This window comes from Nocardia speluncae NBRC 108251 (assembly GCF_001613245.1).
GTDB classification, from domain to species: Bacteria; Actinomycetota; Actinomycetes; order Mycobacteriales; family Mycobacteriaceae; genus Nocardia; species Nocardia speluncae.
In genome coordinates this window covers 57,672-104,852 of the sequence record NZ_BDBZ01000040.1, presented here as the reverse complement: position 1 = coordinate 104,852, position 47,181 = coordinate 57,672, and the positions used below count along the sequence as shown (strand labels likewise).

Annotated in this window: 47 protein-coding genes (1 of these 47 cut by a window edge); 23 read left to right on the top strand and 24 right to left on the bottom strand. The window is 67.7% G+C overall.

Annotated elements, in window-relative coordinates; translation table 11 throughout:
* The 4 genes from NS6_RS30180 to NS6_RS30165 all read left to right on the top strand — a co-directional run.
* On the top strand, positions 1–762 hold a 762-nt coding region (locus NS6_RS30180; protein ID WP_068049075.1), incomplete at its 5' end, for an ABC transporter substrate-binding protein.
* Positions 759–1,589, top strand: coding sequence for an ABC transporter ATP-binding protein (locus NS6_RS30175; protein ID WP_068049073.1), 831 nt, complete (start codon positions 759–761; stop codon positions 1,587–1,589). The genes NS6_RS30180 and NS6_RS30175, both read left to right, overlap by 4 nt.
* Before the next feature lie 118 nt (positions 1,590–1,707).
* Complete coding sequence (locus NS6_RS30170) at positions 1,708–2,460, top strand: ABC transporter permease (RefSeq protein ID WP_245669569.1); 753 nt, start codon at positions 1,708–1,710, stop codon at positions 2,458–2,460.
* Between the two features lie 9 nt (positions 2,461–2,469).
* Complete coding sequence (locus NS6_RS30165; protein ID WP_068049065.1) at positions 2,470–3,807, top strand: LLM class flavin-dependent oxidoreductase; 1,338 nt, start codon at positions 2,470–2,472, stop codon at positions 3,805–3,807.
* Positions 3,808–3,926: 119 nt separating this feature from the next.
* On the opposite strand, the gene NS6_RS30160 is transcribed toward NS6_RS30165, so the two are convergent.
* From NS6_RS30160 to NS6_RS30135, 5 genes are all read right to left on the bottom strand, one after another.
* Positions 3,927–4,283 carry a GntR family transcriptional regulator gene (locus tag NS6_RS30160; protein ID WP_068049062.1) on the bottom strand — a complete coding sequence of 119 codons (357 nt, stop codon included), beginning with the start codon at positions 4,281–4,283 and terminating at the stop codon, positions 3,927–3,929.
* 3 nt (positions 4,284–4,286) lie between these two features.
* Complete coding sequence (locus NS6_RS30155; RefSeq protein WP_068049059.1) at positions 4,287–5,261, bottom strand: DUF1648 domain-containing protein; 975 nt, start codon at positions 5,259–5,261, stop codon at positions 4,287–4,289.
* A gap of 304 nt (positions 5,262–5,565) precedes the next feature.
* The gene (rsgA, locus tag NS6_RS30145; RefSeq protein ID WP_371859382.1) at positions 5,566–6,591 is read right to left on the bottom strand and encodes a ribosome small subunit-dependent GTPase A; all 1,026 of its coding nucleotides are present in this window, start codon (positions 6,589–6,591) and stop codon (positions 5,566–5,568) included.
* The gene (aroA, locus tag NS6_RS30140) at positions 6,564–7,874 is read right to left on the bottom strand and encodes a 3-phosphoshikimate 1-carboxyvinyltransferase (RefSeq protein WP_068049157.1); all 1,311 of its coding nucleotides are present in this window, start codon (positions 7,872–7,874) and stop codon (positions 6,564–6,566) included. Before aroA ends, rsgA begins: the two co-directional genes overlap by 28 nt.
* Before the next feature lie 79 nt (positions 7,875–7,953).
* Entirely contained in the window at positions 7,954–9,459 is a 1,506-nt protein-coding gene (locus NS6_RS30135) for an aldehyde dehydrogenase family protein (protein ID WP_068049053.1), read from the bottom strand.
* Positions 9,460–9,644: 185 nt separating this feature from the next.
* Here NS6_RS30135 and NS6_RS30130 point away from each other — a divergent pair, with 185 nt between their 5' ends.
* Positions 9,645–10,499, top strand: coding sequence for an SOS response-associated peptidase (locus NS6_RS30130; RefSeq protein ID WP_068049050.1), 855 nt, complete (start codon positions 9,645–9,647; stop codon positions 10,497–10,499).
* A gap of 51 nt (positions 10,500–10,550) precedes the next feature.
* Here the strand turns inward: NS6_RS30130 and NS6_RS30125 are convergent, their stop codons facing one another.
* The 3 genes from NS6_RS30125 to NS6_RS30115 form a co-directional block, all read right to left on the bottom strand.
* Entirely contained in the window at positions 10,551–10,856 is a 306-nt protein-coding gene (locus NS6_RS30125; protein ID WP_068049047.1) for a hypothetical protein, read from the bottom strand.
* Between the two features lie 215 nt (positions 10,857–11,071).
* The gene (gene gntA, locus NS6_RS30120; RefSeq protein WP_068049044.1) at positions 11,072–11,764 is read right to left on the bottom strand and encodes a guanitoxin biosynthesis heme-dependent pre-guanitoxin N-hydroxylase GntA; all 693 of its coding nucleotides are present in this window, start codon (positions 11,762–11,764) and stop codon (positions 11,072–11,074) included.
* A 401-nt stretch (positions 11,765–12,165) separates the two neighbouring features.
* Positions 12,166–12,657: an aminoacyl-tRNA deacylase gene (locus NS6_RS30115; RefSeq protein WP_068049041.1), complete on the bottom strand. Its 492-nt coding sequence runs from the start codon at positions 12,655–12,657 to the stop codon at positions 12,166–12,168.
* A gap of 262 nt (positions 12,658–12,919) precedes the next feature.
* Here NS6_RS30115 and NS6_RS30110 point away from each other — a divergent pair, with 262 nt between their 5' ends.
* Positions 12,920–13,567, top strand: coding sequence for a sigma-70 family RNA polymerase sigma factor (locus NS6_RS30110; protein ID WP_068049146.1), 648 nt, complete (start codon positions 12,920–12,922; stop codon positions 13,565–13,567).
* A gap of 20 nt (positions 13,568–13,587) precedes the next feature.
* The gene (rsrA, locus tag NS6_RS30105) at positions 13,588–13,854 is read left to right on the top strand and encodes a mycothiol system anti-sigma-R factor (protein WP_068049149.1); all 267 of its coding nucleotides are present in this window, start codon (positions 13,588–13,590) and stop codon (positions 13,852–13,854) included.
* Positions 13,855–13,995: 141 nt separating this feature from the next.
* Here the strand turns inward: rsrA and NS6_RS36525 are convergent, their stop codons facing one another.
* The gene (locus tag NS6_RS36525) at positions 13,996–14,070 is read right to left on the bottom strand and encodes a 50S ribosomal protein bL37 (protein ID WP_022597109.1); all 75 of its coding nucleotides are present in this window, start codon (positions 14,068–14,070) and stop codon (positions 13,996–13,998) included.
* A gap of 147 nt (positions 14,071–14,217) precedes the next feature.
* Between NS6_RS36525 and NS6_RS30100 the strand changes: the two genes are divergently transcribed.
* Positions 14,218–14,433 carry a biotin/lipoyl-binding carrier protein gene (locus NS6_RS30100; protein WP_068049143.1) on the top strand — a complete coding sequence of 72 codons (216 nt, stop codon included), beginning with the start codon at positions 14,218–14,220 and terminating at the stop codon, positions 14,431–14,433.
* Positions 14,434–14,530: 97 nt separating this feature from the next.
* Here NS6_RS30100 and NS6_RS30095 read toward each other — a convergent pair whose 3' ends face one another.
* A complete protein-coding gene (locus NS6_RS30095; RefSeq protein ID WP_068049038.1) occupies positions 14,531–15,556 on the bottom strand; it encodes a glycoside hydrolase family 113 protein in 1,026 nt (341 codons plus the stop codon).
* A 310-nt stretch (positions 15,557–15,866) separates the two neighbouring features.
* On the opposite strand from NS6_RS30095, the gene NS6_RS30090 reads away from it, so the two are divergent.
* A complete protein-coding gene (locus NS6_RS30090; protein WP_068049035.1) occupies positions 15,867–17,381 on the top strand; it encodes a sensor histidine kinase in 1,515 nt (504 codons plus the stop codon).
* A 220-nt stretch (positions 17,382–17,601) separates the two neighbouring features.
* Here NS6_RS30090 and NS6_RS30085 read toward each other — a convergent pair whose 3' ends face one another.
* Positions 17,602–17,856 carry a WhiB family transcriptional regulator gene (locus NS6_RS30085; RefSeq protein WP_033243220.1) on the bottom strand — a complete coding sequence of 85 codons (255 nt, stop codon included), beginning with the start codon at positions 17,854–17,856 and terminating at the stop codon, positions 17,602–17,604.
* Positions 17,857–18,107: 251 nt separating this feature from the next.
* Entirely contained in the window at positions 18,108–19,055 is a 948-nt protein-coding gene (locus NS6_RS30080) for a diacylglycerol/lipid kinase family protein (protein ID WP_068049032.1), read from the bottom strand.
* A gap of 215 nt (positions 19,056–19,270) precedes the next feature.
* Here NS6_RS30080 and NS6_RS30075 point away from each other — a divergent pair, with 215 nt between their 5' ends.
* Positions 19,271–19,663 (top strand): hypothetical protein, encoded by a 393-nt coding sequence (locus NS6_RS30075; protein WP_174552649.1) that lies wholly within the window; start codon positions 19,271–19,273, stop codon positions 19,661–19,663.
* 34 nt (positions 19,664–19,697) lie between these two features.
* Here the strand turns inward: NS6_RS30075 and NS6_RS30070 are convergent, their stop codons facing one another.
* From NS6_RS30070 to NS6_RS30050, 5 genes are all read right to left on the bottom strand, one after another.
* The gene (locus NS6_RS30070; protein WP_068049026.1) at positions 19,698–20,183 is read right to left on the bottom strand and encodes a GNAT family N-acetyltransferase; all 486 of its coding nucleotides are present in this window, start codon (positions 20,181–20,183) and stop codon (positions 19,698–19,700) included.
* A gap of 102 nt (positions 20,184–20,285) precedes the next feature.
* Complete coding sequence (locus NS6_RS30065) at positions 20,286–20,912, bottom strand: acid phosphatase (RefSeq protein WP_068049023.1); 627 nt, start codon at positions 20,910–20,912, stop codon at positions 20,286–20,288.
* A gap of 75 nt (positions 20,913–20,987) precedes the next feature.
* The gene (locus NS6_RS30060; RefSeq protein WP_068049020.1) at positions 20,988–21,494 is read right to left on the bottom strand and encodes a nitroreductase/quinone reductase family protein; all 507 of its coding nucleotides are present in this window, start codon (positions 21,492–21,494) and stop codon (positions 20,988–20,990) included.
* Positions 21,495–21,531: 37 nt separating this feature from the next.
* A complete protein-coding gene (locus NS6_RS30055) occupies positions 21,532–22,818 on the bottom strand; it encodes an Rv3212 family protein (protein WP_068049017.1) in 1,287 nt (428 codons plus the stop codon).
* Positions 22,819–22,950: 132 nt separating this feature from the next.
* Positions 22,951–24,753 (bottom strand): DEAD/DEAH box helicase, encoded by a 1,803-nt coding sequence (locus NS6_RS30050; protein ID WP_068049140.1) that lies wholly within the window; start codon positions 24,751–24,753, stop codon positions 22,951–22,953.
* 655 nt (positions 24,754–25,408) lie between these two features.
* Between NS6_RS30050 and NS6_RS30040 the strand changes: the two genes are divergently transcribed.
* The 3 genes from NS6_RS30040 (at position 25,409) to NS6_RS30030 (ending at position 27,619) form a co-directional block, all read left to right on the top strand.
* Positions 25,409–26,545, top strand: a complete 1,137-nt coding sequence (locus NS6_RS30040; protein ID WP_371859381.1) for an alpha/beta fold hydrolase — start codon at positions 25,409–25,411, stop codon at positions 26,543–26,545.
* Positions 26,546–26,586: 41 nt separating this feature from the next.
* Positions 26,587–27,288 carry a ferritin-like fold-containing protein gene (locus tag NS6_RS30035; RefSeq protein ID WP_068049134.1) on the top strand — a complete coding sequence of 234 codons (702 nt, stop codon included), beginning with the start codon at positions 26,587–26,589 and terminating at the stop codon, positions 27,286–27,288.
* A 103-nt stretch (positions 27,289–27,391) separates the two neighbouring features.
* Positions 27,392–27,619: a DUF3107 domain-containing protein gene (locus tag NS6_RS30030; RefSeq protein ID WP_068049011.1), complete on the top strand. Its 228-nt coding sequence runs from the start codon at positions 27,392–27,394 to the stop codon at positions 27,617–27,619.
* Positions 27,620–27,681: 62 nt separating this feature from the next.
* On the opposite strand, the gene fasR is transcribed toward NS6_RS30030, so the two are convergent.
* Positions 27,682–28,338 (bottom strand): HTH-type transcriptional activator FasR, encoded by a 657-nt coding sequence (gene fasR, locus NS6_RS30025; protein ID WP_068049008.1) that lies wholly within the window; start codon positions 28,336–28,338, stop codon positions 27,682–27,684.
* A gap of 161 nt (positions 28,339–28,499) precedes the next feature.
* On the opposite strand from fasR, the gene NS6_RS30020 reads away from it, so the two are divergent.
* From NS6_RS30020 to NS6_RS30010, 3 genes are all read left to right on the top strand, one after another.
* Complete coding sequence (locus NS6_RS30020; RefSeq protein ID WP_174552648.1) at positions 28,500–29,567, top strand: DUF3152 domain-containing protein; 1,068 nt, start codon at positions 28,500–28,502, stop codon at positions 29,565–29,567.
* Between the two features lie 70 nt (positions 29,568–29,637).
* Positions 29,638–30,819 carry an adenylyltransferase/sulfurtransferase MoeZ gene (gene moeZ / locus NS6_RS30015; RefSeq protein WP_068049005.1) on the top strand — a complete coding sequence of 394 codons (1,182 nt, stop codon included), beginning with the start codon at positions 29,638–29,640 and terminating at the stop codon, positions 30,817–30,819.
* Positions 30,820–31,038: 219 nt separating this feature from the next.
* Positions 31,039–31,893, top strand: a complete 855-nt coding sequence (locus NS6_RS30010; protein WP_068049128.1) for a TIGR02569 family protein — start codon at positions 31,039–31,041, stop codon at positions 31,891–31,893.
* A gap of 32 nt (positions 31,894–31,925) precedes the next feature.
* Here NS6_RS30010 and NS6_RS30005 read toward each other — a convergent pair whose 3' ends face one another.
* On the bottom strand, positions 31,926–32,594 hold the full coding sequence (locus NS6_RS30005) for a FadR/GntR family transcriptional regulator (RefSeq protein WP_068049002.1): 669 nt from the start codon (positions 32,592–32,594) through the stop codon (positions 31,926–31,928).
* 65 nt (positions 32,595–32,659) lie between these two features.
* On the opposite strand from NS6_RS30005, the gene NS6_RS30000 reads away from it, so the two are divergent.
* From NS6_RS30000 to NS6_RS29975, 6 genes are all read left to right on the top strand, one after another.
* Positions 32,660–33,919 (top strand): MFS transporter, encoded by a 1,260-nt coding sequence (locus NS6_RS30000; RefSeq protein ID WP_371859380.1) that lies wholly within the window; start codon positions 32,660–32,662, stop codon positions 33,917–33,919.
* Positions 33,920–34,102: 183 nt separating this feature from the next.
* A complete protein-coding gene (locus tag NS6_RS29995) occupies positions 34,103–35,611 on the top strand; it encodes a nitrate/nitrite transporter (RefSeq protein WP_068048999.1) in 1,509 nt (502 codons plus the stop codon).
* A gap of 24 nt (positions 35,612–35,635) precedes the next feature.
* The gene (nirB, locus tag NS6_RS29990) at positions 35,636–38,164 is read left to right on the top strand and encodes a nitrite reductase large subunit NirB (protein WP_068048996.1); all 2,529 of its coding nucleotides are present in this window, start codon (positions 35,636–35,638) and stop codon (positions 38,162–38,164) included.
* 144 nt (positions 38,165–38,308) lie between these two features.
* Positions 38,309–38,707 (top strand): nitrite reductase small subunit NirD, encoded by a 399-nt coding sequence (gene nirD, locus NS6_RS29985; protein ID WP_068049122.1) that lies wholly within the window; start codon positions 38,309–38,311, stop codon positions 38,705–38,707.
* Entirely contained in the window at positions 38,704–39,924 is a 1,221-nt protein-coding gene (locus tag NS6_RS29980; RefSeq protein WP_068048992.1) for a uroporphyrinogen-III synthase, read from the top strand. The genes nirD and NS6_RS29980 overlap by 4 nt, the downstream gene beginning before the upstream one ends.
* A gap of 89 nt (positions 39,925–40,013) precedes the next feature.
* Entirely contained in the window at positions 40,014–40,811 is a 798-nt protein-coding gene (locus tag NS6_RS29975; protein WP_084471547.1) for a sirohydrochlorin chelatase, read from the top strand.
* A 174-nt stretch (positions 40,812–40,985) separates the two neighbouring features.
* Here NS6_RS29975 and NS6_RS29970 read toward each other — a convergent pair whose 3' ends face one another.
* From NS6_RS29970 to NS6_RS29950, 5 genes are all read right to left on the bottom strand, one after another.
* Positions 40,986–41,744: a chymotrypsin family serine protease gene (locus tag NS6_RS29970; protein ID WP_157113022.1), complete on the bottom strand. Its 759-nt coding sequence runs from the start codon at positions 41,742–41,744 to the stop codon at positions 40,986–40,988.
* Between the two features lie 254 nt (positions 41,745–41,998).
* Complete coding sequence (locus tag NS6_RS29965; RefSeq protein ID WP_068048986.1) at positions 41,999–42,724, bottom strand: MerR family transcriptional regulator; 726 nt, start codon at positions 42,722–42,724, stop codon at positions 41,999–42,001.
* A 134-nt stretch (positions 42,725–42,858) separates the two neighbouring features.
* The gene (locus tag NS6_RS35535) at positions 42,859–44,913 is read right to left on the bottom strand and encodes an NTP transferase domain-containing protein (RefSeq protein ID WP_245669566.1); all 2,055 of its coding nucleotides are present in this window, start codon (positions 44,911–44,913) and stop codon (positions 42,859–42,861) included.
* A gap of 59 nt (positions 44,914–44,972) precedes the next feature.
* Positions 44,973–45,269, bottom strand: coding sequence for an MGMT family protein (locus NS6_RS29955; protein ID WP_068048983.1), 297 nt, complete (start codon positions 45,267–45,269; stop codon positions 44,973–44,975).
* A complete protein-coding gene (locus tag NS6_RS29950; protein ID WP_068048980.1) occupies positions 45,256–46,053 on the bottom strand; it encodes an alpha/beta hydrolase in 798 nt (265 codons plus the stop codon). Before NS6_RS29950 ends, NS6_RS29955 begins: the two co-directional genes overlap by 14 nt.
* Before the next feature lie 93 nt (positions 46,054–46,146).
* Between NS6_RS29950 and NS6_RS34375 the strand changes: the two genes are divergently transcribed.
* Positions 46,147–47,181 carry the start of a PD-(D/E)XK nuclease family protein gene (locus tag NS6_RS34375; protein WP_245669565.1) on the top strand. 3,399 nt of this gene lie beyond the right edge of the window, so the window shows 1,035 of its 4,434 coding nt (coding positions 1–1,035); it begins with the start codon at positions 46,147–46,149; its stop codon lies off the right edge, out of view.

Here is a 47,181-nt window from a genome sequence, read left to right as displayed (position 1 = left end):
GGTGCGCCGATCACCTCGATTCTCAGCTCCTACGGTGCGGATGCCGCCGAATACACCGGGTACTACGTACTCCAGGACAGCCCGATCCGGTCGGCGCGCGACCTCATCGGCAAGAAGGTCGGGATGAATACGCTGGGCGCCCATCATGAATTCCTCACCCGGGAATGGCTTGCGCAGCAGGGGCTGACGCCCGCGGAGATCGACACCGTTCAGCTGACCGTGGTGCCCCCGGTGAACACCGAACAGGCACTACGCGGGGGACAGATCGATGTCGCGACTCTCAACTCTGTCTACCGGGAGACCGCGCTCGAACGGGGCGGTCTGCGCGCGCTGTTCACCGACCGCGACCTGTTCGGTGCCTTCAGCTACGGCACCTACGTCATGCGCGACGATTTCATCGCCGCAAACTCCGAGGTAGTGCGCGATTTCGTCCAGGGCACTGCCCGTGCGGTCCGCTGGACGCAGACGCGGCCGCAGCAGGAAGTGATCGCGCGGTTCGCCGATATCATCGCCGCCCGCGGCCGCGCGGAAAACGCGGAGACCGTGCAGTTCTGGCGTAGTCCCGGTATCCCGGCGCCGGGCGCGGTCATCGCCGAACGCGAACTGCAGGTCTGGATCGACTGGCTGGTACGCAACGGCGAGCTCGACGACAGTGCGCCGGCCGCCCGCGACCTCTACACCAACGAGTACAACCCGTACGCCAACGGCACCTACCCCGCCGACGGCGGTCCCGACGGACAAGTATCGGCCGGTGAAAAATGACCAGCACACCCAAACTCCGCCTGACCCAGGTGAGCAAGACCTTCCCGATCCAGGGCCGTAAGGCCGAGCTGACCGCGGTACAGGACATCACCCTGGACCTGGCCGCCGGTGAGTTCCTGGTCCTCGTCGGGCCCAGCGGTTGCGGGAAATCTACGCTGCTCGATCTACTCGGTGGGCTGAGCGCCCCGACCTCGGGGCAGATCCTGCTCGACGGCACGCCGATCACCGGCCCCGGACTCGATCGCGGAATCGTCTTCCAGCAGTACGCATTACTGCCGTGGCGTTCGGCACGCCGCAATATCGAATTCGGGCTGGAAGCCAAGGGGGTACCGCGCGCCGACCGCCGGGAACGTGCCGAACACTATCTCGAGCTGGTCGGGCTGGCCGGATTCGCCGACCGGTATCCGCACGAACTGTCCGGCGGGATGAAGCAGCGGGTCGCGATCGCGCGCAGCCTGGCCTACGACCCCGAGGTGCTGCTGATGGACGAACCGTTCGCTGCGCTCGACGCGCAGACCCGCGAATCGCTCCAGGACGAACTGCTGCGCATCTGGGAACGTACGGGTAAGACGATCCTGTTCATCACCCACGGCATCGACGAGGCGATCTACCTGGGGCAGCGGGTCGCCGTACTCACGTCCCGGCCCGGTCGGGTGAAGACGGTGGTCGATATCGATATCGACCGTACGGCCGACGACATCCGGTCCGGCGCGGAATTCCGGGAGTTGCGCCACCAGATCTGGTCTCTGCTCCACGACGAGGTCGAACGCGCCCGCTCGCTCGAACTGGCCGCTATCTCGACCACGGAAGAAGCTCAGCATGTCTAGCGCACTCGCCACCGGCACTGTGGACAACGCACCACGGACCGAATCCGAACGTGCCGGAACCCGGCCCGAGGCGTCCGCCCGGCCCGGTGTACCGCGGTGGGGGCGGCGCACGGCGGCCATGGTGTGGCGTCTGATGAAACCGTCGGTGGCGATCGTGACTTTTATCGCGCTGTGGGAGGTCGCGCCCCGCGCCGGCCTTGTCGACAAGGTGTTCCTGCCACCGTTCACCGCGGTCGCCCAGACTTTCTTCGAGCTGATCGGGAACGGCCAGCTGTGGGAGCACATATCGACGAGCCTGACCCGGGCGCTCACCGGTTTCGTGATCGCGGTCGCGTTCGCGGTGCCGCTGGGGGTGGCGATCGCCTGGTATCGGCCGGTCGCCGATTTCCTCAACCCGGTTCTGGAGTTGTTCCGCAATACCGCGGCGCTGGCGCTGCTGCCGGTATTCGTCCTCATCCTCGGTATCGGAGAAACATCCAAGGTCGCGCTGGTGATCTATGCCTGCGCCTTCCCTGTTCTGCTGAACACCATCTCCGGGGTCCGCACGGTGGAGCCGCTGCTCGTGAAATCGGCTCGTTCGCTCGGCTTCTCCCAATTCGCGATCGTGTACAAGGTGGTGCTACCCGCCGCGGTTCCGACCATCTTCACCGGCCTGCGGATGGCTGCCGCCTCCTCGATTCTTGTGTTGATCGCGGCGGAGATGGTCGGTGCCAAAGCCGGGCTGGGCTATCTGATCACGGCGGCCCAGCTCAATTTCCAGATCCCCGACATGTATGCGGGGATCATCGCCATCGCGCTGGTCGGGCTGGTTTTCAACGCGGTTCTCGTATTCACCGAACGCCGGCTCTCGCGCTGGCGTGTGGCTCTGTAGGCGGCGCCGATGTCCTCGCAGCTTCATCTCAACGCGTTTCTCATGGGGGTCGGCCATCACGAGGCGGCCTGGCGACATCCGCGCACCGATGCCCGTAATGTGCTGCGAGCCGGATATTTTCAGGAGCTGGCGCGAATCGCCGAACGCGGCAAACTCGATTCGGTGTTTTTCGCCGATCTCCTCTCGGTAGGTTCCCGCATCGAACGCAACACTCAGACGACCTTCGAACCGATCACCCTGCTGTCGGCGATGGCGGTGGCCACCGAACATATCGGCCTGATCGCGACGGCCTCCACCGGCTACAACGAGCCGTACAACCTGGCCCGATCCCTCGCCTCGCTGGACCGGATCAGCGGCGGCCGGGCGGGCTGGAACATCGTCACCTCCGTGGGTGCCGACGAGGCCGCGAACTTCGGCTACGCCGAGCTCCCCGATCACGCCGGACGCTATCGCCGGGCCGGCGAATTCGTCGAGGTGGCCACGGCCCTGTGGGATTCGTGGGAGCCCGACGCCGTCGTTCTCGACGCTGCCACCGGCATCTTCGCCGACCCGGACAAGGTGCACACCGTCGACCATGTGGGGGAGCGGTTCACCGTACGCGGCCCACTCAATGTGCCTTCTTCCGCGCAGGGCCGCCCGCTGCTCGTCCAGGCCGGATCGTCGGAGAGCGGTAAGGATTTCGCCGGTCGCTGGGCCGAGGCGGTTTTCACCGCGCAGCGTTCGATTCCGGAGGGACAAGATTTCTATCGTGATGTGAAGGCCCGCGCGGTCGCGGCCGGGCGCGACCAGGACGAGGTGAAGATCCTGCCGGGGATCGTGCCCTTCATCGCCGAGTCCGAAGCGGCCGGTCGGCGGCTGGAACGGGAATTCACCGAATTGATCTCACCGGAGTACGCGCTGCGTCAACTCTCCCAGATGGTCGGGGTGGACCTCACCGGCTATCCCCTGGATGCGCCGCTGCCCCCGCTACCTCCGCTCGAAAAGATCCAAGGCAACAAAAGCCGCTACCAGCTGGTGAAGGATCTGGCGTCCCGTGAATCGCTGACCATCGGCGACCTCATCGCCGAACTCGGTGGCGGTCGCGGCCACCGCACCGTGGCGGGTACGCCGGAACAGATCGCCGACGACCTGCAGCGCTGGTTCGAAGCGGGCGCAGCCGACGGATTCAACGTGATGCCGCCGTACCTGCCCGGCGGCCTGACCGATTTCGTCGACCAGGTGGTCCCGATCCTGCAGGCCCGCGGTCTGTTCCGCACCGACTATACGGAGACCACCTTGCGCGGCCACTACGGACTTCGCCCACATATCGGCCGGTACGCGCGGGTGGTTGCGGGAGTCGGCGGGTAGCCGCCGCGCACGGATCCGGCCGGTGAGGCGGCTTACTCGGGCTGTCGTGATGCCTGGGTGTGCTGAGCGGCGGGTCGCCGTGGAACCGGCGGAAGAGGGCGATCCGCCCTGTTCCGGGGTCAGCGGGCGGCCGCGGCGCGGACGATGTCGAGGAGTTCTTCCTCGTCCAGGCCGATATGCCGGGCAGCGGCGACGAGCTGCCCGGCGAGATCCAGCATTGCGGCCCGGCCCGCCGGGGCTCCGGCGCGGACGGTGGCCCCCCGCCCGCGCCGGAGTTCGATCAGTCCTTCGTCCCGTAGTTGCTGGTATCCGGCCAATACGGTGTGAATGCTCACGCTCAGCGAGGCGGCCAGTTCCCGGGCGCCGGGCAGGCGCCCGCCCGCAGATACTTCGCCGTCGGCTATCGCCCGGCGCACGCACGCGGCGATCTGATCGGCCAGCGGTTCGTGCCGGGTCGGATCGACTCGGATCAACACCGCTCAGGCCGCCCGGTCGACGATGCCCGCGAGCACTCCCGCCCCGGTCTCGGCGTCGTCGACGGATACCGCGAATCGCCGCCCCGACCGCCGGGTCACCACGATGCCGGGTCCACCGCGCAGCAGGACGGCCGTGGATCCCGGAATCATCCGTATTCCATAGCCCCCGTACTGGACCGGTGAGAGATCCTCGGCGGCCACTTCGGTGATTTCCGTGGGAGCCAGTTGCCACCGCGGCCATCCGAACGGTCCGGTTCCCACGGTGAGTCCACGCTGATCGACGACAACTCGCACCAGTGCAAGCTGGATCAAGAGCAGGCTCGTCAGGGCGAGTAGCACCCCGGCCCATGGTTGAGCGACGAAACCTGTTACCACGCCCATCGCCAACATCACGATTCCCGCCAGCACCATCCACGGGGAGGAGACCCGCCGGGACCAGCTGACTCGTTCGGTGGGGCTCAACGGCAGGGGCCGGACCCGGTACGGCGTGCCCGCCGAGACGGGTGTCCGGGGTGCGGTGAGCCACCCCACGGCCGCGAGCAGGAGGCCGATAGCTGCCGCAGCCACGAAGGCCAGGACGGGCAAACCCACCTGCCGGGCATCCGCCGCATCGAGATTCGCGACGGTACCGGCGAACATGAGGACGCCGAGGAATGCGCCGACGCCCCATGCGGTAGCGACCATGAACCGGATGGGATCGTGCGCCGATTCGTCCGGCCGGACCAGTTTTCCGCTGCGGGCGCCCAGGACCAGTACCAATGCGAACAGCAGCCCGAGGCCGAGGCCCAATCCGGCGGAGATGAACATGGTCGGGACCCGGCCGGTGAACCCGTCGGCGCCGTCGGTCCCGAAATGTGTCGCGATGGGGTCGGGGAGCCGGTCCGCTGCGGCATTCAGCAACACGATGTTGGGCAGGGCGAACAGTAGCGGCGGCAACCCGGCGAGAAGGCCGAGGCGGATCGTATTGGGGGTTGTCACGGTGCACCTCCTTGTTATGTTTGAAGCATAACAAACGATTTATTGCTGGTGCGTCGGGGTCCTCGTTCCCGGTGCCGGAGCGCAGACTTGGTCCCACGGCATACGACGAAGAACTGGCGGAGCGGATTCGGGAGGTGGTGGGTGCCGCGGCCGATATCGCCGAACGCAAGATGTTCGGTGGGCTCGCCTTCCTGTTCGGCGGGCATAGGGGGGCGTGGTGCTGGCGGCGGCGGTCTGATGTCCGAAACCCGCAAAGCAGAAACACCGACCTGCCCACCGCCCGAAGCGTCGCGGCGGCCGGAGTTCACCAGGATTCGTTCGAATTCAGCGCGACCAGCAGCAGGCGGATCGCGGCCACCCGCCGCGCCTTGTCCGGAAGTTCGTCGAGGGCGCATTCCGGATCGGCGGGCGGCCCGAGATGGGTGCACCCACGTGGGCAGTCCTCGATCGCCGCGGCGAGATCGGTGAACGCGGCCAGCACATCGTCGGGGGTGATGTGGGCGAGACCGAACGAGCGCACACCCGGGGTGTCGATCACCCAGCCGCCGTCCGGCAGCGCCAGCGCGACCGACTGCGTGGATGTGTGCTTGCCTTTACCGACGCCGGAAACCTCCCCGACCGCCCGCGCCGCATCCGGAACCAGCCGGTTCACGAGCGTGGATTTACCGACTCCCGAATGCCCGAGAAAACAGGTCAGGCGGCCGGTGAGCAATTCCAAGGTGGTGTCGAGGGCGTCGTCGACCCCGGCGTACACGATGCTCAGATCGAGATCGGCGAAATCGCCGGCGAACTGTGAATCCGCGGCCAGATCGTGTTTGGTCAGGCACAGCACCGGAGTGAGGCCGCCGGCGAAAGCGGCGACCATCGCCCGTTCCACGAAACCGGTTCGCGGCGGCGGATCGGCCAGCGCCACCACGATGAACAACTGTTCGGCATTACCGACGACCACCCGTTCGAACGGGTCGGTATCGTCGGCCGTCCGGCGTAATACGGTGCGCCGCTCGGCGACCCGCACGATCCGCGCGAGAGTGTCCGGCCGGCCGGAGAGATCGCCGACCACCTCCACCTCATCACCCACCACGATCGGTGTCCGGCCCAGCTCCCGGGCGCGCATTGCCACCACCGGCCGCGCCGGATCGCCGTCCAGCACACAACCCCAGCGCCCCCGGTCCACCGATACCACCATCGCCGGCCGCGCGTCGCGATGTTCCGGACGGGTTTTGGTGCGCGGCCGGGAACTGCGCCCCGGACGCACCCGCACATCGGATTCGTCGTACGAGGCGCTGCTGCGGCCGCGGCGGCTCAGTGGGCCGCCCCCGGTGCGGCCGATTCCGGGTCGAGCATGGACTCCCACAGGCTGACGAAATCGGGCAGGGTTTTGGCGGTCGTGCCGATATCCTCGATTTCCACGCCGGGCACGGCGAGGCCGAGAATCGCGCCGGCCGTGGCCATCCGGTGATCGGCGTAGGAATGCCAGCGGCCGCCGCGCAGCGGGGCCGGGGCGATCGCCAGCCCGTCCTCGGTTTCGGTTACCTGACCGCCGAGCCGGTTGATCTCGGTGGACAGGGCGGCGAGCCGATCGGTTTCGTGGCCGCGTAGATGCGCGATCCCGCGCAGCCGTGATTCCGAATCTGCGAGCGCGGCCAGCGCGGCGACGGTGGGTGTCAATTCGCCCACATCGTGCAGGTCGATATCGATACCGGCGAGCCGGTCGGGGCCTGTCACGGTGAGAGCGCCGTCGGCGAAACCGGCTTCGGCGCCCATCCGCACCAGGATCTCCCGGATCACATCGCCGGCCTGGGTGGTCAGCCGCGGCCAGTGCGGGATGCTCACCTGCCCGCCGGTGATCGCCGCTGCCGCCAGGAACGGGGTGGCGTTGGACAGGTCGGGTTCCACCTTCCAATCGACCGCGCGGATCTCGCCCGGTGCCACTGTCCAGACCTGCTCGGCACGGTTGTCGGCGGGTGCCTCGACCGTCACATCGGCGCGGCGCAGCATCTCCACCGTCATCTCGATATGAGGCATGGAAGGCAGGGCGCCACCGGTATGCCGGACCGTTACACCCTCCTCGAACCGGGCAGCCGAGAGCAACAGACCTGAGATGAATTGCGAGGAACCGGAGGCATCGATGGTGATGGTGCCGCCGCGCAGCGCACCGGTACTACGCACGATGAACGGCAGCGCATCGCCCTCGACGGCCGCGCCGAGCCCACGCAGGGCATCGAGAACGGTGCGTAGCGGCCGGACGCGGGCGGCGATATCGCCGTCGAAGGAACTGTCCCCGGCCGCCAGTGTGGCCACCGGCGGTACGAAGCGCATCACCGTACCGGCCAGCCCGCAATCGACCCGGCCGCCGCGTAGCGGGCCGGGGGTGACGGCGAGGGTATCGGCGTCGCCGATTATCTGGGCGCCGAGCGTGCGCAGAGCATCGATCATCAGGCCGGTATCGCGGCTGCGCAGCGCACCGGTGATGGTGGACGGGCCGTCGGCGAGCGCGGCCAGGACCAGCGCTCTGTTCGTGATCGATTTCGATCCGGGCAGGGTGACGGTCGCCTGCACGGGGGCGTCGACATGGGGCGCTGGCCAGAAACTCACTGCACCATCTTGTCGCATCGGGCCGACATGCGTGCCGGTGGTGCTCCCGAGTGTGTCGCCGGGCACCACCGGCGGTGTGTTCATCCGGGCGGGGCTATCACTTGTTGCGGCCGTGCAGTAGCGGCACCATCTTGCGCAGCATCTTCATATTCGCCTGGGTGCGGCTGTAGCTCATCAGCGCCATACCCGGGATCGCGAAGCGCTGGACCGCGATCGAATGCGGCCGGACGAACTCGCGCAGGCCCGGCTCGCCGTGGATGCGGCCGATACCGGAGTCGGCGCTGCCGCCGAAGGGCAGGCCGGGGATTGCGGCGAACCCGAGTACCGAGTTCACCGAGGTCGCACCGACTTTCAGGCGACGGGCGATCTCCAGGCCGTTGTTCTTGGAGTACACGGCTGAGGCCAGGCCGAAGGTGGTGTTGTTCGCCAGCTCGATCGCCTGGTCGATATTCTCCACCGTGGTGACGGTGACGGTCGGCCCGAAGGTTTCCTCCTTGACCGCGGCGGAGTTCTCGTCCACGTCGACCAGTACGACCGGTTCGATGAACGGGCCCTTCACCGATTCCGGGCCACCCAGCAGTGCCTTGCCGCCGCTGGCCAGCGCCGCCTCGATATGCCGCTTGACGATATCGATCTGGCTCGGCATCGTCATCGGGCCGTAGGCGGCACCGTCTTCGGAGCCGGGCTTGACGTCTTTCAGAATGCGGGTCAGTTCGGTGAGGAACTGCTCCTTCACCGATTTGTCCACGTAGACGCGTTCCACGCCCGCGCAGGTCTGGCCGCTGTTGGAGGTGGCGCCCCAGGCCACGGCATCGGCGGCGGCCTTCACATCGGCGTCGGCGGCGACGATGACCGGGTCTTTACCGCCGCATTCGAGCAGCACCGGGGTGAGGTTCTCGGCGGCCGAGGCCATGATCTTGCGGCCGGTGGCGGCCGAACCGGTGAACGCGACCTTGTCGACACCCGATTTCACCAGCGCGGCGCCGGTGGCCCCGAAACCGTTGATCGCGACGAATACGCCCTCGGGCAGTTCCGGGTTGGCCTCGGAAAAGGTCTCGGCTACGAAATTACCTATACCCGTGGAGAATTCGGACGGCTTGAACACCACGGTATTACCCGCTGCGAGGGCATAGGCGATGGACCCGTTCGGGGTGTACACGGGATAATTCCACGGGCCGATCACACCGACGACGCCCAGCGGCCGGTATTCGATCCGGGCGGCGAAATTGGCCATCATCGGGCCCGAGGAGACCTTCTGCGGTGACAGCGTCTTCTTGGCGTGTTTGGCCGCCCAGGAGATGTGCTCGAGCGCCAGCATGAGTTCCAGGAAGGCGTCGTCGACCGGTTTGCCGTTCTCGGCATGGATGAGGGCACAGAACTCGTCGGATTTGGCGACCAGCCGGCTGGACCAGCGCAACAGCGCCTTCTTGCGGCCGTCGAATCCGAGATCGGCCCAGACGCCGGTGGCCGCGCGGGCCTTGGCGACGGCATCGGCGACCGCCACGTCATCCGCGATCGGATACGTGGCCAGCGTCGCGCCGGTGGCCGGATCGACCGAGGTGAGCACCGATTCTTTCTCGGCGGCTTTTTCTGTGGTTGTCACAGGGTCTCCTCTGCGGGAAGTAGGGCGGTAGCTGCGCGCGCGGACGGTGCAGCCTGTGACCGCCACGTCCCCGTTGAGAGAATGCTAAGACATAACTCTCAACACGTCATCCAGTACTAGCCCCATTGTCGTCCTCCGGGTCGCAATTGTCTCGATCTGTCGGCATTCAGTGCGACGATCGGAGTATGTGCGGACGCTATGCGACGACTACGAACCCCGGGCGCCTGGCCGCGGAGCTGGACGCCATCGACGAAACCGGACCCGCCCCGGCGGATATCCGGGCGGCGAGCACCGCTGAATCGGGCGCGGGCGAATCCGCTGCCGACCAGGACCGGCGGCAGTGGGCGAACTACAACGTCGCCCCCACCACGCAAGTCCTCACCGTGGTCGACCGGCACGGTCACGACGACCGCGGCGACGATCTACACCGCCGCATCCGCCGGATGCGCTGGGGGCTTATCCCGCACTGGACCAAAGCCGCTGAACCGGGCGTACCCGTCAAAGGAAAGCCCCTGTTCAATGCCCGTGCCGATAAGGCAGCGAGCCTGCCGTCGTTCCGGGACGCGGTGAAATACCGCCGCTGCCTGGTCCCCATGGACGGCTGGTACGAATGGCTGGTCGAACCCGACCCGGCCGGCCCGGGGCGCGGTAAGAAACCGAAGGTGATCAAACACCCGTACTTCATGTCGCGGGCCGACGGTTCGCGCCTCTACATGGCGGGTCTGTGGTCGGTCTGGCGGGATCGCTCCCTCGACGATCCCCGGCCGCTGCTGTCGTGCACCATACTCACCACCGACGCGATCGGGGATCTCACGCGTATCCACGACCGCATGCCGCTCCCCATGCCGCAAGCGCATTGGGATGCCTGGCTGGACCCCGACCACCCCGCCCCCACCGAACTCCTGGAAGCCCCCGGCGAAGAACTGGTCGCCCAGATCACGGCGCGCCCGGTGCCACCCCTGGTGAACAGTGTGAAGAACAACGGCCCGGAACTACTGGCTCCGGCCGACGGTGCCGCCGAACAGCCGACGTTGCTGTGAAACCGGATGCTTCCGGGGCAGGCGAACCGCGCCCCGGAAGCATCCGCACGGTCAGCTACCCAGCGGGCAGCTGACCGCCGGGGTCGCGATACTCAGACCGCATTTGAGCAGGTCGGCGCTGAGATCGATGGTTTCGGAGAGAATCCCACCGCCCGCCTTTTCTGCGCGTTCGGCCGGCCCGTTCTCCGATCCGCCATCCTTGGTGGAACCCTCCTCACCGCCGAGCGGGTACTCGCTCGGCGCCGCATACGCGGCCGGTGCCGTGAGCGAGGTCGTCAGCAGGGCGGGCGCAACGGTCAGCGCCGCGGCCGCGGATACGGCGACGAGCACGGTGCGCAGGGGTTTGCGCGGGGACATATCGCATCACATCCTCGGGTCGGTCCAACTCCTCGCCCACAAGTAACGCATACCAGGGCGCGCTACCAGCGCATTCCCGCACGGCGCGCGGGTGAGTTGCCCTGTACCGGGGGCGGCCGCGTTCGCGAGGCCGCGTGGCGCAACCGGACGGTGCCCGACACCGCGCAGGCGATGGCCCCGCGCTGCCCCGAAGCCGGTGGATCTGTCGCCGCGGATCAGATCCCCGGGATACCGGCCAGTTCGCGATCCTCCGTCGCCGGGCGGGCGGCGAACGGGCACTGCCAGTCGGCGGGTTTGGGGCGGCCGGAGTAACGGCGCGCTTCGGAGAGCTGTTCGTACTCGAGCAGGTTGGGATTGATATCGCCCTGCAGCGTGATGTCCTGTTTGCGGATCTTCTCCGCCAGGCGGTCCCACATACCGGCCGCTTTGATCAGCCCGAACTGTTCATGGGAATTGAATGCCAGCATCGGAAACGGGGGCCGGCGGCCCAGCCGTCGATGCGTCTCGTGCAGCCCGATAACAAAGAACGGGTGGCCCCCCACGCTGTATCCGAACTCGCCGGACTGCGGATCGGACGAATACCCGGGCGCCCACGCGTAGCTGTCCGCTTCCGCCTCGTGCAGCAGTTGCAGGTGCTGCCACAGCAACTCCTCGAACCGTAACTCGTCCACCCCGCGGGGCTGCTCGAAGGTGGCGATGAAGCTGGTGAACTTCCGCGGGTTCCAGTCCGCGGCGCCGACGTATTCGGCAAGATCGAGTGCCATCAGCCGGGCCGAATCCTTGCCACCCATCACGTCGTAGTGGCGGTGCGTGATACCGCCTCGACGCCAGGCGGAACGGCCCGCCAGACAGGCGAACCAATCTCCCAGGAGGAACTTCTCCAGTTCAGCTCGCGCGTCCGTCGTCAATCCCGGTGTTCCTTTCAACCACGTATCTTCGTTCGAAGGGCAGGTCGGCGATCCACCTGGTGAACGCACCCCGCCTCGACCGCACTGCGCTGCCGATCCTGTCAGTCGATCGGCACTGCGCGCGAATCGGGGGAAAACTGCGAATCGGCACCCGAGGGCGGCCGCCCTGCTACGGGGCAGCAAACAGTCGAACGGACATGTCGCGGATCACAGCGCCGGCGGCTCGCGTCCCGCCGGTGAGTGATCGGTTCGGTTGTGGCGTCCTGCTCGGTTGACCTGCTGCATCGTGGCCGAGACCAGGCCTGCCGGACTACGCACGCATCCGGACTGTCCGGTCGCGGCCCGGCCTGCCGGCGGGCGTATCCGGCCCGGCAACGGCACCATTTTCCGGCCTCGAGCGTTCAGGCAGTGACCGGTGCGGTGACCGCGCCGGCCAACCGGATCAGATCCGCGGGAGCGACTTCGATCTCCACTCCGCGTCTACCCGCGCTGCAGAACACGGTCTCCCAGTGCGACGCCGAAGCATCGACCACGGTCGGGTGGCGCCGGCGCTGCCCCAGCGGCGAGATCCCGCCGAGCACATAGCCTGTGGCGCGTTCGGCCTTCGCCCGGTCCGCCATCGTCGCCTTCGGAGCCCCGAGCGCAGCGGCCGCCGCTTTCAACGACAACGTTTCGGGGACCGGAATTACCGCCACAGCCAGCGATCCGGTGGACAACTCCAGAATCAGTGTCTTGAAGATCCGCCGGTCCGCTACCCCGAGCCGCGCGCGCAGCACACCGACCGCCTCGGTGCCGAAGGATTCGCTCCGCGGGTCGTGGTCGTAACTGTGCACGGTATGCACCGCCGCGTCCGCGAGCAGTGCGCGGATCGCCGGTGTGGCGCCTGCTGCCATGGACAGCACCTTAACCCGGGAACACTTCGCGACCGGTGCGGGTTGTACGCGGCAGATAAAGCGCATCGGGCGGGCCGTTCCCCGGCCACCGATGCCCGACCCCACGTACAGCGAAGGAGCGACGGTGCCCGTTCTGACCGAACAACGCCCGATCACCGCGGATCCGGCCCTGGCGCACACGCGGTTCTTCTCCGACTTCACACTCCCGGTAGATTTGGCTGGTGAACCTATCGAAGGGACACGTGTGACGAGCGAGGACGACGTGGCGACCGGAACCGGCGCCGACGAGCGGCCTGCCGAACAGCCGGAAACCGGCGCCGAACTGGACCGGCGGTTCGAGCGGGACGCGCTACCCATGCTGGACCAGCTCTACGGCGCCGCGCTGCGGATGACGCGTAACCCCGCCGATGCCGAGGACTTGGTCCAGGAGACCTATGTCAAGGCCTATGCCGGTTTCAAATCCTTCAAAGAAGGCACCAACCTGCGGGCCTGGCTGTACCGGATCCTCACCAACACCTACATCAACTCGTACCGGAAGAAACAGCGCCAGCCCGCGCAGTATCCGACGGAAGAGATCACCGATTGGCAGCTCGCGGCCACCGCCGAGCACAGTTCGACCGGTCTGCGCTCGGCGGAGGTCGAGGCCCTCGACGCACTCCCGGACGACGACATCAAGGCCGCCCTCATCCAGTTGCCGGAGGAATTCCGGATGGCGGTGTACTACGCCGATGTCGAAGGTTTCCCGTACAAGGAAATCGCCGACATCATGGGCACACCTATCGGTACGGTGATGTCCCGGCTGCACCGCGGCCGGAAACAGCTGAAGGGTCTACTCGGCGACGTCGCGCGCGAACGAGGGTTCAACCGCAGCGCCGAGTCCACAGAGGTGCGCCAGGAGGTCAAGCAGTGAGCACCGAGCACGATCCCGATATGGAGCTCGACTGCACGGCGGTACTGGCAGATGTCTGGCTGATGCTCGACGGCGAGTGCGACGACCGCACCCGCGAACGGTTGCAGCACCATATGGACCACTGCTCGCCTTGTATCGAGGCCTACGGCATCGAAGAGAAGATCAAGAGCCTGCTCAGCCGCAAATGCGGCGGCGACAAGGCCCCGGATTCCCTCAGGGAACGCCTCATGGTGGAGATCCGCAGCCGCTCGGTGACGCTCACCACCGAGGACAGCACCGCCGAGTAGCGGCCGCCGCGCCGGACTCGACCGATACGCGGTACCGATGCGGGCGGAACGCGCGGCACCGCCGCCGAAAGTGCCCCCGATGAACACAACCCGCACTCCTCAGGAGTGCGGGTTGTCTGTTTCCGTGCCTGCGCCGGCGGCTCAGGCGTTGGGACGTTTGCCGTGATTGGCGGCGTTGCCCTTACGGCTGCGCTTCTTGCGGCCACGCTTACCCATGGGTAGCTCCCTCCTGGGGACGTTTCCCGCGACTGCGGGGAGTAGATATCGATCTCGGCCATTGTTTCACGTGTGATTGGCTGTACCGACGGCGGTACATCGGGTCGCGTCACCCGATACCGCAACGAAGCAGACGAACGAGGTGTCATGGCCGAAGAAGTGCGGGCGGAAATGGTCTCCACAGTGCTCACCGTCGAGGTTGCGGTGGGCGACCAGGTCGCCACGGACCAGACCCTGGTGCTGCTGGAATCCATGAAGATGGAGATCCCGGTGCTCGCCGAGGCCGGCGGTTCGGTGTCCGCCGTAGCCGTCGAACCCGGCCAAGTCCTCCAAGCGGGTGACCTCATCGCCGTGATCGATTGATTCCTGCGCCCGTCGCGCTCGGTCGCGGCAGGGTGGTCTTCGCTGCCGAGTGCGGGACCACCGCACTGATATTGCCGTCCGGCACCCGGTGCCGAGACTATGTGCGGCGGTAGTGCTCGGCGACCGCGGTAAAGGCCGCCTTGGGTTCCCAGGGCATATCCGGGTAGGTATCGCCGCGGCCGTCCGGTAGGACCTTGACTATGCCCAGACCGGCGAGGTCGAGGTCGTCGCGTGGGTCGCCGGTCGTGCGGTGGGGGTAGTTGTACAGCGCGAAGAGGAAGACGAAGGTGCTGTCGACGCCTTCCGAATCGAAGATCTCCAACAGCTCGCGCAAATAAGCGGCTTGGCCCGCTTCGTCTCGTTCGTATTCCCCGGTGAGGCGCAGTGGCTCGCCGTGCGCGTCGTATTCGACGATCTCCATACTTCGTGGCGCCACAGCACCGGCGCCGCGCCAGGTGGCTGTACCGAAGCCGGTGATGGCCACGGGTTTCCCCTGCGCCACGAGGCTGTGTACACCCGCCCGGAACTGGTCGGCCACCTCGGCGGAGCGAATGAGTTCGATGGCGAGAAAGTCGAACGGCGTCCAGTCGATGCGCTCGAACGGTATGCAGGCGTAGGTGACCTTGCCGTGGAAGTGTTCGCGGATCGCCGGCAGTGCACTACCGAAGAAATCGTCGAGCCGGGCGCTCACCTCGGCGAATCGTTCGGCGTGGCGGTCCGGATCGCGCAACAGCAGGTCCAGCCGTTGCTCGACACTGTCGCCGGGGACGAAGCCACGGTTCATGATGCTCAACTCGACTCCGGCGACGAATACCACCTCGGCGCCGGTCCGGCGCAGCCCCTCCGCGCGCTGTGCGCAGTCGGTGAACAGTGTCGATATCTCGTCGCGGGGCAGTTCCAACGGGTAGGGCGAGAACCAGACCTCGAGCCCCAGTTCGGCGGCGCAGCGGCCTGCGAGTTCGAGCCTGTCGGGGTCGCCACCGATGATCTGGACGGCGTTGCAGTGCAGGTCGTCGCGGATGATCGCGAGTTCACGCTCGACCACCGCCGGGTCGAAGTCCGGGCGCGATATTCGGCCGTTCCGGACGAGCCCGGTGTCGTATGTCATTCCTTTGCCGCGCATTCGCACGCTCCGTTTCGTTGATCTGGTCTCGCGACGAACTTAATCAAAAACATGCGTACACGCAATATTACGTGTACGCATGTTTGGTCGAGGCATCGGTGGCGGCGACTGTCGCGGCGCAACCGGCCGGAGTGCGCCTTGCCGAGGCCGTTGTCGAGTCGATGGGCGGGCGGAACCGGCAGGGCCGTGTCCGATCACAAACCGGGCGGCGGTCCCGATCGAACGATGGTCCACCGCCGCATGGTCTCTCGAAGGGGCAGATCAGCGGGGGCCGCAACGCCGTATACGGAGGGCACGCCAGAATTAGCTCATGTCCACACTGAGCGATCTGCTGGCCGAACACACTGATCTCCCCGGGGTGGCGGTGGATCATCTGCAGCGCGTCGTCGGGGACTGGCAATTGCTCGCCGATCTATCGTTCGCCGATCTGCTGCTGTGGGTCGGAGCGGGGCCGATTCGGGATGGTGCCGATGTCGTGTGTGTCGCGCAGTGCCGGCCCACCACCGCGCCGACCGTTCACCTGGGGGACTTGGTGGGCTCGGTTGCTCGGCGGGCGGATCACTCGCAGGTTTTCGACGCTCTGACCAGTGGGGAGATCGTGCGCACGGATACCGAGGGGGAGGCGACGGGGGTATATCACCCGTACCCGGTGCAGGCCATCCGGGAGGCGATCCCGGTACGGTGCGGCGACGATGTGATCGCGGTGCTGAGCCGCGATACCGACCGGCAGCGTTCCCGGGTGCGCAGCGGCCTGGAGATCGCCTATGTCGCGTGCGCCGATGATCTGTGCCAGATGATGGCCGACGGGACCTTTCCGACCACCGAGGACCGTGCCGCCACCCATTCCAGCCCGCGGGCCGGTGACGGGTTCATCCGGCTCGACACCGACGGCATCGTCACCTACGCAAGCCCGAACGCCCTGTCGGCGTATCACCGCATGGGTTTGCAGGCCGATCTGGAAGGGCAGGATCTGGCGACCACCACACGATCGCTGATCACCGACCCGTTCGACGCGCAGGAGGTGGTGGGCGATATCCAGGCAGCGCTCGCCGGGCGCACCGGCCGGCGGATGGAGGTGGAGGCGCGCGGGGCGACCGTACTGTTGCGCACCCTCGTGCTGCGGCCGCACGCTGAGCTGGCCGGGGCCGCGGTGCTCGTGCGTGACGTCACCGAAGTCAAACGTCGCGACCGCGCGTTGCTCAGTAAGGACGCCACCATCCGGGAAATCCATCACCGGGTGAAGAACAACCTGCAGACTGTGGCGGCGCTGCTGCGGTTGCAGGCGCGGCGCACCGAGAACGACGAAGCGCGCGTGGCGCTCACCGAATCGGTGCGCCGGGTCACCTCGATCGCCTCGGTGCACGAGATGCTGTCCATGTCGGTGGACGAGGAGGTCGATCTGGACGAGGTCGTGGACCGGTTGCTGCCGATCATGGCCGATGTCGCGACCGTGCACACCGCCCGGATCACCGTACGCCGGGCGGGTTCGCTGGGAGTTTTCTCGGCCGAGCGCGCCACACCGCTGGTGATGGTGCTGACCGAACTCGTGCAGAACGCTATCGAGCATGCCTTCGACGGCGGCCAGAACGGCACGGTGACCATTCGCGCGGAGCGTTCGGCCCGCTGGCTGGACGTGATCATCAGCGATGACGGGCGCGGACTGCCGGCCGATTTCAGCCTGGAATCGTCGGACAGTCTGGGACTGCAGATCGTGCGCACGCTGGTGACGGCGGAACTGGGTGGGTCGATCGGGTTACACCCTGGCACCGATATCGGGACGGACGCGGTGCTGCGCGTGCCGTTGGGGCGTAGGGCGGCACGCTGATACCCGGCGGAAACTCGCCGGTTTCAATTATGCATACCGCCGATCGGCCGTGGTCGGAAACCCCACTTATTAATCGGGCGACTTTCCGGCAAATTGCCGATTCCCTGCCGATCGGTGGCCCTTTATAAACTACAGCCCGGCACCAGATTCACTGGTGCCGGGCATTCCGCGACTCCCCGGGCCGGGCTGGAAATGGTCCGGTAGTCGCTTCCCCGCGTTCTCAGACAGCCGTACGAGTGCGGGTGCGCGCATTACGACGCTTGAGCGCGCGCCGCTCGTCTTCGCTCATTCCGCCCCATACACCGGCGTCCTGCCCGGAACCCAGAGCCCAGGACAGGCATTCGGCGGTAACGGGGCAGCGGGCGCAGACCAGCTTGGCATCGGCAATCTGCGCGAGCGCAGGACCACTGTTGCCCACCGGGAAAAACAGCTCAGGGTCCTCATCGCGACAGATGGCCTTATGGCGCCAGTCCATTCCTTCTGCTCCTTTGTAGGGCGCCACAGGGCGCCGATCGGTTGCTGGATCGTTCACTTGTGCGAACTGAATGTTTCCGCACGGTTGCTTGTGAATGCTTTCACGAACACCGTAGATGTCAATAGGTATCCGACGCACCGTGGGGAAGCTCACGCACTGAAGGCCCCACGAGGAGACCCGCCGCAGTCCTTTTTACTCGCCTACGGCGGTTTCCGCAGCACAAACGGGATTTACTTCCCGGATGCGCCGGTTCATACCGGCCGTGGAGCGACCACATCTAGGACGTCCGGCACAGCGGTGAAATCCACCACGTCGCGCCTGCCGATGAAGTCGCCGTCGATTTGCAGGCCGATCGGCTCGGCACTCGATATGCGCACAGACGGGACGTCGTCGTCACGAAATAGCTTCCGCGACTTCGGCTCGGAGTGTGGCGACAACAGTTGCGTCGCCAGCCGAAGTGTAGGCAGTAATGCCATGGTTCGCACGGCGAACACACCGAGACCGGATTCGAACCTGGTATCGGGATTGGTACATACCGGTGTCGCATTCAGATAGGTCCACGGACTGGTGTTGGTGACGAATGCGTAATGCACACCCGAAACGGGCTCGCGGCCCGGAACGTGCACAGTGACTTCCGGTTGCGCCCGTTTCGCGCGGAAGAACTGCGCCACGGTGGTACGCACATAGCGCGCCGGTGTCGCCGATCGTCCTTTGGCGCGTGCCGAATCGATGGCGGCGCACACCTCCGCATCGAGACCGACCCCGGCGCTGAAACAGAACCACCGGTCATCGGTGATGCCGAGACCGATACGGCGATCCCCGTCACCGGCTTTGAGAAGGTCGATCAATTGATTGGTCGCCGCCACCGGATCGGGTTTGATATCCAGTGCGCGCGCGAACACATTGGCCGAACCACCGGGAATGATGCCGAGCCGGGGCCGCCACGCCTGGCCGTCGTCGACCTGCGGCAGCGGTACGAAACCGTTGATCGTCTCGTTGACCGTCCCGTCGCCTCCGTGCACCACGATGAGATCCATCTCATTGGTTGCCGCCCACTGCGCCAACTCGGCGGCATGACCGCGATGCTGGGTATGCGCGACCGTCAACTGCGTTCGGCTCTCCAGGGCGTGCGCGAGCAGGTCACGGGTCGCCACCGTGGTAGAGGTCGCATTGGGGTTGACGATCAACAACGTCCGCATGGGGTAATTCTGGCCCGACCGCGGCACACGGGTCCAAATGCCTCGGACTCGGCGTCACCGCCGGGCGCGTCGAGGGCGGGTCTGCGCACGGCCGTCCTGGCCGGCCGGTGCCCTCGGGTCCGGCCGCAGCGGCGGGAGCCCGCCCAACATGCGCCCGCGGGCATCGGGAAAACACAACTTAAGCTGGCGGGGTGGTCGAGCGAAAAGACGTTGGTGTGCCCGGGACCGTACGTGGCGCCGGTGGACTGGTGACGCTGGAAGGCGCCGTCGCGGTGACCGTCGCGGTGGTGCTCGTGGTGCGGGCGCTGCTGGGGCACGAAGAGGACGCGATCAGCGGTTACGGCACGGCCATGTGGTTCGGGATCCTCGGTGGCGCGGTGCTCGCCTCCGGTATCGGCTTGCTGCTCGGACAGCGCTGGGGCCGGGCCATCGCGGTGATAACCCAGCTGTTGCTGCTGCCGGTGGTGTGGTCGTTGCTGTTCGGATCGGGGCAGCCGATGTACGGAACCCTGCTCGGCGTGGTGGCGCTGGGCGCGCTGGGCCTGCTGTTCGCTCCGCCCACCTCGCGCTGGGCCGCCCAGGAGTACGGGGTCACGGACGAGGAATGAGCGCTGCGGTCCGGGTACCGCCGGGCGTGGGCCGTTACCGGCGCGAGCCTGTGGTCGCGGCCAGCGCGGTCAGGGCCGGACCGCTGAGCCGGTAGCCCACCCAGTCGTCCTGGACCTGGGCGCCCAGGGATTCGTAGAAGCCGATCGACGGCGTGTTCCAGGTCAGTACCGACCAGCTGACCCGGCTGTAGCCGTGGGAGTGCGCCTCGTGCGCGAGAACAGCCAGCAATGCCCGGCCGAGTCCGGTACCGCGCGCCGCCGGAGTGACGTACAGGTCCTCGAGGTAGATCCCGTGAACGCCGTCCCAGGTGGAGAAGTTCAGGAACCAGATGGCGCATCCGGCGACCGTGCCGTCCACGAGGGCCACATGGGCGAAGACGGCCGGGTTCGGGCCGAACAGCGCGGTGTGCAGCTGCTCGGTGGTGAGCGTGCACTCGTGTCGCGCTTTCTCGTATTCGGCCAGGCCGTAGACGAGGTCGACGACCGCGGGTACGTCGCCGGGTTCGGCGCGGCGGATCACCGGGTCGGTGGTAGGGGGCACGAAATCTCCTTCGGTTGCGTCACGGGCAGGTGCGGCCGGATCCGCGACGGTACGGTGCGCTCGGGCCGGCGTCGGTGGTGGCTACGAAACACCGCGATCATCGGCATCCGGTCCCGTGGCCGGCCGCAGATTGTGCGCCCACAGCGTGGGTTCGTCACGCTCGTAGCCCAGGACACTGACTGCGGCCGTCGCCAGCGCGAACCGGCGGCCCTCCCGGACCGGGAAACCGAGCCAGCGGGCGATCAGGGCGCGGGAGAAATGCCCGTGTCCCACGAGGATCACGTCGCGCTCGCCGAGCGCGGCCGTCACGGCGCCGAGCACCCGATCGACTCGTGCACTGACCTCGGCCGCGGATTCACCGCCGGGTACCGCGCCGGTCCAGATGGTCCAGCCGGGATCACCGGTGCGGATCTGCGGGGTGGTGCGGCCCTCGTAATCGCCGTAATCCCATTCGGCGAGGTCCGGCTCGATTCGTGTGCCGGTCAGCCCTGCCAGTTCGGCGGTTCGCTGCGCGCGGGCGCGCGGACTGACCAGAACCATCGGGTCCCGCAGCCCCAGGCCGGCCACGACCGCACCGGCCGCCGTGGCCTGGTTTTCACCGGCCGGGGTGAGCGGTAGATCGGTGCGGCCGGTGTGTCGATGCTGTACCGACCAGCTGGTCTCGCCGTGGCGCAGCAGGGCTACACGGGCGTTCTCGGAGCCGGGCATAGGCACCATGATGCCGGGCGCCCGATTCGTAGCGTTGCCACAGGTCCTCAGGAACGGGTGAGCAGCGGACTTCTGTCAGCGGGAACCGGCCAAGGTGAGGATCACCAGCGGGATGGGGCGCTCGGTACTTGTCTGGAAATCGGCGAGCAGTGGATTGTTCGCTAGTACCCAGGCGGCGAACTCGTCGTAGACGGCACCGGAGAGGACCCGGGCCGTGGCATGGTGGACGTAATCGCCCAATTCCACGATCACCGCTGGATCCGCCCGCACATTGTGATACCAAGCCGGACCCCCGTTATCGACGAGCGAACTGACGTAGAGGGTTTCGCCGCGATACAGCGCGGTGAGCGGAACTACGTGCCGCCTACCGGTTTTCGCGCCGGTCGTGGTGAGTAGCAGCAGCGTCGCATCGGCATAGGCGCCGCCGACGCGTCCTCCGTTCGCCCGGAATTCACGGATCACGTCGGTGTCCCAGACCGCCGGATCGTCTGCACTGTCCCGGTTCCACGGCGCGCCGGGATCGTCGTAGCGGGCGGTCTCGGCCGAGGGGGTTGTGCCGGTGGGCCGGGCAGCTTCTGTCATACCCGCCAGTGTGCCTGCGGGTACCGACAAAAACGTTTCACCGCAGTGGTTTTGCCGGTCGGTCCGCCTCGGCGTCGCCGGTTTCGGGGGCATCCGGATCGGCCAGTGCGACGAGTACGCCGTCGCGATGTTCCAGAACCGTGTTGCCGAGCACCCCGAGCGAAATCGGGCCGCCGCGATAATCCGGCCGGTCCACCGGGATCCGGGCGATCTCGGTGCCGTCGGCGGGATCGAGAGCCGCGACCGCACCGGGTACCGGAATCAGCAGCCGGTCGGCCATGAGTACGGGGGCGCCGAGTGCGTCGGCCGCGGTCCACATCGGCTCGAAGGTACTGGCCTGCAGCGCGATCACGCTGTTACCGGTGAATACGAGGAATGCAGAACCGGCCCGGACGGTGGTAGTGGTTTCGTCGAGAGGTGCCGAGAGTTCCTGCACCACCAGCGGATTACCCTTGGCGTCCAATATCGTCAGGCGTGGCGCGGCTACCTCGGGACCGCCGGCTCCCGGCTGATAGACCGCGATCCGGTTGTCGGAGACAGCGATAACACGGGCGTCCGGCGAATCGGCACCGGGACCCTCCAAGATCCGCGAACCGTACTCCTCCGGCACATTGTCGTCCTTGGGCGCGGGCGCCAGCACCGTGAGCCGGTCGGCCGGATCACCCGGGCAGCGTTCCAGCACCACCAGTCGCGACGAACTCGACGCTGCCGATCGCAGCTCGCAATCGTGCCGCGGCTGGGTTTTCCAGTTCTCCTTGGCATCCACATAGCCGTACTCGAGGGTGCGCACGAGATCGGAACGCCACACCTCCAGCCGCTGCGGCCCCTGCGCCACCACGTAGGTGCCGTCGACCGAAAGCCGGACCTGATCGTCCATATAGCTGCTGCGGGCGGTGCGCCGACGGCCGTCGGCACCGGAGAGCATGGTGGTCTCGCTGCAGCCGCGCTCACTGCGGTATACGGCGATCACCATGCCGAACTGCGCTTCGACTCCGCACAGCGGTAGATCGCGGTGATAACGCCACACCTGTGCACCGGTCCGCCGATCGTGACCGGTCACCGTACCGCCGTCCGCGGTGACCGCCACCCCCTCGGAAGAGAGCGCCCGGCCGGTCGCGGTATCGGGCGCCCGCCACAGTTCACGCAATTGGTCGGGAAGTTCACGGGCCGCCGCGGGTGGGCGAGCGGGCTTGTCGGCGACCACCGATTCGGTCCCGGCCACATCACTGCTCACCCACGCCACGATCGCCGCGATCAGCACGACGACGGCGATCGCGGCAGCGGCGATGACATCGGCGCGCGTTCGCCGCTCAGGTGCGAGCACGTACGTGAGCCTAACGGATGCGGACCGGACGCCCGGACGGTGCTCGCGGCCCCGGCCGGCCGGCGCCGCGTACGAAATGACTCGGGCCGGTGGTTCGGTAACCGCCGGCCCGAGTCTTCGTCCTGCTGAGCGTCACTCCGGTGCCGATACGCCGTTCGACATGCTGGGCGTGGCGTCCGCGGATGCCGGCCCGTCCGAATCCTGCGCCGCCCCGGTATCGCCGCCGGCACTCTTGTCGGCCGGCTTCCGGCGCCGCCGGCGCCGCGCGGGCTTCTCGGCATCGCCGGTCTCGCCGGCACCGGACTGCTCGGCGGCGTCGCCGGCGTTCGTGTCCGTCGGCTCCGTGGCCTGGTCGGCATCGTCCGCGGCACCCTCGCCGGTGGCGGGACGCCGGCGTCGCCGCTTGCGGCGCGCCGGGCTCGGTTCCCGGTCTGCGTCCGCGTCCGCGCCGGTGGGGCCGGCGCTCGCCTCGGAAGTGGCCTCGGCATCTGTCGAATCGACTGTGCCCGTGCCATTTTCGAGAGTTTTGCCGCCGCGTGTGCGCCTCCGGTTGCGTTTACGCGGGGCGCGCTCCGGGCGTTCGACCACCACGGCGTCCGGATCGCGTTCCGGTTTCCGCGCGCCGACCGTGCCGGTCACCCCCTCCGGGATGCCCAGTTCGGAGAACAGATGCGGCGACCGCGAATATGTTTCCACCGGTTCCGGGATGCCCAGCCCGAGCGCGGCATCGATCGCCGCCCAGCGGGTGAGCTCATCCCAGTCGATCAGCGTGATCGCCACACCGGTGCGACCGGCCCGGCCGGTACGGCCGATGCGGTGCACATAGGTTTTCTCGTCCTCGGGGCACTGATAGTTGACGACATGGGTGACATCGTCGATATCGATACCACGCGCTGCGACATCGGTGGCGACCAGCACATCGATCGTGCCCTTACGGAATTTCGACAGTGCTTTTTCGCGGGCGATCTGCCCCAGATCACCGTGCACCGCGCCGACCGCGAAACCGCGTTCGCCCAGTTCGTCGGCGACTTTCTGCGCGGTCCGCTTGGTGCGGGTGAAAATCATCGTGGCGCCGCGGCTCTCGGCCTGCAGAATCCGGGCGATCAATTCACCCTTGTCCAGCGCATGGGCCCGGTACACGAATTGTGCCGTGCGATCGTGGACCGCCGAATCGTGTGGTTCCTCGGCCCGGATATGCGTCGGCCGGGTGAGGAAAGTGCGGGCCAGTGTGATGATCGGGCCCGGCATGGTCGCCGAGAACAGCATGGTCTGACGTTTATCGGGCACCATGCCGAGAATGCGTTCGATATCGGGTAGGAAGCCCAGATCGAGCATTTCATCGGCTTCGTCCAGCACCAGGACGCCCACTTTTCCGAGAATCAGATGCTGCTGATCCGCGAGGTCCAGCAATCGGCCGGGAGTTCCGACGACGACATCCACGCCCTCGCGCAGGGCCGCGATCTGGGAATCGTAGGGACGACCGCCGTAAATGGAGGTCACCCGCAGCGGTCCACGTTCGCTGCTGACGTACTTCGCCGCGTTCTCCAGGTCCTTGGTCACCTGCAGGCACAATTCGCGCGTCGGCACGATGACCAGGGCGCGCGGGGTGCCGTCCAGTGGGGTGGTTCCGGATTCCACGGTGCTGATCCGATGCAGCAGCGGAACCCCGAACCCGAAGGTCTTACCCATCCCTGTGCGGGCTTGGCCGATGAGGTCCTCGCCGCCCAGTGCCAGCGGCAGGGTGAGTTCCTGGATTGCGAAAGTACGTTCGATACCCATCTCGCTCAGGGCGCGCACGATTTCTTCGCGCACCCCCAATTCGGCGAAAGACGGTGCGGTATGTCCGGCGTCCAGCTCGGCTGTCAGCAGCGTTTCCGCCAGACCCGGTTCCGGTTCTACAGTGATCTTGCTCAGGTTCGTGCCTTCCCTCGTTATCGCGCCACACGCGCACGAGGCGTGGGGCGGACCGGTCGGCCCACGACAACCACGGATCCGCCCTGCGATATTCACCCGGGCCGCCGCCGGATGTCGGCAGGTGCCCGGATGACGGACAGCGAAGCTCGGACATCGGCGCAGCGCATCGGTGACGCGGATCTGGTGCGCGCACATTTTCCGTGGACCCCGTAGAATTCTTCGCTACCGCTCCGCCCACCCGCGGTGCGCGATTTTCGGCGCTGCCGATTCCAACGGATCGACCGAAATTCTTCGGATGTCCGTTCGCGATTGTAGCTGTATATTTTTCCGGCACCTGCGGCGGCGCGGGTTTCGGCCCCCTCGGTCCCTGCTGTCGGCACTCGATGCTCGCGGCTGCGGCGGATCGCATCGAGCGCTGACAGCAGGGACGGGCCAAAACCTTTCAGGGCCTCGCTGAACTCGGCACCGCCGTTGGTTACGTTTCGCCGGTGACGCCGAACGCCCGCTGGCGAGGTGGATCGTGATTCGCAACACATCTGCGCGGGGCGTGCATCATGAACCGGCGAACCGTTATCGACGGAAACGAGCACAGGCCGGAGCGGAAATCACTGCCACCCGCGCCGAGCCCGGCGAGGCCCTCGCCCCCCGCGCTCCGCAGGCGCGCCAAAATAACACTGTGAGTATCGCTGATCGAGGTATTGCCCTGGCCGATCGTGCCGTGCGCACGGTCGATCCCGAGGGGGAGGTGACGCGGGCCGTAGAACGGGCCGCGCGTAATGCATGGGCGCTGACGTTCGGTGACGGCGTGGAGGGGCGGCGTCCCACGCCGGCGACCGTGCTGTGGGACGAACCGCATCGGCAGTTGCGGCGTTTCGAACCGGCGCCGGTGGCCGGTCGTGGCCGGGCGCGGCCGCCGGTTCTGCTGGTGCCGCCGCTGGCCGCACCGGCCAGTTGTTTCGATCTGCGGCCGGGGCAGAGTGTGGCGGAGTTCCTGCTCGAGACCGGCCGGGCGCCCTATGTGATCGACTACGGCGAGATCTCCTACGCCGACCGGCGGATGGGGTTCGAGGACTGGGTGCACGACATCATTCCCGAGGCGATCCGGCGTACGGTCGCCGACCAGGTAAGTGCAGGCGAGGATCCGCGGGTGGATCTCGTCGGCTGGTCGCTGGGCGGCACGATGGCTCTGCTGGCGGCCGCCGCCGATACCGGGTTGCCGATCCGGTCCATCACCGCGATCGGGTCACCGCTGGACTACAACGCGATGCCCGGCACCCCGCAGTTGGCCGCGCTGGCCCGGCGTACCGGCACCGGCGCCGCGGTGGGTGCGGCGCTGGGCGCGATGGGTGGTGTTCCGGCGCCCCTGACCCGGCTTGCCTACCGCGTCACCGCATGGGACCGGGAGGTCAAGCGGCCTTGGTTCGTGGCCGGGAATCTGGCCCGCACCGAATCTCTGGCCCGGATGGAGGCCGTCGACCGGTTCATGGCGGAGATGCCGGGCTACCCGGGCCGGGTGTATCAGCAGCTGTGGAACCGGCTCGTGCTGCGCAACGAAATCGGCCGCGGGGTAGTGGATTTCGGTACCGGTCCGATCCGGTTGGCCGATGTCACCGCGCCGGTGCTGCTGGTGGGTGGGCCCTCGGACGTGATCACCCCGGCGCGTGCGGTGCAACGCGGGTTGCGCACCCTCACCGGCGCCGAGACCGTGCGCTACGAGACGGCACCCGGCGGGCACCTGGCGATCCTGGCCGGTGCCACCGCCCGTGACACCACGTGGACCTACCTCGACAAGTTCCTCACAACACCGGCGTGACCGTGATCGCCCGGCGCCGGCAGGTACTACGCTGGAGTTCCATGGGAGCACAGTCACCCGCCGCGCTGGGTGTTACGCCTGGCGAGCCGGTCGCATCACCGATTCCCGCCGAACACCCCGGTGTCACCGATCTGTTCGCGGTCCTGGCCTACGGTGAGATATCCGCCTTCTACCGGCTCACCGAGGAGGCCACGCTGTCGCCGAGTCTGCCCGGCAAGGTTGCGGTGGCCCGGATGGCGGCAGCCGAACTCGCGCATTTCGAACGTCTCGAGGCCGCGCTCACCGGACGCGGTGCCGAGGTGTACGCGGCCATGGCGCCGTTCACCCGGGCGCTGGACGATTACCACCGTTCCACCGACCCTTCGACCTGGCTGGAATCGATGGTGAAGTTTCATGTCGGCGACGGTATCGCCGCGGATTTCTACCGGGAGATCGCCGGTGCGCTGAGCCCCGATGTGGCGGCCGTGGTGCGCGATGTGCTGGCCGATACCGGGCATTCGGAATTCGTGATCGACGAGGTCCGCCGTGCGGTGGCGGCCAGCCGGTCGGAACGCGACCGGCTCACCCTGTGGGGCCGCCGCCTGCTCGGTGAGGCGATCACCCAGGCCCAGTACGTGATGGCCCAGCGCGACGAGTTGACCGAACTGGTCCTCGCGGCCACCGGCGATCTCAACGGCATCGCCACCCTCTTCGACCGTATGCAGATCGCCCATTCCGAACGCATGGCGGTTCTCGGGTTGTAGGAACAGCTGTTCGCTGAGGGCGCAGCCGGGCGTCTACCGCCCTGCTGAGACGCTCAACTAACCTTGCCGGGACAGCACAGGACTACAGGTTCGGAGGTTGGCCGTGGAGGTCAAGATCGGTATTTCGGATAGCCCGCGCGAGCTCGTCATCTCCAGCGCACAGACCCCGGACGAGGTCGAGGCACTGGTGTCCGAAGCGCTGGGCGCCTCGGGCGGGATCCTCACGCTGGCCGACGAGAAGGGCCGGAAGTACCTGATCCAGGCCGGCAAGGTCGCCTATGTGGAGATCGGTGCGGCCACCGGTGGCCGGGTGGGTTTCGCCGCGGTCTGAAGTCGGCATCCGGTAGCACGCCGAAGCCCCCGCCCGATCCGGGCGGGGGCTTCGGCTGTATATCAGACCAGTGGATGCAGCGGAACGTGTTTGAGACCGCCCCACGCCAGCGCGACCGTGGTGTCCACGGCCTCGTCCTTGGGGATCGGCCGATCGGCTTCGAGCCAGTACCGGGCGGTGAACTGGCTGGCACCCACCAGGCCCACGGCGAGGATCCGTGCACGGTAGGGATCCAGACCCGAATCGTGGGCCACCAGGTCGTACACCGCATCGACGCACGCTTCGGTGGCCTGCTCCACCCGGCGCTGTACCTGCGGTTCGTTGGTGAGGTCGGACTCGAAGACGAGGCGGAACCCCTGCATCTCGTTGTCGACGAAATCGAAATAGGCGGCGACGGCCGCCCGGACCCGCTGCTTGTTGTCGGTGGTGGAGCGCAGCGCTTGGCGCACACTCGACACCAGCATGTCGACGTAGTTCTGCAGGACCGCCAGGTACAGCTCCAGCTTGCTGGTGAAGTGCTGGTAGAGCACCGGCTTGCTGACTCCCGCGCACTGGGAGATCTCGTCCATTCCGGCGGCGTGATAGCCGCGGAGGACGAAAACCTCGCTGGCTGCGGCCAGGAGCTGCTGGCGTCGTTCGTCACGTGGAAGCCGGGTGCCACGTTTGGGGGCGGTGCGGGAAGAGGAGCGCGACGTCATCCGGTCCACGAGGTCGGTCATATTTCGGATCTCCCAGTCGATTCCCCGGCAAAGGGGTGTGTACCGGGTCTTTTGAGCACCATACTCGCTTACAGTGCTGTTGCCGACCCGGGTGGGCGAACCCGCTACCTCGGCCACCGCCGTTGCCACCGGCACCGACCCCCTGTGAGAGTGTGGACGCTGTGACCGACCGACCGGGCAGCTCTTCCGGCGGCGGGCGCAGCGCGCACCGCCCCCACGACCCAGATCTCGCCGCCGACGGCGACGCGACGAACCCGGGGGCCGGATCCGCGGTCGAGCGGGTGGACGAATCCCGGCAGCCGCTGGTCGCACGCTGGGATCCCACCGCGACCCCGCCGCCTGCCGATTCCGGGCCGGCCGGTGGGAAAAGGGCATGGTTGCGCCGTTTTGCTGCCCGCTACGGCTGGCGTGCCTACGCACTCCCCGCGTTGGTGGCCCTCACCGCTTTAGTCGCGGTCGATGCCCTCCGCTCCGGGCCGGGAATTATTGCCGAACCGGCCGATCCGGCGCCCGGCGTACTCGGAACGCCACCGGCCAGTGCGGGAATCATCGGGGCACCGCCGGGCGACGGGCGATTCCCGGAGGATTTGCCCGTCGGAGCGCTGCCGGCCGGTGGGCAGTTCACCGAGAACGGTAAAGGCACCTGGCGGGTCGTGCCGGGGACATCCGAACGGGAAGGGGCGGGGGAGCAGTACACCTTCAGCTACACCGTGGAGATCGAGAACGGCGTCGATACCCGGGCGTTCGGTGGGGACGATTCGGTGGCCCGGATGGTCGAATCGACCCTGGGTAATCCGAAGAGCTGGGTGCAGGACCGGAAGTTCGCCTTCCAGCGGATAGACAGCGGCGACCCGGATTTCCGTATCTCGCTCACCGCCCGTAACACCACCCGCGAGGCGTGCGGGTTCGAGATCCCGATCGACTCGTCCTGCTACAACTCCGACCAGGGGCGGGTGGTGCTGTCGGAGGCGCGCTGGGTCCGCGGTGCGCCGGCGTTCGACGGGGATATCGGTTCCTACCGGCAGTACCTGGTCAACCACGAGGTGGGTCATGCCATCGGTTATCACGCGCACCAGCCGTGTGAAAGCGAGGGCGGGCTGGCGCCGGTGATGATGCAGCAGACCTTCGGCACGGCGAACAACGAGATCGCCGCCCTCGACCCGTCCGGTGTGGTGCCGATGGACGGGAAAACCTGCCGTTTCAACCCGTGGCCTTATCCGCGCGGCTGATCGGGAAGAATGCTCGGTGGGCCCGTGTTGTAACCGGAACCCGGCTATTCGATACGAGGAGTTCGCAGACGTGTCATCACCGAAGTCCCTGCCCCCACTCGTGGAGCCAGCGGCGGAGCTGACCAGGGACGAGGTCGCCCGCTACAGCCGCCACCTGATCATTCCCGATTTGGGGATGGACGGGCAGAAACGGCTGAAGAACGCGAAAGTGCTCGTGATCGGTGCGGGCGGCTTGGGCTCGCCGGCTCTGCTGTATCTGGCCGCCGCCGGGGTGGGGACGATGGGCATCGTCGAGTTCGACGAGGTGGATGCTTCGAACCTGCAGCGGCAGGTCATCCATGGGGAATCCGATATCGGCCGGCCGAAGGCCGACAGTGCCCGCGATTCGATTCTGGAGATCAACTCCAATATCGACGTGCGCCTGCACAAGATCCGGCTGGAGCCGGAGAACGCGGTGGAACTGTTCTCCGAATACGACCTGATCCTCGACGGCACCGATAATTTCGCCACCCGTTATCTCGTCAACGACGCCGCTGTCCTGGCCGGTAAGCCCTATGTCTGGGGTTCGATCTACCGGTTCGAGGGCCAGGTATCGGTGTTCTGGGAGGACGCACCCGACGGCCGCGGGATCAACTACCGCGACCTCTACCCGGAGGCGCCGCCGCCCGGGATGGTGCCGTCCTGCGCCGAGGGCGGTGTGCTCGGGGTGCTGTGCGCATCCATCGGTTCGATCATGGTGACCGAGGCGATCAAGCTCATCACCGGTATCGGCGAACCGCTGCTGGGCCGGCTGATGGTGTACGACGCCCTCGATATGAACTACCGGACGATCAAACTGCGCCGCGATCCCGCGCGTGAGCCGATCACCGAACTGATCGACTACGACGCGTTCTGCGGTGTGGTATCGGAGGAGGGCCAGGCCGCGGCGGCCGGGTCCACCGTGACCGCGCGCGAGCTCAAGGACATGCTCGACACCGGCGATGTGGAACTGATCGATGTCCGCGAACCCGTGGAGTGGGACATCGTGCATATCGAGGGGGCCACGCTGATCCCGAAGGATCGCATCCTCTCCGGTGAGGCGCTGTCGGAACTGCCGCAGAACCGGAAGATCGTGCTGCACTGCAAGACCGGGGTGCGGTCGGCCGAGGCGCTTGCCGCGCTCAAACGCGCCGGTTTCGCCGATGCGACCCATCTCCAGGGCGGCGTGATCGCGTGGGCGCATCAGGTGGATCCCTCGCTCCCGGTGTACTGACAGCCGGAGCCCGATGCGCCGGGCGACCGATCCAGCGGCTACCGCCCGGTGAGTGCGGTTGTCGCCGGTCCCCGGCGCCCGGCAGCCGCCAACGGTGGAATCAGTTGGCGATATCGGCCGCGACCGGGGGTTCCGGGGTTGTGACCGGCGTGTCGCGGCACGGCTACGGATCGGTGTGGCGCACTCCACGTGCTGGGCGCCGGGAGTACGGTACGGCCCGTGACCACCACAGTCGAACCCCCCGAACATGTGCGGGCCACATTCGGTCTGCGTGAACTGGACCCGGTCGCTCTGGGCGATTGGGAGGGCGGCTGGCGCCTCGGTGATGTGGTGCTCAGCCCGGTAGCCGATCATGCCCGGGCCGCGTGGTCGGCCAAAACGCGGGAAAGCCTGCGGGTGGACGGTTTACGGGTGGCCCGCCCGGTACGGGCCACCGATGGGCGGTACGTGGTGTCGGGGTGGCGATGCGATACCTATATGCCCGGATCCCCGGAGCCGCGGCACGACGAGGTGGTCTCGGTATCGCTGCGGCTGCACAAGGTGACCGCCACCCTGGACCGGCCCCGGTTCCTGTCCCAGCCGCCGGTGACACCGTGGCTGGAGGTGGATGTTTTCGTGGCCGCGGATCGCGCGGCGTGGGAGACGGTGCCGTTGCGTACATTGCGGGCGGCGGGCGCGGTGATCGAGAATTCGCCGGACGGCCGGCACAGTCTGGACCTCATCGGCCAGCTGTCCACGCTGCGCAAACCGATTCGCACCCCGGCTCAGCTGGTGCACGGCGACCTGTTCGGCACTGTGCTGTTCGCCGGTGCGCAGATTCCCGCGCTCACCGATATCACCCCCTACTGGCGGCCGGCTGCGTGGGCGGCAGGGGTGATCGTGGTGGATGCGTTGTCGTGGGGCGGTGCCGACGAGGGATTGCTCGAACGGTGGTCGGATCTGCCCGAATGGCCGCAGATGTTGTTGCGCGCGGTGATGTTCCGGCTGGCGGTGCATGTGTTGCATCCGCGGTCGACGCCGGAGGCGCTACCGGGGTTGGTGCGTACCGCCGATATGGTCCGTTTCCTGTTGTAACCGAGCCGCCGACCGCCGCGCTGGACGCCCGGTCAGCGCTCGGGGTAATCGGCGAGCAGGGTGTTCAGGAAGCAGCGGGTGGTCTTGGCCGCGCGTTCGGCATCGCCGTCGGTGATGGCCTGCACCAGTTCGCTGTGTTCGTCGTTGTACCAGCCGTCGATCCGGTCGGTGCGCGAGCGGGTGGAGGATTCGATCCGGCCGAGCAGGGAATCGTAGAACTCCAGATACACCGCGTTGTGGCTGGCTGCCACGATCGCGCGATGTAGTTGCACATCGGCGGCAATTGCGGCGGACCGGTTGGCCGGCCAGAGCCGGTTGCGTTCCTCGAGCAGGCGCTGCATTTTGGCGATATCGGATTCGTCGCGGCGGTGGGCGGCGAGGGCGGCGGCGGTGGCTTCCAGTCCGCGGCGTAGTTCCAGGACATCGCGTTCGGCGGCCTCGGCGAAGTATTTCTCGAGGGTGCTGCCGACCTCGGAGGTCGCGATGACGTAGGTACCCGAGCCCTGCCGCCGTTCCAGCATGCCGGCGTGGACCAGCGCCTGGACGGCCTCGCGTAGCGTATTGCGGCCGGTTCCGGTCAGTTCGGCGAGTTCGGGTTCGGTGGGGATCCGCGCCCCGACCGGCCAGCGTCCCGAGCGGATATCCTCTTTGAGTTGCTCGGTGACCTGGGCGATGAGGCTGGTGCGGCGAACGCTTTGCACGCTGACAGAGTACCGCCCGTCACACCCGCCTTGTCCTGGTCATACGGTCATCCTATGATTTCTCGGTGACTGCAGCGTTGCCCGAGACCTCACGTCCGGCCGACCCGACCACCGCGGGCCGGCGACGCTCACTCATCGAAGGCCGCTTGCTGGTCCTGGCGGCAATCGTGATGTCTGCGCTCACCCTGCGGGTCGCGGTCACCGCCTTCACCCCGCTCGCCGAGGAGATCGGCGAACATATCGGCTATTCCACGGCCGTTGTCGGCGTCTTCGGAATGATCCCGACCCTGATGTTCTCGGTGACCGGCCTGCTGACTCCGCTGCTGGCGCGGCGGATCGGACTGGAGTGGACCGTCCTGGCAGCCATGGCCGCCGCCGGCATCGGCATGATCGCCCGCGTGCTCGTCTCCGAAACGGTGGGACTGCTGCTGTTCTCCGCGCTGGCGCTCGGCGGTATGGGGGTCGGCAATATCGTGGTTCCGCCGCTGGTGAAACGCTACTTTCCTGATCGCCTCGCCACGGTGAGCGCGCTCTACATAGCCATGGTGCAGATCGGTACGGTCATTCCCGCCCTGGTGGCGGTGCCGCTCGCCGAAGCGCACGGCTGGCGGGTCTCGCTGGGGGTGTGGGCGCTGCTCGGGCTCGCCGCGGCCGTGCCCTGGATCGGTGTGCTGTGGAATCGGCGCGGCCGGGCTGTGGCGGATAGGACCGGATTACCGGGCGCGCCGGGCCCTGCCCTGAAAGTATGGCGCTCGCCACTGGCCTGGGGTATGTCGGCCATGTTCGGGATGACTTCGCTGACCACCTATTCCGTATTCACCTGGTTGCCCACAATCCTGTCCGACGCCGGTGCGGATGCGGCGTTCGGCGGCTCGATGGTCGCCCTGTTCGCCCTCATGGGCCTGATCGCGGCCTTGACGGCGCCGACGGTGGCGGCCCGTATGACCAATCCCTTCCCGGTCGCTGTCGGGTGCGCGCTCTGTTTCCTGGTGGCGTTCGCCGGGCTGCTCATCGCGCCGATGAGCGCGCCGGTGCTGTGGGTGGTCATCCTCGGCCTCGGCCCCAGTACCTTCCCGATGGCGCTCACCCTGATCAACCTGCGGACGCGCACCCCGGCAGGATCGGCGGCGCTTTCCGGGTTCACCCAGGGCGTCGGTTACGCGCTGGCCTGTATCGGCCCCTTGGTGTTCGGGATGCTGCATACCGTGACCGGCGGCTGGGCGGCGCCGTTCGCGCTGCTCGGGGTCTCGGTGGTGGTACTGCTGATCGGCGCCTGGCAAGCCTGTAAACCGCGGCTGCTCGAAGACGGGCCCGTCGGAGGTTGACCGCTGCGCCCCGTACAGAGGTGTGCCCCGGGAACCGACCTGGAACGCCACGTCGACAACCGCCGGTTTCTCACCCCGGCGACGCGTTCCGCGTGAGAAACCGTTGATTCGGTGGTCATTCTGGGCAGCATCACGGCAACACCCGTTTCCTAACGTGGGGGTCGAACCACGTTGGGAGACCCCTTGAACACGCAGACAGAAAGCCGCCGCGGCGCCGGGCAGGCGTTGTTCCGGCGGCCCGCGCTGGAGCACTGGGACGCAGAGGACACTGCGGCTTGGGAGGCCGGCGGTAAGAAGATCGCCACGCGCAACCTGATCTGGTCGGTCGCCGCCGAGCACATCGGATTCTCCATCTGGTCCATCTGGTCGGTCATGGTGCTGTTCATGCCGGCCGAGACCTACGGTATCGACGCGGCCGGTAAGTTCTTCCTGGTCGCGGTACCGACCCTGGTGGGCGCGATCCTGCGAATCCCGTACACGGTGGCGACGGCCCGTTTCGGCGGCCGTAACTGGACGGTGTTCAGCGCCGTGGCGCTGCTGATTCCGACCCTGCTCACGCTGTACTTCGTGAACCAGCCGGGAACGTCCTATACGACCTTCCTGATCGTGGCGGCGTTCGCCGGCCTGGGCGGTGGCAACTTCGCCTCGTCGATGACCAATATCAACGCCTTCTACCCGCAGCGTCTCAAGGGCTGGGCGCTGGGCTTGAACGCGGGTGGCGGCAATATCGGTGTTCCGGTGATCCAGCTGCTCGGCCTGCTGGTGATCGCGACCTTCGGCAACGAATACGCCTCGGTGATCTGCGCGGCATACCTGGTGCTGATCGTGCTGGCCGGGCTCGGCGCAGCATTGTTCATGGACAATCTGCCGAATCAGAAGGCCGATTTGTCCTATATGTTCACTGCGCTGAAAGTGCCGCAGTCGTGGGCGGTTTCGTTCCTCTACATCGGCACTTTCGGCTCGTTCATCGGTTACAGCTTCGCTTTCGGGCAAGTCCTGCAGATCAGTTTCGTGGCCGGTGGTGAAACCGCGGCTCAGGCCACCCTGCACGCCGCGCAGATCGCCTTCGTCGGGCCGCTGCTCGGCTCGCTGGCCCGGCCCTACGGTGGCAAGCTGGCCGACCGGGTCGGCGGCGGCAAGGTCACCGCGGTCACCTTCGTGGCGATGATGGTCGCCGCCGTGGTGGTGGCCGTGGCCTCGACGATCGCGGATGGTTCGGCGAACGGTTTTTCCGGCCCGGTGCTGGCGGTGCTGATCGCCGGTTTCGTGGCGCTGTTCGTACTGTCCGGTCTCGGCAACGGCTCGGTCACCAAGATCATCCCGTCGGTTTTCGACGCCAAATCGCGCAGTCTCGACGGGAGTTCCGCCGAACGCGCCGCCTGGGCGCAGAACACCTCCGGTGCGCTCATCGGTTTCGTCGGCGCCATCGGCGCGCTCGGCGGCGTAGGGATCAACCTGGTACTGCGTTCGTCCTACGCCTCGACGCAGTCGGCGACCACCGCCTTCTGGGTGTTCACGGCGTTCTATATCGCCTGCGCCCTGGTTACCTGGGCGGTGTTCCTGCGCCGGCCCGCCGCCCCGGCGGCCGGCCGGGAAATCGTCGCCGGCGCCGAGGCCCTGGTCCGCCGGGCCGAATCCGGCACCTCGCCCACTCCGCCCACCGAAACCCGGTCCGCCCGGTCGTCGGCCTGATACCGGATTCCCACGGAGGACACCATGAACGCACAGCGCAAGACAGTCGTCGTCGCCGGTCACGGCATGGTCGGGCACCGCTTCGTCGAGGCGCTCCGCTCCCGGGACTCCGCCGGGCAGTGGCAGGTCGTCGTCCTCGGCGAGGAACAGTTGCCTGCCTACGACCGGGTCGGGCTGTCCTCTTACGTCGGCAACTGGGATCCGGCCGCGTTGGCGTTGGCGGGTAACGAGTACCGCGGCGACGACCTGGTGGACCTGCGCCTCGGGCAGCGCGCCGAGGCCATCGACAAAGACGCGCGAAAGGTGACCACCGCCGCGGGTGCGGTACTCGACTACGACGCGCTCGTCCTGGCCACCGGTTCCTACCCGTTCGTGCCGCCCGTGCCGGGGCACGAACACCCGGAATGCTTCGTCTACCGCACCCTCGCCGACCTCGACGGCATCAAGGCCACGGCCGAGGCGGCGGGGCCGGGGGCACACGGCGTGGTCGTCGGCGGCGGTCTGCTCGGTCTGGAGGCCGCCAACGCGCTGCGGATGCTGGGTATGACCCCGCATGTGATCGAGTACAACGACCGGCTGATGCCCGCGCAGGTCGACGAGGGCGGCGGCGCGATCCTGGAGAAACTGGTCTCCGATCTGGGACTGCGGGTGCACACCGGTGTCGGCACCCAGCGGATCGAACGGGACGAGGCGGCCGCCCCGGCCGCGCGGTTGCGGATCGGTCTGTCCGACGACACCGCGATCGATGCCGCGCTGGTGGTGTTCTCCGCCGGTATCCGTCCCCGCGACCAGATCGCCCGCGACGCCGGCCTGGAGGTGGGCTCGCGTGGCGGTATCGTCACGGATCTGGGCCTGGCCACCTCCGACCCGAATATCTACGCCATCGGAGAATGCGCCGCGGTCGAAGGTGTCTGCTACGGCCTGGTCGCGCCGGGCTACACCACCGCCGAAATCGTGGCCGACCGGTTGCTCGGGGGCGCCGGCGAGTTCCCCGGCGCCGATATGTCCACCAAGCTCAAATTGCTGGGCGTGGATGTGGCCAGCTTCGGTGACGCGCACGGCCGCACCGAAGGCGCGCTCTCGGTGGTGCTGCACGATGCGGCGCGCGGCACCTACGCGAAACTGGTGATCTCCGACAATGCGCAGACGCTGCTCGGCGGCATCCTGGTGGGCGACGCCACCCAGTATGCGGCGCTGCGGCCGCTGGTCGGGCGCCCGCTACCGGCCGAACCGGCCGCGCTGATCTCACCGGCCGGCGCGGAACTCGGCGCCGACGCGTTGCCCGACGAAGCCCAGATCTGCTCCTGCAACGATGTGAGCAAGGGTGCCATCTGCGGTGCCATCGCCGACGGTGCCTGCGATATTCCCGCGATCAAGGGCTGCACCAAGGCCGGCACTTCCTGCGGCGGCTGCGTACCGATGATCAAGAAGGTGCTCGAACAGTCCGGCGTCGAAATGTCGAAGGCGCTCTGCGAGCATTTCGAACAGTCGCGTGCCGAACTGTTCCAGATCGTGCAGGCCACCGGTATCCGCGCCTTCTCCGATCTGATCGCCCGGCACGGTAAAGGTATCGGCTGCGATATCTGCAAACCGACGGTCGCCTCGATCCTGGCCTCCACCTCCAGCGAGCACATTCTGGAGGGTGAGCAGGCCGCGCTACAGGACACCAACGATCACTTCCTGGCCAATATGCAGAAGAACGGCACGTACTCGGTGGTTCCGCGGATGCCGGGTGGGGAGGTCACGCCCGAGCAGCTGATCGTGATCGGTGAGGTCGCGAAGGAGTTCGGTCTGTACACCAAGATCACCGGGGGGCAGCGGATCGACCTGTTCGGTGCCCGCGTCGAACAGTTGCCGCTCATCTGGAAGCGGCTCGTGGACGCCGGGATGGAGTCCGGCCACGCCTACGGTAAATCGCTGCGGACCGTCAAGAGCTGCGTCGGGTCCACCTGGTGCCGGTACGGCCAGCAGGATTCGGTCGGGATGGCAGTCCTGCTGGAGAAGCGCTACCGCGGGCTACGGTCACCGCACAAACTGAAGCTGGCCGTCTCGGGCTGTGCCCGGGAATGCGCCGAGGCCCGCGGCAAGGACGTCGGCGTGATCGCCACCGACACCGGCTGGAACCTCTATGTCGGCGGTAACGGTGGTCTCACCCCGAAGCACGCGGTGCTGCTGGCAGGCGATCTGGACGACGAAACCCTGATCTCGTATATCGACCGCTATCTGATGTTCTACATCCGCACCGCGGACCGGTTGCAGCGCACTGCGCCGTGGCAGGCGGACCTGGGTATCGACTATGTGCGCGAGGTGGTATGCGCGGACAGCCTCGGTATCGCGGGCGATCTGGAAGCGGCGATGCAATCGCATGTGGCCGGCTATCGCGACGAATGGGCCGCGGTCCTCGAGGACGAACAGAAGCTTTCGCGGTTCGTCTCCTTCGTCAACGCCCCGGCCGAAGCCGATCCGACGATCTCGTTCGACGACAGCGGCGAGCGTAAAGTCCCGGTGTTGCTCGGCCTGCCCGCGATGCCCGGAGGCGGCAGTGGAATGTAACCACGGAGGGCAGCGGGGGCGGGCCGGATGGAAACAGCCTGCCCGCGATGCCGGAACCAGTCGCTACGAGTGGGAAATGACGGCTTAACCGAGTGGAAACAGTGCGCCGGTACCAATGGGTTGAGGCGTGTGGAGGAGAACACCATGACCGTGATCGATGCCCTTGGCGTTGCCCCGGCTACCACCGGATGGACGCCGGCCTGCCGACTCGACTATCTGATTCCCGGCCGCGGCGTGGCGGTGCTGTTGCCGGGCGGGGCCCAGGCCGCGCTGTTCCTGCTGCCCGAGGGCACGCTGTACGCGGTCGGCAATATCGACCCCTTCGGGCGGGCGGCAGTGATGTCGCGCGGGATCGTCGGTGATCGTGGCGGCGAGCCCGTCGTCGCGTCGCCGCTGCTGAAGCAGGCATTCTCGCTGCTCGACGGGCGGTGCCTGGACGCCGCGACCGAATCGCTGCCGGTATACGCCGTGCGCGTGGACGACGGGCTGGTCTCGATTTCCGACGAACCCCTCGTCATGGCCGTGAACGGCATTGCCGCATGACGGTTCCGGATGCGTCCGCCTCGCTGGCCGGATTCACCATCGGTATCACCGCGGCCCGGCGCGCCGAGGAATTCGCCACCCTGCTCACTCGGCGGGGCGCGGCGGTTGTGTCCGCGCCGGCCATCCGGATCATTCCGCTGGCCGACGACACCGAACTCGAACGGGTGACTCGCGACCTCGTCGCCGCCCCACCGCAGATCGCCGTCGCCACCACGGGTATCGGTTTCCGCGGCTGGATGGAGGCGGCGGAGGGCTGGGGGCTGGCCGAGCAGTTGCGTGCCACGTTCGGCGGCACTCGGATGCTGGCCCGCGGCCCCAAGGCAAAGGGGGCGATCCGGGCGGCCGAACTCCGGGAGGAATGGTCGCCCGCCTCCGAATCGTCGGCGGAGGTGCTCGACCATCTGCTCGCGGAAGGGGTCGAGGGGGTGCGGATCGCGGTGCAATTGCACGGCGCTACCACCGAATGGGAACCGATCCCCGATTTCTGTGAGGTGCTGCGCTGCGCCGGTGCCGATGTGGTGCCGGTGCCGGTGTACCGGTGGGAGCCACCCGCCGATCGCGGTCCGATGGACAACCTCATCGAGGCCATCATGACTTCGACCATCGACTGCGTGACGTTCACCAGTGCACCCGCGGTGGCGTCGATGCTGATGCGCGCCGACGAAACCGGCGTTCTCGAAGGTGTCCTGCATGCGCTGCGTAGCCGGGTTCCGGCGGCCTGCGTCGGGCCCATCACCGCGGCGCCGCTGGAGGAACTGGGTGTTCCGGTCACGATGCCTGCCCGCGCGCGGCTGGGCGCCCTGGCTCGCCATGTGGCCGAGGAACTACCGCGCCGCGCCGGCCGGATCAACGCCGCCGGGCACACCATCAGCGTGCGCGGCGCATGCGTGGTGGTGGACGGCACGGTGAAACAACTCGCTCCCGCGCCGATGGCCCTGATGCGTTCACTGGCCCGGTATCCCGGGCGCGTGGTGTCGCGCGAGGATCTGCTGGCCGCCCTGCCCGGCGGGGGCGAGGACACCCATGCGGTGGAGACTGCCATCGCCCGGCTGCGGGCGGGCCTGGGGACGCCGAAGGCGATCCAGACCGTGGTCAAACGCGGTTACCGGCTGGCCATGGACCCGGCCGAATGCACAGACAACAACAACGTCGACGCCGCGCTGCCCGCGGCTCCGGCAGGCAACACCCGCTATGTGCGCACGGTGGTTCCCGGGTGAATGCGCCGGAACTGCCCGCACCTGTTCCCTCGCCACCGCCCGCGCTGGTCTTGGTGGCGCACGGAACACGTAGCGGTAAGGGTGTGGAGATGATCGCTGCGCTGGCCGAGGCAGTGGGTCGCGAACTGGGACACCGGACGGCGATTCTTCCCGCTACGCACGTAACCGCGGTGTGCGGTTGCGTCGACGGCCCCCTCGCCGAACTCGGCGCCGGCGGGTCCACGACGAGTACATCGGTGCGCACCGCATTTGTCGATGTTCTCGGTCCGTCGCCATCGGAAGTGCTGCGCGATCTCGCCGCACAGTCTCCGAATATTGCTGATCCGGCTCCGGCTGTGCTGGTTCCGGCCTTCCTCGCTTCCGGGTACCACGTCTATCAGGATGTGCCGCGGGAAGTGGACGAGAGTGCTCATCCTGCCGTGACGGTAACGTCCGCGATGGGCCCGGATCCCGCACTGGCCCGGATCATGTCCGTTCGGTTGCGGGCCGCCGGTTGGCGCCCGGGTGACGCGGTGGTATTCGCGGCCGCCGGCTCGTCCGATCCGCGGGCCCGCACAGATGTGCGCCGCGCCGCCGCCATGCTCACCGCGCAACTCGCGACACCGGTGCGCACGGCATATGTCGCCACGGGCGCACCACGTGTTCCAGAGGTCGTGGCGAAACTGCGTTCGGAGGGGAAGCAACGGGTGTTCATCGCCTCCTATCTCCTGGCGCACGGACTGTTCCACGAACGCCTGCACCAGGCCGGCGCGACCGGAGTCGCGGACCCGATCGGCGTGCACCCCGCCGCGGTCCGCCTGCTCGCCGACCGCTACCGCACCGCGCTACGCGAACGGTTCGGCCTTCCCGCCCTGCCTCCGCTGGGGACCGCTGACCTGCGATCGTGACAACCCGAATCGAGGGATACCGGGCCGCGAGTTCCCGATCGAGTGTTGCCGACTCCGCACCGCTGGTCCGGGCGAATGCGGCGAGACAGTCGTAGGCCATGCCTGGGCCTACTGGCAGGACTGTCTGCACCGGTCGTGGCCGGTTGTCGCGGGTGCGCTGGACTCTGAACCGGGTCAGACCCGGTACCAGACGAACGGGTTGTCGCGGGTGGGGCCGTACTTGTCGATCTGATCGAAGAGCCAATCGGCGGGCTCCACCACCGCGCTGTGGCCCGCGTCCTGGTCGAAGGCCACCAGGATGCCGACGAAGGCGGCCTGCCCGTCGGAGGTCTGCCGGTACACGACCGCACCGGAATCGCCGCCCTCCGCGCCCAGCGTGTGGGTCGCATAGAGGTAGCGCTTCGTGATTTCGGTGAGCGTTCCGCAGCTCCAGCCGGTGGTCGCGCCGAGTTTGCAGACCTCCTGGTCCATCTGCGGCTTCATATCCACCGAAGACAGCCCGAAGCTGCCCATACTGGCCGCGACCCCCACGCCGTCGTACAGCCGGATCAGCGAAAACCCGAAGGTGAGGCCCTCGTCCGGCCGGTGGAATTCATACCAGCCGATCGGGTTGCTTTTCTTGTCGGTGACAACTCCGTTGCGGTAGCAGTGTCCCGCGGTGACCGCGTACCGTGCCGTGCCGATCATGCCTGTGAGCCCCACCGTGCAGCGGCTGATCTCGACCTTGCCACCCACGATCTCGCTACGCCTGACCTCCATACCGGGATACACGGTCACCCCCGGTGCACTGGCCGCCGGGGCTGCGGCCGCCCCTCCAGGGGTGGCGACCGCGACGGCGGCTACCGCACCGGCGGCCAGCATTATCACCGCGACAGCGGCCAGAAGACGAGTAGTAGCACTTCGCTCCCGCGACACCGGCACAAGCCTGACCATGGCGCACCTCGATGCTGATCGGGCGACCGCCGGCGGCAGTCGGATCGGGGAAAGATCGTAGGCGAACTGCGCCCGAGCAGGAAACAGGTAGCTTCCCGCTGGGTGGAAGTGCCCTGTCCGGGGCCGCGTATCCGGGCTCGATCCGGCAGGCGCGATAGGTGAAAAAGTAAACCACTGGCGAAGCGGCGGCGTCCGCACAGTCGAGGCGTCCGCCCGGTGTCGCCGCGTGCACCTGCAACGCCGGCGCTGACCGATCAGTCCTGCTCAGCGGCCGCGAGTGAGCGGTTCACGCGCAGGAGAACGTCGAACTGGGCCTCGTTGTAGAGGTCCTTCAGGGCCAGTGCGAGGGCCTGGGCCGCGCGCTGGGGGCCGACCGGGGAATCGTGCACTGTGTTGAGGTTCGGGTAGGTGACCTGGAGTTTGCGGGCATACGGAGTGACCTGTTCGGCAACTTTCTCCCGGGTCTGTTCGTCGGCGTCGGCGGGAAGGTTGTCGAAGTCGGCCATGGCGGGATCGGCAGCGTCGCTGGTGGTGAGCATTTCGCGCAGTGAATCCAGCGCTGTCGGTCCGAGGACCCGGTTGAGGATGACGGTGTAGGCGCGATCGGCCTCGGTGAATTCCGCGGTGATCGGCGCCAGGTCGGGTGGTAGGTCGGTGTGGGTGCCCTGGCGGAGGATGAGGGCGAGTTCCATGCGGATGCGCTGCAGGCGCTCGATGGTCGCGGCCAGTTCGGCGTCCAGCGTGTGCAGCGATTCGCGTGGGTACTCGTCCTCACCCCTCTCGGCGATCTGAGAAAGGGGGATTCCGAGGTCGGACAGGCGTTTGATGCGCAGCACGCGCAACAGATGCGCGACGCCGTAGCGCTTGTAGCCGTTGCTGCCGCGTTCGGGCTGTTCGAGGAGGCCGACATCGTGATAGTGCCGAACCGTCCGCACGTTGGTGCCGGCGAGTTCGGCAAGTTCACGAGTACTCCAGGTCATGATCGGCTCCCTAGGGTCGGATCGGGTCGGATCTGCCGGCGCGTGCCCGCCGACCTGTACTCCAGGGTGAACCCTGCCGTAACGGCATAGTCAAGGGGTGCGCAGCGTCGGTGGGTTCCGGTGCCGGTCGGCGTTCAGTGAGGGACCGGGATGAACTCCACCGGGGTGCCGTCGGAAGCGTCGGCCGGCACGACGACCACACCGTCGCGGTCGACGAGGCCGCCGAGGTGGGCGGTTCGTACCGTGGTGTCGCCGATCCAGGCGCCGGCGGGGTCGGTCGCGATGCGGGCGGGGACGATGCGAGTGACCGGGCCGGCGATTTCGGTGGCGTTGTGCAGCGGTCCGATCAACGGCCGGGGCGGATGGGCGCCGGTGCGGCCCGCGACGACGGCAGGGATCAGGGCGAGCAGGGTGACGACTGCGGCGAACGGGTTGCCGGGGAGTCCGAGGACCGTGGTGGCCGAGGGTAGTTCGGCTGCCACGGTGGAACCGCCGGGGCGGAGCGCGAGGCGGGGGACCAGGATTCGGGCGCGGGCGCGGTCGAGGGCGCCACGGAGTTGATCGGCGGCGCCGCCGCCGGTCGCGCCGACTACAACGAGGAGATCGCAGTCGGTGGCGGTGGCCAATACCTGGTCGAAACCGTGGGAGGTATCGCGGAGATGCACCTGGTCGAGGGTCTGAACCCCGTGCGCGGCCAGTAGGACGGGCAGGATGGGGCCGATGGAATCCCGGGTCTGCCCGGATTGCAAGGGGCCGGTACTGCGGATCTCGTCCCCGGTCATGACGATGCGGGCGCGCACGGGCCCGCGGACGGTCGCAGTGGTGACCTCGACCGCGGCGGCGGCGGAAACAAGCGCGGCGGTCACTGCCGAACCGGCCGGTGCGATGGTGTCACCGGGTGTGCGGTCCTCGCCGCGCCGGCGGATATCGGAACGCTCCGGAGTGTCGGGAAGCCGGTGCAGCCGGCCGTCGTACCGGGCGAACTCGTCGCGCAGGACACCTGTGGTGCCCTCGGGAACCTGTGCGCCGGTAGCGATCCGGACCGCTTCACCCGGGTGCAACCCATCCGGCCGTTGCCCGCCCGCGAAACCGATATCGGCACGAAGTTGCCACGGGCCGGCACCGCGGACCGCATACCCGTCCATCGCCGAGACATCGAACCGGGGGAGAGCGCCGAGTGCGTTGATCGAGGTGGCGAGCGCCGCGCCGCGGGCCGCATTCAGCTCGCAATGGCGCTCTGGAAGCCGAGTCAGGGTCTCGCCCAGGACTCGGCGCGCCTGATCCAGCGGTAGCGGCGGGCCGGCGGCGGCCGCCCGGACATCGGCGCCATGGAGGTTTCGGGTGTCGGTGACCGACGGCGCGATGACCACGGGAACCGGTGCGCCGGCAGCGGTCGCCGCCGGTTCGTCGGCGGCGCCGGTGTCATCGGCAGCGAGCACTCCGGGAACGCCGATGCCGGCTGTCCCGGAACCGGCCGTGCGCCCATCCGCACCCCGATTGCTGTCGAAACCCCTTTCGGGGCGCCTGCCGCCGGCTGCGTTGTCGTAGGGCCTGCGTGCTCCAACATCGGCAGTGCGGTGGGGCTTGTCCGGGTCGATATTGCGCGCCGGGCCCGGTCCCAGCGCCGAGCGGGCGGCGTCGATATCTCCTGGTGTATCGCAGTCGTCGACCCCGGCCAGTGCCACCATTTTCGTATGCCGGGGTACCAGGGCTTTCATCGGCTGATTGATCACAGTGCCGAGCTCGCGCAGCCGGGCGGCCAGGGTCTCGTACCGCCACACGCCGATCAGGTACTGCGGACGGCCATTGCTGTCGGCCGCGAAAACGGCGTCGAAATCGGCCAGCTGCCAGAGTAATTCGTTGATCACCGCCGGGGTCAGAAACGGCATATCGGCGGCGAGGACGACCACCTGGGCGGTGACCCCGGCACCGAGCGCGGCCACACCGGCGGCGATGGCCGCTACCGGGCCGGACCCGGGCTGAGGTTCGCGAGTTTGCAGGATGGACGCGGCGAGTTCCGGTCGCGGTGGGCCGACGACCACGGTGCGACCCGATCCCGCGGCGGCCAGCGCGGTTTCCAGCATGGACCGCCCGCCCACCACGAGACCCGGTTTGTCGATGCCACCCATACGACTGGCCCGGCCCCCGGCGAGCACGATCACGTCCGGGGCGGGCACGGAGTTCGGCATACCGCTCATGCTATGCGCCGTCTGGGACGATATCCCGGCTCGAGGACCACTTCACCGGCTCAGCCGAATCGGTGGCGCGCGGTCCGGAGGTCGACCCGGCCGTCGGAAATGGGGACGCCCTCGGCGGCGAGCAGTCGCAGCTGCCGTTCGGCCAGATGACCGGCGGGTTTTCCGGAGACGCCGAGCACCCGGTGCCAGGGCAGGTCGCCGGAATCGGTGCGCATGATCCAGCCGACAGTGCGCGGTGTCGACAAACCCACCGCGGCGGCGATATCGCCGTAGGTGGCGACCCGGCCCGGCGGTATAGCAGCGACCAATTCCCGGACGTGTTCGACCTGTGCGTCACTGGTGACCATCGCGGCCCTCCAGTGCCGCGCGGACCAACGCCGCGGTCCGCTCCGGCAGGATCTGGGCGACCATATGTTCGCAGTCCCACTCCTCGACGGTCAGGTGTGTGCCCAGCCGCTCGGCGAGCACCGCCTGCACCGGCGCGGAGAGAAAAGGTGGGTCCACTCTGATGGCGCGTACCAGGACTGTCGGCATATCGGTCGGCGGTAGCGCGGGCTCGCGGGCGAGCTGACTCCAGTATGCGATCAACGCCGGCAGGCTCACCCGCCAGCCGACCCGGCCGTCGCGCATCGGAACCAGATGGTCGTCGAGTTCTGCCTGGAGCAGGCTCGGCTCGGCCGCGCCCCATCCGGTGGCGAGCTTGTCCATCCGGGCTTCCTCCGTATCGGTGTAATCGGGGGAGTCGAGGGTGGCCAGGGCGATATCGTGCAGCCAGGTGGGGTCGAGCGCGACCGCCGGATCGAGCAGTACCAGGCCGCGGACCAGGTCGGGCCGGCGTTCGGCCAGCTGCAGCGCGCATGCACCACCGAAGGAATGCGCGACCACCACCACCGGTTCGTCGGTTTCCGCGGTGAGCAGCGCCACCAGATCCGCCACGATCGTTTCGAGATCCCAGGGCGGCAGTGCGGTGGAATGTCCGTGTCCACGCAGGTCGGGTGCGATGACCCGGATATCGGGCAGCAACCGGGCGGCCAGGTCGGCCCAGCGTCTGCCGTGGCCGGTGAGACCGTGCAGGGCCAGCAGCGGCGGGCCGGTGACCGGGCCGAATCGGTGAACATGAAGTGTGGACACGGTGACATTCTTATCGCCGTCCAGCGGACCCGCAGCGCCCGCGGGTGCGACGGGGTATCGGCGGTGTCGGCCCCGTCTGTTGCAATAGCGGTTGTGGTGCGTTCGGATAGGCCGGTGCGGCTGGTGCGCCGGAGAACATCGGCTCCCCGGGCTCGGACCTGGGGCGCCGGTATTCGCGCGCTCTTCGCCGCCGCCCCGGCAACCCCAGCGCAATCCGGTTCCGGCCGGTTGTGGCGTGTGCTCGGCGGGCCCGGCACCGGAAAATCGGCGCTACTGGTCGATGTGGCGGCGGCGCGGATCGCCGGCGGCGCCGATCCGGAATCGGTGTTGCTGCTCACCCACTCGAAACAGGCGGCGGCCGCCGCCCGGGATGCCCTCACCGAACGTCTGACCCACTGGGACGTCTGCGCCCCCGTCTTCGACTGCGGTCCGGACGCGCACGGTCGCGCCGACCTCGCCCTGTTCCCGCTCGACGATCCGCAATCGACCACTGCGGCAGGGTCCGGCTCCGGCGCTCCGGCCGGCGCCGATCCCGTCTCGCTCGCCGGAATCGGCCGGTCCGCGCACCTCGATACCGGCCCGGGAACTTCGGTAGCCGGCGCGACGCGTGAACCGCTGGCCCGCACGATCCACTCCTACGCTTTCGGGATTCTGCGCCGCCAGGCCGCACGGCACGGGAACCCGCCGCCGCGGCTGCTCACCGGCGCCGAACAGGACGCCGTCCTGCGTGAAATGCTGCGCGGCGACCTCACCGATATCGCTGCCGGCGCCCGCGACCTGTGGCCGCGGCGGCTGCAACCCGCCCTGAGCCTGGACGGCTTCGCCGACGAACTCCGCGACCTGATGCTGCGCACCACCGAACGCGGGCTCGGCCCGGAGGATCTGGTGGAGCTGGGCCGGCAGCAGGACCGGCCGGATTGGGAGGCGGCGGGCCGGTTCGCGCTGCGCTACGAACAGGCGATGTTGCTGCGCTGGTCGGTCGGGGTGGCGGCGCCGGAGGCTTCGGCGCCGGCATTGAACGCGGCGGAGCTGGTGGGGGCCGCGCTCGATGCGCTGGCCGGTGACGCCGAGCTGCTCGCCGCCGAACGCGCCCGGTTGCGCTGCCTGCTGGTCGACGACGCACAGCAC

Coding starts and splice junctions, on each gene's coding strand:
- NS6_RS30065 (WP_068049023.1), bottom strand. CDS start 20,912: ATGCCCGGCTCCGAGAACGCCCGTGTAGCCCTGCTGCGCCACGGCGAG.
- NS6_RS30090 (WP_068049035.1), top strand. CDS start 15,867: ATGTCCACACTGAGCGATCTGCTGGCCGAACACACTGATCTCCCCGGG.
- NS6_RS30080 (WP_068049032.1), bottom strand. CDS start 19,055: ATGCGGACGTTGTTGATCGTCAACCCCAATGCGACCTCTACCACGGTG.
- NS6_RS30165 (WP_068049065.1), top strand. CDS start 2,470: ATGTCCTCGCAGCTTCATCTCAACGCGTTTCTCATGGGGGTCGGCCAT.
- NS6_RS30170 (WP_245669569.1), top strand. CDS start 1,708: ATGGTGTGGCGTCTGATGAAACCGTCGGTGGCGATCGTGACTTTTATC.
- fasR (WP_068049008.1), bottom strand. CDS start 28,338: ATGACCGACCTCGTGGACCGGATGACGTCGCGCTCCTCTTCCCGCACC.
- NS6_RS30035 (WP_068049134.1), top strand. CDS start 26,587: ATGGGAGCACAGTCACCCGCCGCGCTGGGTGTTACGCCTGGCGAGCCG.
- NS6_RS29970 (WP_157113022.1), bottom strand. CDS start 41,744: ATGGTCAGGCTTGTGCCGGTGTCGCGGGAGCGAAGTGCTACTACTCGT.
- NS6_RS30060 (WP_068049020.1), bottom strand. CDS start 21,494: ATGACAGAAGCTGCCCGGCCCACCGGCACAACCCCCTCGGCCGAGACC.
- NS6_RS30125 (WP_068049047.1), bottom strand. CDS start 10,856: ATGTCCCCGCGCAAACCCCTGCGCACCGTGCTCGTCGCCGTATCCGCG.
- NS6_RS29965 (WP_068048986.1), bottom strand. CDS start 42,724: ATGACCTGGAGTACTCGTGAACTTGCCGAACTCGCCGGCACCAACGTG.
- NS6_RS35535 (WP_245669566.1), bottom strand. CDS start 44,913: ATGCCGAACTCCGTGCCCGCCCCGGACGTGATCGTGCTCGCCGGGGGC.
- NS6_RS30115 (WP_068049041.1), bottom strand. CDS start 12,657: ATGGCAGCAGGCGCCACACCGGCGATCCGCGCACTGCTCGCGGACGCG.
- aroA (WP_068049157.1), bottom strand. CDS start 7,874: ATGCGACAAGATGGTGCAGTGAGTTTCTGGCCAGCGCCCCATGTCGAC.
- NS6_RS29975 (WP_084471547.1), top strand. CDS start 40,014: ATGATCGCTGCGCTGGCCGAGGCAGTGGGTCGCGAACTGGGACACCGG.
- NS6_RS30130 (WP_068049050.1), top strand. CDS start 9,645: ATGTGCGGACGCTATGCGACGACTACGAACCCCGGGCGCCTGGCCGCG.
- NS6_RS30095 (WP_068049038.1), bottom strand. CDS start 15,556: ATGCGCGGCAAAGGAATGACATACGACACCGGGCTCGTCCGGAACGGC.
- nirB (WP_068048996.1), top strand. CDS start 35,636: ATGAACGCACAGCGCAAGACAGTCGTCGTCGCCGGTCACGGCATGGTC.
- NS6_RS30085 (WP_033243220.1), bottom strand. CDS start 17,856: ATGGACTGGCGCCATAAGGCCATCTGTCGCGATGAGGACCCTGAGCTG.
- rsrA (WP_068049149.1), top strand. CDS start 13,588: ATGGAGCTCGACTGCACGGCGGTACTGGCAGATGTCTGGCTGATGCTC.
- NS6_RS29955 (WP_068048983.1), bottom strand. CDS start 45,269: ATGGTCACCAGTGACGCACAGGTCGAACACGTCCGGGAATTGGTCGCT.
- NS6_RS29980 (WP_068048992.1), top strand. CDS start 38,704: ATGACGGTTCCGGATGCGTCCGCCTCGCTGGCCGGATTCACCATCGGT.
- NS6_RS30175 (WP_068049073.1), top strand. CDS start 759: ATGACCAGCACACCCAAACTCCGCCTGACCCAGGTGAGCAAGACCTTC.
- NS6_RS30100 (WP_068049143.1), top strand. CDS start 14,218: ATGGCCGAAGAAGTGCGGGCGGAAATGGTCTCCACAGTGCTCACCGTC.
- nirD (WP_068049122.1), top strand. CDS start 38,309: ATGACCGTGATCGATGCCCTTGGCGTTGCCCCGGCTACCACCGGATGG.